46 protein-coding genes and 10 tRNA genes (1 of these 56 cut by a window edge) are annotated in these 57,671 nt (G+C 41.4%); 36 read left to right on the top strand and 20 right to left on the bottom strand.

The features are described from left to right. Positions 1 to 288 carry the 5' portion of a DIP1984 family protein gene (locus KVY11_RS03290; protein WP_086208533.1) on the bottom strand. The gene continues 168 nt to the left of window position 1, outside the view, so 288 of the gene's 456 nt are visible here — the first part of the coding sequence; it begins with the start codon at positions 286 to 288; its stop codon lies beyond the left edge, outside the window. Positions 289 to 759: 471 nt separating this feature from the next. Continuing rightward, on the bottom strand, positions 760 to 2,379 hold the full coding sequence (locus tag KVY11_RS03285) for an oleate hydratase (protein ID WP_218288087.1): 1,620 nt from the start codon (positions 2,377 to 2,379) through the stop codon (positions 760 to 762). A 445-nt stretch (positions 2,380 to 2,824) separates the two neighbouring features. Between KVY11_RS03285 and KVY11_RS03280 the strand changes: the two genes are divergently transcribed. From KVY11_RS03280 to KVY11_RS03265, 4 genes are all read left to right on the top strand, one after another. Next, positions 2,825 to 3,448, top strand: a complete 624-nt coding sequence (locus KVY11_RS03280) for a LysE family translocator (RefSeq protein ID WP_005399945.1) — start codon at positions 2,825 to 2,827, stop codon at positions 3,446 to 3,448. A 110-nt stretch (positions 3,449 to 3,558) separates the two neighbouring features. Next, positions 3,559 to 4,230 carry a CsgG/HfaB family protein gene (locus KVY11_RS03275; RefSeq protein ID WP_218288086.1) on the top strand — a complete coding sequence of 224 codons (672 nt, stop codon included), beginning with the start codon at positions 3,559 to 3,561 and terminating at the stop codon, positions 4,228 to 4,230. Between the two features lie 13 nt (positions 4,231 to 4,243). Beyond that, positions 4,244 to 4,621, top strand: coding sequence for a DUF4810 domain-containing protein (locus tag KVY11_RS03270; protein WP_078388388.1), 378 nt, complete (start codon positions 4,244 to 4,246; stop codon positions 4,619 to 4,621). Further along, positions 4,618 to 5,298: a GNA1162 family protein gene (locus tag KVY11_RS03265; RefSeq protein WP_218288085.1), complete on the top strand. Its 681-nt coding sequence runs from the start codon at positions 4,618 to 4,620 to the stop codon at positions 5,296 to 5,298. Before KVY11_RS03270 ends, KVY11_RS03265 begins: the two co-directional genes overlap by 4 nt. A gap of 104 nt (positions 5,299 to 5,402) precedes the next feature. Here KVY11_RS03265 and KVY11_RS03260 read toward each other — a convergent pair whose 3' ends face one another. Further along, positions 5,403 to 6,371, bottom strand: a complete 969-nt coding sequence (locus tag KVY11_RS03260) for an MBL fold metallo-hydrolase (protein WP_218288084.1) — start codon at positions 6,369 to 6,371, stop codon at positions 5,403 to 5,405. 477 nt (positions 6,372 to 6,848) lie between these two features. On the opposite strand from KVY11_RS03260, the gene KVY11_RS03255 reads away from it, so the two are divergent. Beyond that, positions 6,849 to 7,370 (top strand): hypothetical protein, encoded by a 522-nt coding sequence (locus KVY11_RS03255; protein ID WP_218288083.1) that lies wholly within the window; start codon positions 6,849 to 6,851, stop codon positions 7,368 to 7,370. Between the two features lie 118 nt (positions 7,371 to 7,488). Here KVY11_RS03255 and metG read toward each other — a convergent pair whose 3' ends face one another. Continuing rightward, the gene (gene metG / locus KVY11_RS03250) at positions 7,489 to 9,558 is read right to left on the bottom strand and encodes a methionine--tRNA ligase (protein ID WP_218288082.1); all 2,070 of its coding nucleotides are present in this window, start codon (positions 9,556 to 9,558) and stop codon (positions 7,489 to 7,491) included. A 350-nt stretch (positions 9,559 to 9,908) separates the two neighbouring features. Between metG and KVY11_RS03245 the strand changes: the two genes are divergently transcribed. Beyond that, positions 9,909 to 10,709 (top strand): hypothetical protein, encoded by an 801-nt coding sequence (locus KVY11_RS03245; RefSeq protein WP_218288081.1) that lies wholly within the window; start codon positions 9,909 to 9,911, stop codon positions 10,707 to 10,709. 149 nt (positions 10,710 to 10,858) lie between these two features. Beyond that, complete coding sequence (locus KVY11_RS03240; RefSeq protein ID WP_183174047.1) at positions 10,859 to 11,323, top strand: hypothetical protein; 465 nt, start codon at positions 10,859 to 10,861, stop codon at positions 11,321 to 11,323. A gap of 43 nt (positions 11,324 to 11,366) precedes the next feature. Here the strand turns inward: KVY11_RS03240 and KVY11_RS03235 are convergent, their stop codons facing one another. Continuing rightward, positions 11,367 to 11,696, bottom strand: coding sequence for a hypothetical protein (locus KVY11_RS03235; protein ID WP_004694526.1), 330 nt, complete (start codon positions 11,694 to 11,696; stop codon positions 11,367 to 11,369). Between the two features lie 317 nt (positions 11,697 to 12,013). Here KVY11_RS03235 and apbC point away from each other — a divergent pair, with 317 nt between their 5' ends. After that, positions 12,014 to 13,291 (top strand): iron-sulfur cluster carrier protein ApbC, encoded by a 1,278-nt coding sequence (gene apbC, locus KVY11_RS03230; protein WP_218288080.1) that lies wholly within the window; start codon positions 12,014 to 12,016, stop codon positions 13,289 to 13,291. 51 nt (positions 13,292 to 13,342) lie between these two features. Here apbC and KVY11_RS03225 read toward each other — a convergent pair whose 3' ends face one another. Genes KVY11_RS03225 through KVY11_RS03215 form a run of 3 tightly spaced genes read right to left on the bottom strand, consistent with a single transcriptional unit; the run spans position 13,343 to position 16,832 of the window. After that, positions 13,343 to 15,355, bottom strand: a complete 2,013-nt coding sequence (locus KVY11_RS03225) for a TRAP transporter permease (RefSeq protein ID WP_218288079.1) — start codon at positions 15,353 to 15,355, stop codon at positions 13,343 to 13,345. Beyond that, positions 15,352 to 15,825 carry a DUF1850 domain-containing protein gene (locus KVY11_RS03220; protein WP_183174050.1) on the bottom strand — a complete coding sequence of 158 codons (474 nt, stop codon included), beginning with the start codon at positions 15,823 to 15,825 and terminating at the stop codon, positions 15,352 to 15,354. The genes KVY11_RS03225 and KVY11_RS03220 overlap by 4 nt, the downstream gene beginning before the upstream one ends. After that, positions 15,822 to 16,832: a TAXI family TRAP transporter solute-binding subunit gene (locus tag KVY11_RS03215; RefSeq protein ID WP_148826496.1), complete on the bottom strand. Its 1,011-nt coding sequence runs from the start codon at positions 16,830 to 16,832 to the stop codon at positions 15,822 to 15,824. Before KVY11_RS03215 ends, KVY11_RS03220 begins: the two co-directional genes overlap by 4 nt. 361 nt (positions 16,833 to 17,193) lie before the next feature. Here KVY11_RS03215 and KVY11_RS03210 point away from each other — a divergent pair, with 361 nt between their 5' ends. From KVY11_RS03210 to KVY11_RS03185, 6 genes are all read left to right on the top strand, one after another. Beyond that, the gene (locus tag KVY11_RS03210; protein ID WP_004694517.1) at positions 17,194 to 17,787 is read left to right on the top strand and encodes a LysE family translocator; all 594 of its coding nucleotides are present in this window, start codon (positions 17,194 to 17,196) and stop codon (positions 17,785 to 17,787) included. Positions 17,788 to 17,901: 114 nt separating this feature from the next. Further along, complete coding sequence (dcd, locus tag KVY11_RS03205; RefSeq protein WP_004694514.1) at positions 17,902 to 18,471, top strand: dCTP deaminase; 570 nt, start codon at positions 17,902 to 17,904, stop codon at positions 18,469 to 18,471. Positions 18,472 to 18,708: 237 nt separating this feature from the next. After that, positions 18,709 to 20,151 carry a hypothetical protein gene (locus KVY11_RS03200; protein ID WP_218288078.1) on the top strand — a complete coding sequence of 481 codons (1,443 nt, stop codon included), beginning with the start codon at positions 18,709 to 18,711 and terminating at the stop codon, positions 20,149 to 20,151. Between the two features lie 9 nt (positions 20,152 to 20,160). Further along, positions 20,161 to 20,844 (top strand): hypothetical protein, encoded by a 684-nt coding sequence (locus KVY11_RS03195; protein WP_218288077.1) that lies wholly within the window; start codon positions 20,161 to 20,163, stop codon positions 20,842 to 20,844. 26 nt (positions 20,845 to 20,870) lie between these two features. Beyond that, positions 20,871 to 23,156, top strand: coding sequence for a DUF6160 family protein (locus KVY11_RS03190; protein WP_218288076.1), 2,286 nt, complete (start codon positions 20,871 to 20,873; stop codon positions 23,154 to 23,156). A gap of 24 nt (positions 23,157 to 23,180) precedes the next feature. After that, the gene (locus KVY11_RS03185) at positions 23,181 to 24,476 is read left to right on the top strand and encodes a hypothetical protein (RefSeq protein WP_087010446.1); all 1,296 of its coding nucleotides are present in this window, start codon (positions 23,181 to 23,183) and stop codon (positions 24,474 to 24,476) included. Between the two features lie 60 nt (positions 24,477 to 24,536). Here the strand turns inward: KVY11_RS03185 and KVY11_RS03180 are convergent, their stop codons facing one another. The 4 genes from KVY11_RS03180 to KVY11_RS03165 form a co-directional block, all read right to left on the bottom strand. Next, entirely contained in the window at positions 24,537 to 26,255 is a 1,719-nt protein-coding gene (locus KVY11_RS03180) for a proline--tRNA ligase (RefSeq protein ID WP_218288075.1), read from the bottom strand. Between the two features lie 95 nt (positions 26,256 to 26,350). After that, a complete protein-coding gene (locus KVY11_RS03175) occupies positions 26,351 to 29,455 on the bottom strand; it encodes an efflux RND transporter permease subunit (RefSeq protein WP_218288074.1) in 3,105 nt (1,034 codons plus the stop codon). Positions 29,456 to 29,475: 20 nt separating this feature from the next. Beyond that, positions 29,476 to 30,603 carry an efflux RND transporter periplasmic adaptor subunit gene (locus tag KVY11_RS03170; protein ID WP_218288073.1) on the bottom strand — a complete coding sequence of 376 codons (1,128 nt, stop codon included), beginning with the start codon at positions 30,601 to 30,603 and terminating at the stop codon, positions 29,476 to 29,478. A gap of 57 nt (positions 30,604 to 30,660) precedes the next feature. Then, positions 30,661 to 31,299, bottom strand: coding sequence for a hypothetical protein (locus KVY11_RS03165; RefSeq protein ID WP_087010454.1), 639 nt, complete (start codon positions 31,297 to 31,299; stop codon positions 30,661 to 30,663). 280 nt (positions 31,300 to 31,579) lie between these two features. Here KVY11_RS03165 and pilG point away from each other — a divergent pair, with 280 nt between their 5' ends. From pilG to KVY11_RS03135, 6 genes are all read left to right on the top strand, one after another. Beyond that, entirely contained in the window at positions 31,580 to 31,963 is a 384-nt protein-coding gene (pilG, locus tag KVY11_RS03160; RefSeq protein WP_004694493.1) for a twitching motility response regulator PilG, read from the top strand. 27 nt (positions 31,964 to 31,990) lie between these two features. Beyond that, the gene (locus KVY11_RS03155; RefSeq protein WP_004694491.1) at positions 31,991 to 32,359 is read left to right on the top strand and encodes a response regulator; all 369 of its coding nucleotides are present in this window, start codon (positions 31,991 to 31,993) and stop codon (positions 32,357 to 32,359) included. A gap of 5 nt (positions 32,360 to 32,364) precedes the next feature. Next, the gene (locus tag KVY11_RS03150) at positions 32,365 to 32,901 is read left to right on the top strand and encodes a chemotaxis protein CheW (RefSeq protein ID WP_004694490.1); all 537 of its coding nucleotides are present in this window, start codon (positions 32,365 to 32,367) and stop codon (positions 32,899 to 32,901) included. A 50-nt stretch (positions 32,902 to 32,951) separates the two neighbouring features. Continuing rightward, entirely contained in the window at positions 32,952 to 35,024 is a 2,073-nt protein-coding gene (locus tag KVY11_RS03145; protein ID WP_218288072.1) for a methyl-accepting chemotaxis protein, read from the top strand. Positions 35,025 to 35,188: 164 nt separating this feature from the next. Beyond that, positions 35,189 to 39,667 carry an Hpt domain-containing protein gene (locus KVY11_RS03140; protein WP_218288071.1) on the top strand — a complete coding sequence of 1,493 codons (4,479 nt, stop codon included), beginning with the start codon at positions 35,189 to 35,191 and terminating at the stop codon, positions 39,665 to 39,667. A 4-nt stretch (positions 39,668 to 39,671) separates the two neighbouring features. Next, a complete protein-coding gene (locus KVY11_RS03135; RefSeq protein WP_218288070.1) occupies positions 39,672 to 40,133 on the top strand; it encodes a hypothetical protein in 462 nt (153 codons plus the stop codon). Positions 40,134 to 40,194: 61 nt separating this feature from the next. On the opposite strand, the gene dapE is transcribed toward KVY11_RS03135, so the two are convergent. The 3 genes from dapE to KVY11_RS03120 all read right to left on the bottom strand — a co-directional run bounded on the left by dapE (position 40,195) and on the right by KVY11_RS03120 (position 42,625). Beyond that, positions 40,195 to 41,328, bottom strand: coding sequence for a succinyl-diaminopimelate desuccinylase (gene dapE, locus KVY11_RS03130; RefSeq protein WP_026056444.1), 1,134 nt, complete (start codon positions 41,326 to 41,328; stop codon positions 40,195 to 40,197). 120 nt (positions 41,329 to 41,448) lie between these two features. Further along, complete coding sequence (locus KVY11_RS03125; RefSeq protein ID WP_087010462.1) at positions 41,449 to 41,589, bottom strand: entericidin A/B family lipoprotein; 141 nt, start codon at positions 41,587 to 41,589, stop codon at positions 41,449 to 41,451. Between the two features lie 157 nt (positions 41,590 to 41,746). Further along, on the bottom strand, positions 41,747 to 42,625 hold the full coding sequence (locus KVY11_RS03120) for a DUF1853 family protein (RefSeq protein WP_218288069.1): 879 nt from the start codon (positions 42,623 to 42,625) through the stop codon (positions 41,747 to 41,749). 97 nt (positions 42,626 to 42,722) lie between these two features. Here KVY11_RS03120 and KVY11_RS03115 point away from each other — a divergent pair, with 97 nt between their 5' ends. The 13 genes from KVY11_RS03115 (at position 42,723) to KVY11_RS03055 (ending at position 45,624) form a co-directional block, all read left to right on the top strand. Then, positions 42,723 to 43,115: a YbaN family protein gene (locus KVY11_RS03115; RefSeq protein ID WP_218288068.1), complete on the top strand. Its 393-nt coding sequence runs from the start codon at positions 42,723 to 42,725 to the stop codon at positions 43,113 to 43,115. Further along, on the top strand, positions 43,115 to 43,618 hold the full coding sequence (gene elsL, locus KVY11_RS03110; RefSeq protein WP_218288067.1) for a cell wall-recycling L,D-carboxypeptidase ElsL: 504 nt from the start codon (positions 43,115 to 43,117) through the stop codon (positions 43,616 to 43,618). The genes KVY11_RS03115 and elsL overlap by 1 nt, the downstream gene beginning before the upstream one ends. A gap of 305 nt (positions 43,619 to 43,923) precedes the next feature. Continuing rightward, a tRNA-Val gene (locus tag KVY11_RS03105) sits at positions 43,924 to 43,999 on the top strand. A gap of 25 nt (positions 44,000 to 44,024) precedes the next feature. Then, positions 44,025 to 44,101 (top strand) — tRNA-Asp (locus tag KVY11_RS03100). 49 nt (positions 44,102 to 44,150) lie between these two features. Continuing rightward, positions 44,151 to 44,227 (top strand) — tRNA-Asp (locus tag KVY11_RS03095). 21 nt (positions 44,228 to 44,248) lie between these two features. After that, positions 44,249 to 44,324, top strand: a tRNA-Val gene (locus KVY11_RS03090). Positions 44,325 to 44,337: 13 nt separating this feature from the next. Continuing rightward, positions 44,338 to 44,414: transfer RNA gene (locus KVY11_RS03085), tRNA-Asp, on the top strand. 68 nt (positions 44,415 to 44,482) lie between these two features. Beyond that, positions 44,483 to 44,558 (top strand) — tRNA-Val (locus KVY11_RS03080). Between the two features lie 11 nt (positions 44,559 to 44,569). Further along, a tRNA-Asp gene (locus KVY11_RS03075) sits at positions 44,570 to 44,646 on the top strand. 64 nt (positions 44,647 to 44,710) lie between these two features. Continuing rightward, positions 44,711 to 44,786: transfer RNA gene (locus tag KVY11_RS03070), tRNA-Val, on the top strand. A 50-nt stretch (positions 44,787 to 44,836) separates the two neighbouring features. Next, a tRNA-Asp gene (locus KVY11_RS03065) sits at positions 44,837 to 44,913 on the top strand. A gap of 88 nt (positions 44,914 to 45,001) precedes the next feature. Beyond that, a tRNA-Val gene (locus KVY11_RS03060) sits at positions 45,002 to 45,077 on the top strand. Positions 45,078 to 45,162: 85 nt separating this feature from the next. Continuing rightward, entirely contained in the window at positions 45,163 to 45,624 is a 462-nt protein-coding gene (locus tag KVY11_RS03055; RefSeq protein WP_218288066.1) for a DUF2750 domain-containing protein, read from the top strand. 17 nt (positions 45,625 to 45,641) lie between these two features. On the opposite strand, the gene KVY11_RS03050 is transcribed toward KVY11_RS03055, so the two are convergent. The 4 genes from KVY11_RS03050 to yccS all read right to left on the bottom strand — a co-directional run bounded on the left by KVY11_RS03050 (position 45,642) and on the right by yccS (position 52,171). After that, entirely contained in the window at positions 45,642 to 46,418 is a 777-nt protein-coding gene (locus KVY11_RS03050; protein ID WP_218288065.1) for a YdcF family protein, read from the bottom strand. Between the two features lie 94 nt (positions 46,419 to 46,512). After that, positions 46,513 to 49,179, bottom strand: a complete 2,667-nt coding sequence (locus tag KVY11_RS03045) for a sulfite reductase flavoprotein subunit alpha (protein ID WP_218288064.1) — start codon at positions 49,177 to 49,179, stop codon at positions 46,513 to 46,515. Between the two features lie 171 nt (positions 49,180 to 49,350). After that, a complete protein-coding gene (locus KVY11_RS03040) occupies positions 49,351 to 49,911 on the bottom strand; it encodes a YcxB family protein (protein WP_125280405.1) in 561 nt (186 codons plus the stop codon). An 85-nt stretch (positions 49,912 to 49,996) separates the two neighbouring features. Further along, entirely contained in the window at positions 49,997 to 52,171 is a 2,175-nt protein-coding gene (gene yccS / locus KVY11_RS03035) for a YccS family putative transporter (RefSeq protein ID WP_218288063.1), read from the bottom strand. Between the two features lie 141 nt (positions 52,172 to 52,312). On the opposite strand from yccS, the gene KVY11_RS03030 reads away from it, so the two are divergent. Continuing rightward, positions 52,313 to 53,512, top strand: a complete 1,200-nt coding sequence (locus tag KVY11_RS03030) for a multidrug effflux MFS transporter (RefSeq protein ID WP_218288062.1) — start codon at positions 52,313 to 52,315, stop codon at positions 53,510 to 53,512. A gap of 124 nt (positions 53,513 to 53,636) precedes the next feature. On the opposite strand, the gene KVY11_RS16695 is transcribed toward KVY11_RS03030, so the two are convergent. After that, the gene (locus KVY11_RS16695; RefSeq protein WP_371315910.1) at positions 53,637 to 53,933 is read right to left on the bottom strand and encodes a hypothetical protein; all 297 of its coding nucleotides are present in this window, start codon (positions 53,931 to 53,933) and stop codon (positions 53,637 to 53,639) included. Between the two features lie 664 nt (positions 53,934 to 54,597). Here KVY11_RS16695 and KVY11_RS03020 point away from each other — a divergent pair. Together KVY11_RS03020 and gltS are read left to right on the top strand one after the other, a co-directional pair. Then, positions 54,598 to 55,899 carry a DcaP family trimeric outer membrane transporter gene (locus KVY11_RS03020; RefSeq protein ID WP_218288061.1) on the top strand — a complete coding sequence of 434 codons (1,302 nt, stop codon included), beginning with the start codon at positions 54,598 to 54,600 and terminating at the stop codon, positions 55,897 to 55,899. A 506-nt stretch (positions 55,900 to 56,405) separates the two neighbouring features. Further along, a complete protein-coding gene (gene gltS, locus KVY11_RS03015) occupies positions 56,406 to 57,647 on the top strand; it encodes a sodium/glutamate symporter (protein WP_058869175.1) in 1,242 nt (413 codons plus the stop codon). The last annotated feature ends 24 nt before the right edge of the window (positions 57,648 to 57,671 follow it).

The raw sequence follows: 57,671 nt of genomic DNA, 5'->3' as shown, positions 1-57,671 counted from the left end.
GGCCTGTTGAATAATACGATGCTGTTGTGTGAGCAAATCACGTGTGTTTAAAACACTGAGCATGGATTGACCCGTGCTGGTTTTAGCTTGAGCATTGGTCGCATGAATTTTTTCAATCAGATGATGTAATTCTGTATTCACACTAAAGGCCTCACCCATCAGCGCATTCGGATCTTCACTCAGTTCATCGCCTTCTTGGATTAGCACATTATTGTTGATGCGTTGTTGTAAAGAGGCGAGTTTGGTTTGTAAGTCACTACGCAATAAAAGTGCTTCTGCTAGTTTCATAGATTTATTTTTAAAGTTTTAGATGAGCCTTATGCTGCATCTGTGCAATCAAAGCTGCAAGTGAGTTTTGTAATTTTTATGAAATCTAAAATCATGAGAAAACGATAGAAAAGCACTTAGTCAGTTTCGGAGTGTTATTTAAAACGTGGAGATGTTTTTCCTATGTTGATTAGTCAATTTATTTACTAATAAGGTATAAAGTTTTATCTAATTTTTCTTTTTATCCAATTTAAAATTAGGTGCGTACACGGCCTCAACTTTCAATAAAGTATAAAAGGTGTTTGTGTAGGCAATACCCTTACTTTTGATAGGCCAAAAGTAAGCAAAAGCCTTTGTTATCCATACATAACATCCCTATTATGATGGATAACGTGTGGCATCCCTGCCACACTCGCGTATCCAAACGTTGCTTAAATTAAACTATGTAATAGTAGCGACATAAAGGTGCTCTTATCGCTATATATTAAAAGCCTAGTGGAACACGGTTTCCAAAGCTTTCAAACCGACTTTTGGATCAAGCAGACCGTTGTAAATTTCAGGGATTTCACGTTCGACCCCAAAGAATTCATAAATGGCAAGCATCGCCCCACGAACTGAATATTCCACAGTAAAGACCACGTCATCTTCAATTTCCACAAACTGTCCGAGAAAGGCAAAGTTTTGTGAGCCTTGTGGAATTACCTGTGGACGATCCCCCGGTTTACGGCAGGCGAATAGGGCAGAGGCGTATGGCATCATGGCAGTGGTTACATTGGTGGTTGCCAAAACATGATCTAAAATGTCGTCAAAACCGAGCTGTTTAATCAGTTCTGTTAGGATTTCTTGCCCTGTGGCTTCGGACATTGGTTTTTTGATGTAATCGCCTATATGGTCAATTTGGAAACCGTAGCCCCATAAGGTATATAAACCTTCAGGTAAGTCAGCAAAGTGTGGCTGTGCAGGAACCACAATGGATAAATGCCAACCTGACTCATACCAAGTCATCAGTGCGCCAGTGCCTGGTTCATTTCCCGTATAGTCAATAATACGTTTAAGCAACACGTCATCTTTCATAGTTAGCGTGAAAGACTCCCACTTATGTTCATCGACATTGCCATAAAAAGTCATTGGACGGCCAAAGTCTGGGGCTTTTTGTGCCAAAGTTTCCCAAAGTGTCCAGCCATGGTCTTCTCGATTACGAACGAGGGCAGGCACGTCATGATTACCGCCATAACGCGAATCTGCGGTAATGGAACCTAAAGTGAAAATAGCTAAATCATTGGCTTTTAGATTAATTTGCTCTGAGCCTTCAGGCAGTTGTACATATAGGCGCGAAGCATGGCGTTCTTGGGTTTCAGCATTGGTAATGAAGTCCGCATCTGTGACATAGTGACCAAAACGTACATCTACACCTTGTGCGACTAGCCAACGCTGTAAGGGCAGGATCATTGAATCATATTGGTTGTACTTGGTCCGTTTCACACCCGCTAAGGTATGAATGCGTGGCAATTCTTGAATAAAACGCAAGAAATAGCGTCTTAACTCTGCTGCACTGTGCCATTTTTGAAAAGCGAAAGTCGTGCGCCACATGCGCCAGAAATTGGTTTCAAAAAAGGTTTCATCAAAAAACTCATCAATGCGGCGACTGCCAATTTTTTCTTCTTTTGAAGCCAATAGGCGCAGCATCTGCGCACGATGTAGTGTATTCAGACCAAGCTTTGCCGCATCCGCAATGACATGTTCGGCATCAATCAAACGTGCATTGGCGTGGGTTTTCACTTTTTCATTAAACTCCCGACATTCTTCACGCACAGAAATGTCTGGGTTTTCCAAAGATGGAATACTGGAAAATAAGTCCCATAGGCACAAATAAGTTTCATCGGTCAGCATCCGCCCACCACGTGTTACCCAAGCTTGCGCGGCATGCGGTGTATGTCCGCCATCCATCGAGCCACCTGAAATATCGAGTTCTTCTAAAATATGGATATTTTTGGCAGGGACTTTGGCATCACGGATTGCAAATGCAGCAGCAGCCATACCTGCGATACCACCACCAATGATCCAAAGATGGGACTGTTGTGCGTCTAATGGGGTGCGCTTCTTATTTTGCATGGTTCACCTTTAATTATGATGTTAAAAATTATGAAGTTAAAAAATGTGGTTTTTAGAAATAAAACCTTATAAATAGTAAGTCTTTTTATATATGAAAAATGTATGAAAATGGAAGTAATTAACCCATTATATTTTGTAATCAAAAATAAGCATATGATGGCTATTTTTAATACACATTTGTCTTTTTATTAAAATTTAATATGATCTAAATATCTGATTTTGAATTTTATTGTTGAGCAATTGCTCTATTATTGTTTTCACTATGCCCTATGCCAAATTTCCTTAAAATAGGCTTTTTTATTTATCATTAAAAAATATAATGGACGTACACGCTGCGGCTTGATCACGATATAAATGTGAAAAATAACTGATAAAGTGAATATCGTAAAAACTTTGTTTAGCGTAAAATCGCAGCTGATAAATTCTCTCAATTTAGAGGTCACTCTTGGAATCATTTTGGATTTTGGGCTCGATTGCCTTTGCATTAATGTTAGGCGCAATGAGCCCTGGACCGACGTCGATTTATGTAGCAAAAAATTCGATTGCGATTTCTCGAAAGCATGGCCTCTTTACCGCACTGGGGACCGGAACAGGCGCAGCTGTTTTTGGTCTGTTGGCTGTACTTGGTTTACAAGCCTTTTTGTTGGCAGTGCCGTCAGCGTATTTGGCCTTAAAAATTTGTGGTGGGATCTATTTGCTTTGGCTCGCATTTAAAATTATTAAACATGCCAAAGAGCCAATCGAGGCAGATCATTCTAGTTCAAAAGCAATGACTTTACGCCGTGCCTTTATGACTGGTTTAATTACTCAGCTCTCCAACCCTAAAATTGCGATTGTTCTAGCCAGTATTTTTACTGCACTTTTACCCAAAGAAATCCCAACCTATTACTATTTTGTACTGCCTATTCTATGTTTCTTTATTGATGCGGGTTGGTGTTCGTTGGTTGCAGTGGCATTGTCTGCTGAAAAGCCGCGCCGCGTGTATTTGAAGTTTAAAGCAGTATTTGACCGCGCAGCTGGGGCGGTGATGACGGTGTTGGGTTTAAAACTGATTTTTGGAATGAAGTGATCGGTCTGACAACAACAAAACTGGATTTTGTATAGGTAACTAAAAGCTAAATGGTTATAATCCCTTTGATTTTTTAATGATTCTTAAATTAAAGATTTGAGGGATAAATTTTGAATAAATCTATATTTTTGGCCGTTTTGAGTGGCTTAGCACTATCTGCATGTTCAACAACAGAAACGTCAAAAACAATTCAAGCACCGCAAGTAACAGCGGCAGTGGCGACAGTTAAATACGCTGGCGCTAAAACGCCTGTATCTGTAGGAAAATTTGACAACCGCTCAAGCTACATGCGTGGCATTTTCTCAGACAATGTTGACCGTTTAGGTGGTCAAGCAAAAACTATTTTAGAAACGCATTTACAGCAATCGGGCTATTTCTCTGTCCTAAACCGTGACAACCTTGCTGAATTACAACAAGAAGCAGGTTTTACTAAATCCTCTCAAGCCATCAAAGGCGCACGTTATGTATTAACGGGCGACGTGTCTGAATTTGGCCGTAAAGAAGTCGGTGATCACCAGCTATTTGGCATATTGGGCCGTGGTAAAACCCAAATTGCTTATGCCAAAGTGAACTTAAATATTGTCGATGTAAAAACAGCAGAAATTGTTCACTCTGTGCAAGGCGCAGGCGAGTATGCACTCAGTGAACGCGAAATCTTAGGTTTTGGCTCTACCGCTTCTTATGACTCAACTTTAAACGGTAAAGTTCTAGATTTGGCTGTACGCGAAGCGGTTAATAATTTGGTGTCGGATATTCAAACCAATAAGTGGTCTGCGCAGTAACTGGTTTGAATCAATGAAAAAAATCGTATTGGTTTTAGGTGCGATCTGCACCATGACTTTGGTGGGCTGTGTTTCAGCGCCAAAATCGTTATACAGCTGGGGTGAATACCCGCAGCAAACCTATTTGATGTTGAGTCTGCCAGAAAAGACTTCTCCACAAGAACAGATTGGCAAACTTGAAAAAGATATTGAAAAAGCCAAAGCCAAAAATGCAGCAGTGCCTCCGGGCTTGTATGCACATTTGGGTTTATTGAATTTAAATATCAATAACGGGCCACGTGCCGTTCAGTATTTTGAACTTGAACGCCAAACCTACCCAGAGTCGACAGTATTAATGGATCGTCTTTTGAAAAAAATGACGGCTCAGTCTGCGGCAGGGAGTGTGAAGTGAAACATTTCAAAAAACTATGTGTACTTGGCCTTGTTGTGACACTCTTCACAGGTTGTGCTACGACACCAAAAAGCAATCGTGACTTATCTGCATATCATGCCAATATGCCAAAATCTATTTTGGTGTTGCCGCCTGTGAATGAGTCACCCGATACACGCGCAACCTATGGGTATTGGTCTACCGTGACTTTACCTGTAGCAGAAGCGGGCTATTATGTGTTCCCCATTTCTGTGGTCGATACGCTATTTAAAGAAAACGGCGTAACCAATGGCTATGATGCGCAGCAAATTCCAATTCAGAAACTCAATGAAATTTTTGGAGCGGATGCTGCACTGTATGTCAAAGTCAAAGAATATGGTTCTAAATATCAGGTGATCCAATCGACCTCGACCGTCGCGGTAGAGGCGAAATTGGTTGATTTAAAAACCGGAGCATTATTATGGGAAGGTCAGGAAAAAATCCAACAAGCCAATAATAATAGCAACGCGGGTCTGGTCGGGATGTTGGTGGGTGCCTTGATTGACCAAATTTCGAATCACTTATCGGACAAAGCCTATGTACTGTCTAACAGTGTAAGTACGCAGTTGTATGCTCCGCAGTTGATGCAGCAAAAAGGGTTGTTATATGGACCTCGCTCTCCGCATTTTGTACAAAATTCGATGAGTCCACAGCAGTAAAAAAATCCCCTCAAATGAGGGGATTTTTATGATTTAACAAACTTCTATTTGGTTTGAAGTGACTTTTAACTCTCAGTCAAAAGAAGAGAGGATTTTCGTATAAATTAATCCTTAAAATGCACAGGAATCCATTGATAGCTTTTCCCATCTGCTGAATAGATATGTCCAATAGCAGGGAATGGTAAGTGTGGTGCTGCAATGGTTTGTCCGCCTTTTGCATATTCCGAAAATTGCTTTAAGCGAGTTTGCACCGCTTTTTTTGGGTCGATGTCATAATCGATTGCGGTTTCCGGCTTGTCGAATTGCACGGTATGTGAGTGCACAATGTCACCAATAAAGACCACCGTTTCGTCTTTGGTTTTCAGTTCATAGCTAAAATGTCCGGGTGTATGCCCCGCGGTATTAATCACTTTAAAGCCTTGAACTTGATCGACCAACTGATACGTTTTGAAGCGTTGTTTGGCTTGATAGGGCGCAATAGCTTGTTTAATTTTTTCAACAGTTCCTAAGTAACCTGCTTGTTTTTCTTTCGGGAGTTTGTCGACTTGTTTCGGGTTTAGCCAATAGTTCGCTTCATCACTGGAAACGTACACTGTTGCATTGGGAAAGTTTGCCACGCCATTTTGGCTAATACCACACACATGGTCTGGGTGTAGATGCGTCAGTAAGATGGTATCGACTTGCTCTGGTTGATAGCCTGACGCTTTTAAGTTGCTTAACACTGAACCCAAATGTGCGCCAAAACAGCTCGCAGCGCCGCTATCTACCAAAACTAGTGAATGACCTGTATTCACGAGGAAGGCATTGACTGAGGTTTGTACGCCTTTGGCTTGGTCGGCAGCGTATTTCTTTAAAATTTCATGCACTTCTTTTTCTGGAGTGTTTTGAAATAGTTTGGGTGACATGAAATTGGTGCCATCGAGCAGGGCTGTAATTTGTACATCACCCGCTTGGTATTGGTAATAGCCTGAAACTTGTTTTTGTTGCGAGATTGGGGCGGGCGGGGAAAGGGCGAAGGCTGAAACACTGCTGATACTAGAGATAATTAAAGTGGAAGCAAGTAATTTATTCATTTATAAAGTTTCACAAAATTTGTTGAATTGTCTATTTTTTAGCATGTGGGGTGATTTTTTCATCTAATTTTTGCGGGTGGAAATAAATATAAAGCATACGATGCCAAATTAATATCTTCAGATAAGATGAGCATTTATTGATACTATTGTGGATGCCTAAGATAGTCGGTTGTTATTGTGTTTTAAGACTAAATAATACTTTGAAGTTGGTGGAACGAGAGAGATACCAAACAAAAATGAGCGCAATTTCAGAAATTCGGAGTTACAAACTTCTAATTTTTTAGATGATATTTTTTATAACTTGTTTAAATTTATTAAAAATATGAATAACATAGAATAATTGAGTACTATCGAGTATAAGGACTAGAATTGTGAGCTTGGTGTGGTAATTCAACTGATGACTCTAGCTCACCTCTTTTTGAAATATATTGTTTATCCGTAATTCGGGTTAATTACAATCAAAACAGAATTAATGAAATGAATAGTGACATGATACCTATTTTAGCAGTTTTGATTACAGCAACTTCAACTTTAGTAGCAGTTTTTATTACTAATTATTTTAATATGAAATCTTTAGAAAAAAATCTGAAATTTCAATTACAATTAAAAAATAATGAGGTTAGATTGAATAAGTTGGAAAATGTCTATGAATTATTTGAAAAATGGAATACATATTTTGCTATAAATTATTTAAACTATTTGCACTTTCATAATAAAAAAATTACGCAATCTGATTTGTTTGAATTAATAAGAGATCCGAAGGTGTATAACTCAGGTGACTTTCAAAAACTTATTACTTTATTGAATATATATTTTCCCGAACTAAATGATGAATATGAAAGAGTTAACAAAGCAAGAAGTGAGGTAGTGAAATATATGAACGTGGACAAAGAAATTAATGTTAAAAATTTTGTCAAAGTACAGGAAAGCTTTGAGAACGTAGCTATGAACTTTAAAAAAGAGATTTCTGAATTAGCAAAAAATATGAAAAATGAATAATATATGAGAAGATTTTTTGATGATATTACGGCTTAAATTCTATTAGTTAAAAACTTAGTTTATATGATTTTAAAAAGCCCTACTCAAAATAGCAGGGCTTTTTATAAATTTCTAAACCTTAAGACACTTTATCACCGGCTTTAGCACCAGATTCAGGTGAAATCACCCAAACACCTTCGCCACTCCCTGCTGCAAGTACCATACCGTTTGAAATACCAAAACGCATTTTACGTGGTGCAAGATTAGCCACCATCACCACCAATTTACCTTTAAGGTCTTCTGGTTGGTAAAACTCACGAATACCACTGAATACATTGCGCGGTTCAGCTTCACCAACATTTAAAGTCAGTTGCAGAAGTTTGTCTGAACCTTCAACCGTTGCAGCTTCTAAAACTTCAGCGACTCGTAGTTCAACTTTCATAAAGTCGTCAATGCCAATTACATTGTTTTCAGAAACAGCTTCACCGACTTTAGGTTCAGCTTTCTTTTCGGCCTTCTTCTCTTTTTTCTTTTCCACTTTTACAGGTTCAGCCGCAGCCGCTAAAGAGTCTTTAGAAGCATCGACCATTGCCGCAACCGCTTTCGGGTCTACACGTTGCATTAAAGGTTGGAACAATGCAATTTCATGATCGACCAATGCTGTTTGAGCAGAAGCAAAGTCAAAGCGGTCTAGTTTTAAGAACTCTTGCACTTGAGCTGCTAAAGTAGGAAGTACAGGTGCTAAGTAAACTGCAAGTTGACGGAACAGGTTAATTCCTACCGAACAAACATCGTGTACTTGTTGCTCTTCGCCTTCAACTTTCGCTATAGCCCAAGGTTTTTTCTCATCGATATATTGGTTGGCTTTATCTGCAAGCGCCATAATTTCACGAATCGCAGCAGAGAACTCACGTGCTTCATAGGCTTTCGCAATTGAGTCGCCTGCATCAATAAAGCTTTGTACCAATTCAGGTTCTGCACAAGTTGCCGATAATTTATTATCAAACTTGGTGTTGATAAATTTTGCACAACGGCTGGCAATGTTGACCACTTTACCAACCAAATCTGAGTTTACCTTTTGAACGAAATCATCCAAGTTCAAATCAGAGTCTTCAACTTTATCTGACAGTTTAGACGCGAAGTAGTAGCGTAAGTACTCAGGGTTTAAGTGCTCTAAATAGGTTTCAGCTTTGATGAATGTCCCGCGAGACTTCGACATCTTCTGACCATTTACAGTCAAGAAACCGTTGACGAATAAACCTGATGGCGTACGGTAGTTTGCACCTTCAAGCATTGCAGGCCAGAACAGCGCGTGGAAGTAAACGATGTCTTTACCAATGAAGTGATAGACTTCTTTGTCAGAGTCTTTCTTCCAAAAGTCGTCAAAACTTAAATCAGGACGTTTAGCTTTGATATAGTTTTCAAAACTCGACATATAACCAATCGGCGCATCGACCCAAACGTAGAAATATTTATTCGGCGCATCTGGAATTTCAAAACCGAAATACGGCGCATCACGTGAAATATCCCAGTCTGATAAACCTGCTTCAAACCATTCATCGAGTTTGTTGGCAATTGAAACTGGTAGGCGACCTTGGTCACGCGTCCATTTTTGTAAATATTCTGAGAAATTCGGCAGTTTAAAGAAGTAGTGATCTGAAGATTTTTCTACAGGCGTCGCACCACTTAAAGTTGATTTTGGGTTTAAAAGCTCAGTCGCATTGTATGTTGTACCGCAGACTTCACACGCGTCGCCATATTGATCTTCCGACTTACATTTCGGGCACGCACCTTTAATGAAACGATCCGATAAGAACATGCCTTTTTCAGGGTCAAAAAGCTGGTTGACAGGACGGATGGCAATATTGCCTGCTTCGCGGTTTTTCACATAAATTTCAGAAGCACGAGAGCGGTTTTCATCACTATGGGTTGAATCATAATGGTCGAAATGCACACCGAAACCGTCAAAATCACGGATGTGTTCTTTTTGCACATTGGCAATTTGATCTTCAGGTGAAATACCATTGGCTTCGGCACGTAGCATGATAGCTGTACCGTGAGCATCATCTGCACATACATAAGTCACATCGTGTCCCATTGCACGCATGGCACGAACCCAAATATCTGCTTGGATATAACCGAGTAAGTGTCCCATATGGATGGGGCCATTGGCGTATGGTAGGGCGTTAGTGACTAAAATATTACGCACGGATATGACTCTCTCATTCGTATTTTATATAAGGTCAACGATTTTACCTTAGATAGCCGCGACTTGCACAAGTGAATCGGTGAAAAGTTTTCAAATGAGACTAAAGCCCATATGAATTGATCACTAGATTGAGCATCCATCGCTAATTTGAGCAAAATACTAAAAAAATCATGGGAAATGTATGGTCTAAAACGGCATAAAACAGTTTGTTCATCTTTTAATAAAAGATTGAATGGATTGTTCAAAACTCAAGTCATGGAGCTTAAAACTAATGCATATTTTCTCTATATTCATGCGCCATTAACAGCGATAATACGTGCATTCAGCCCGTTTTTAAGAGTATGCCGTCCATGATCGATGATGATTTTGATTTCGACCAACCCGTGACCCGAATTCCGCAAAATCCACAAGCGACCAAACTACTGGGCAATCGAATTTTACAACAAGCTGAACAATATCTTGCTTCAATGGGTAGTCGACCACATGCACAATTGCTCGAGTCGCTCCGTCAGCTCGAGTCTGAAGATTCGTACTTTGCGGTAATGGCGGATCAACTTGAGTATGAAAGTGATGAACCAATGGCCAATGACGTGCTCAATCTGTTGTTTTTCTGGCAAATGGCCAATGAAAAAGAAGCTGATATGACTAAGTTTCAGTTGCCCAATTTAATCCAAACGGACTATTTCCAAGCGACTTTGCTTGACGCTTACGACGCGATGGATTTGGGTGCATTCCAAGCTCAGCGCCGCAGCGTGATTGAAGAAACTTTAAAACTATATCAACAGCAGTGTTATGCAGGTTGTATTACGGTTCTTTATGGTCAAATTGAAGGAATTTTGACGGATGTCCTGATTGAACATGGCTATTTACAGCAAAATCAAACCAAGTTTGTCGATGTCTATAAAATCGTACCAGGTTTGAAAGGTCATGAAGTCAAAAGCCTATGGCATAAAGTCAAAATTGCCAGTGAAATCAATCCGTATTTTCTGAGCCTTGAAGCCTTGAAAATGGATGCGAGTTCGAGTGTCACGGCCAGCCGTCATAATATGGTACATGGCGCAGACGTGATCCATTTCACGCAAGCACGCAGTTTCATTTTGTTTATTTGGCTGTTTGCGGTCATCAGTTTTATCAGTACTTTAAAGCGTTAGTCTCTTCCGTTGAATGGTACAGGATGGTGTTTAAATTGCTGCATCCTGTACAGCTATTGTTTCCAAATGATGCAAATGAGGTCAGCACTTAAAAAGCAAGGTATAACTCTTAGTTAAGCAAAATTTTAAATACGAAAGAGGCCTGTGACATGACGAATGACAATAAACTCGATGATTTAAAAACCAAAGCGACTGAGTTGGGTGAAGACTTGAAGTTGAAAGCTCAAGCGGCAAAACTCGAAGGCGAGAAAGTGCTGGAAGATGTCAAACATCAGGCCACTGAAGCTAAGCTTGATGCTGAAAAGCAGCTGACTGACTTAAAGCAGAACGCAGTAGAAACTAAAGCCGAAGGTGATGCAGCCTTTGAGCAAAAGTTGGAGTCTGCACAAGCCAAAGCCGAGCATGCGAAACAAGTTGCGCAGGAAAAATTGGATCATTTTAAAGTTGAAGCAGGGCATAAACTGGATGAGGCTAAACTTAAAGCCACTGAGTTAAAGCATGAGGCTGAAATTAAACTGGAAGAATTTAAGGTGCAAGCCACTGAAAAGTTTGACGAGTTGAAAAAGAAAGCCACAGAAACACTGCAAAAGTTTAAAAAAGACGACCAAGCTTAATCCGTCTGAAATGGCGAATGTTGGCCTTAAATGTTCGCTAATACTATGGCGTAGACTGTGTACTGAGTGCAGGGTCTGCGTCTAAATTAAACCACATGATGCTCTGAATTTGATTGTTTACGGTGCGGATGGTGTAACGATAGTTTGCAATTTCATATACATATACCGTCTCTAGTGGGCTATTCGGTGCACTACTGATTGGGGTAGAGGACATAGAAATCGGCGATAAATCGATTTTTTTCTGCATGTCTTGAACTTGATCACCTATAGTCACAGTTTGACCCGCAGGGGTTTTAAATGAATTGGTTGATGTATCTGCAAAACTAAAGCTAGATATGGTGCAAGCCAAAACAACCACGGCCCAAAGTTTCATTTTTTTTCTCCCCAAATCGCGTCAAGATAGAACAACAGAATATAGATATTTTGCTATGCAATAACATCACCTTAAATGGGGAGATTGGATTGTACTTACAATTCTTTACGTTCAAATTTGATCCAATTCACCGATTTTATTTTTTCAGTTAGCTTAAGCGACTAAGCTTCGCCCTTTGATATTCAGCGTATAAAACCAACTAAAAAGCTAGGAATACTAAATTTCATGGCATAATCCATAAATACTGAACTTAACCTAAGTTCGTTTTGTGGTTAAACTATAGCATTCAGCTGAATACTCGAATTTGGAGTACATATATGTCGTGGCTTTCTTCTCTTAAATCAGTTTTTTCTCCTGCGCAGGAGGTAAAGGAAGAAGAAATCCAAACAGTACTGCAAAACTATATCTTGCCCAATTCAAACCATGCGTTGAAAGACCGCATTACTCAAGTGAATGTGCAGGGCAATATTCTGCAAATTACCATCAATACTTTTCCTGCCGAAGCAGATGATTTACAACAGATTCATGATGATTTGGCGGTTGCGCTTGAAGCATGCGGTATCAAAGAATTAAACATGCATGTGATTCAACAAAAAACGGGACATAAAGAAAAGTCAGGTGGCTGTGGACATCAGCATGCTGAAGGTGAGAGCTGTTCAAGCCAAGCAAAAGAGGCTGCACCGAAAAGCAATTTACCCCCAGTGATTGATGCTTCAGGCTCAGCACCCAAAGCAGTTGCACAACCCGTTGAAACTGATCCAAACAATCCACCCATTCAAAAAGCAGCGCCACAACAACGTGATGTGCCGAAGCATCCGCGTATTCAAAATGTGATTTTGGTGTCCTCGGGCAAGGGGGGCGTGGGCAAATCCACAACCACGGTAAACCTTGCACTTGCTTTGCAAAAACTCGGCTTAAAAGTTGGGGTCTTAGATGCGGATATTTATGGTCCAAGTATTCCGACCATGTTGGGCAATGCGGGCAAAACGCCGATGATTGAAGCGGAAAATTTTGTACCCTTAGATGCCTATGGTTTGGCAGTGTTATCGATTGGGCATTTAACAGGTGATCACAATACTCCTGTGGCTTGGCGTGGACCGAAAGCGACAGGGGCGTTGATGCAACTGTTCAATCAAACCTTATGGCCTGACTTAGATGTATTGATGATTGATATGCCACCGGGTACAGGTGATATTCAGTTGACGCTTGCGCAGCGCATTCCTGTGACAGGTGCAGTGATTGTAACCACACCGCAAAACGTGGCACTTATGGATGCGACCAAAGGCATTGAGTTATTTAACCGCGTACATATTCCAGTTATGGGTGTTGTGGAAAATATGTCGACCCATATTTGCTCAAATTGTGGATTTGAAGAGCAAATTTTTGGTACGGGCGGTGGAGATCAACTGTCGGAGCAATACGCTATTCCGCTTTTGGGACGTTTACCTTTAAATGTACAAATCCGTGAAAATGCAGATGCGGGTAAGCCTTCTGTTTTAGTGGAAGATAGTGCAGCAGACAGCTATATGCAGATTGCTGAAAAAATTGCAGCCGCACTGCCTCAGGCTGAAAAAGACCAGACTCGTATTTTCTAAATCAGCCATAAAAAAGCCCAATCTGTTGAGTTGGGCTTTTTTTTTGCTTTTTTAGGACAGTGAATAGGACTGATTTTGTTTTTTGGCTTGCATAATATTAATGCTGATCGCAATCACCACCATCACAATCCCGATAATATCAGTCACAGTTTCAGGGATAATCATACATAAAGCACCTGCACCTAAGAAAATCCGCCAGAACCAATTCAAACCAACTTTAAAGTAACCTTCAACTGCTGCACCCAGTGCCAAAATCCCAACCACTGAGGTAAAGACAATACTCACAATAGTTGTCCATGCAGGAAAGGCAAACTCACGTGCATTGACTGCGACGTTGGCCGTATCAATCATCAGCATGGCAGGGTTATAGACGAACAGGAACGGGACAATGAAACCTGCCAAAGAAAGTTTCAAGGCTTGGAAACCTGTGCGCATTGGATCACCCCCTGCGATTCCCGCACCTGCAAACGCGGCTAAGGCGACAGGTGGCGTAATATTGGCAAACAGACCAAAGTAGAACACAAACATATGCGCCACCAGTGTGGGAATATCAAAGTTTGCCAAAGCGGGTGCAGCCATGGTCGCGGTAATGATATAGGCTGGAATCGAAGGAAGTCCCATACCTAAAATCATTGATGCAATCATGGTAAAGAACAGCGTTAGAAATAGGCTGCCTGCACCGATGCTCATAATTGAGGAGGTCATGACAGAGCCAAAGCTGGTCAGGCTCACTACACCAATAATAATCCCCACCACAGCACAGGCTGCCATGACTGAAAGGGATTGTTTTGCACCATCGGCGAGCGCTTCTAATATTTCTTTGAAGCCCATACGGGTCGATTTGCGGAAACTCGCCACAATCACAGTTAAGACAATGGTGTAGACCGCGGCATAACTGACAGGAATGGATTGAAAGAGGAAAAATACCAAAGCCACGATCGGAATAAGCAAGTGCCCTCGCTCCTTGAGGACATCTTTAACCCGTGGCAAATCTGCTTTCGGTACACCTTTTAAATTGTCTTTACCAGCACGGAAATGAACTTGCGCCATCACGCCTAAATAGTAGAGCAAAGCTGGAAGGGTAGCTGCAAGGGCAATGGTCCCATAACTGACACCCGTGGTTTCAGCCATAATGAAGGCACTGGCTCCCATCACAGGGGGTAAAATTTGTCCACCTACAGAAGCGCTGGCTTCAACAGCACCTGCAAAATTTTTGTGGTAGCCAATTTTTTTCATCAGTGGAATAGTGAATGAACCGGTCCCCACGACATTGGCCACCGCTGTGCCATTAATGCTGCCCATAAAGCCGCTGGAAATGACGGCAACTTTTGCAGGGCCACCTTGTTTATGTCCCGCAAGTGCCATCGCAAGATCATTAAACAATTTGCCCATGCCTGATTTCGCCAGAAAAGCACCAAACAAAATAAACAGAAAAATGAAAGTGACTGAAGCACCGATTGCGGAAGAATAAAGACCTTCGGTTTTTAAATACATTTGCCCGAAAATATCACTAATACTATATGGACGCGTCAATAAACGATCAGGGACCCAGTCATAGTGGCTAAAAAACGGGTAAGACAGAAAAGCTAAACCTAAAATAGGCAGCATCCATCCCATAACCCGCCGAGCGCCTTCAACCACCAGCACCACGGCTAAAATGGCAAAAACAATATCTAAAGTGTTTGGAATACCCCCACGCGTGGTCATAATGGCTTGATATTCTTTCCAAAGGTATAAAAAGGTTGCTAAAGAGGCTAGGGCAAGTAACCAATCCAACCAAGGGATGCTTTGTCGTGAACTGGACTGACGCGCAGGATAAAGTAGAAAGATTAAAACCAAACCAATAGCGACATGGGCGGAACGTTGAATCAGTTCGGGGAGTGGATTAAAGGTAATAAATAAATGAAATAAGGAATAGAAAATAGCAATCGCCGCTATAAACCATGCCACAGATTTGTTGCTTGGGGTACGGGTCACTGACTCACGATCAAATTTTTCTAAAATGGCTTGTTGTTGTTGCTCATCTAATTGTTCAGGGGCAACTTTGTCTTCATTTTGAGTCATCGGCATTCTCCGATCTGCCATGCTTTCCACAAGGGCTGTTGTTGTGCTGTAATTTGCACCAAGGTGTAATCTGGATATTGTTGAAAAATAGGCCAGACGCTCTGGTGAATGATGATACTGCCTTGCATATTCTTGGAAATGATCCAGTTGATTTGATCAATTCGCCGATTAACTTTCATTCTGACTATACCGTCTTTTTGAAAGATGATGGGATAGTCATTCGGTGTGCCTGCACCGAAAGAAATCAGGTCGGTGTAGCGCAATATAAAGTGCTGTTGCTCCTGTTGATAGTTTTCAATCCAACGGGTTTTTTCAACTGAATGTTTCCACTGCAAACTAAATTGTGCTGTTGAAATTCGGCACTGCATTTGAGCAACAGTTACTTCGCTATAGCGAACAGGTAAGAACAACAGCCCGCATAAACCGAGTAGAAAAAGTGCAGTAATCACTGCACCTTTTTTCAGCTTCATTTTTTCGCTGCGAGTTCGTCGTAATAACGCTTAGCCCCAGGGTGTAGCGGAGCAACCACGCCTTTTTGAGCCGTTTCCAGATTAATTTCTGTCGCTGCCTGATGTGAGTTGGCCAATTGTCCTAAACTATCAAAGAAGGTTTTGGTCAGTTTATAGACATCATCTTCAGAAAGATCGGAACGTACCACTAAAGCGTTCATAATGGCCGCAGTTGGAATATCTTCTGCATTACCATAAGTGCCTTTCGGAATATTCAGAGATAGGAAATAAGTTTGGTTTTTGGCGATTTGTTTCACTTTCGCCGGATCAATCCCGACCAGTTGTAAATCGAAACCTTGTTGCAGTTCCATCAAGGATGAGTTGGGGATACCACTGGTTAAGAATGCAGCATCAATTTTCCCACCCTTTAAAGCATCCGCGGCTTCTGCATAGCCTAGATAATCGACCTTCACGTCATTGTAAGTAATACCAAAACCATTTAAGAGGGTGCGCGCATTAACTTCAACCCCTGAGTTTTGGGCACCGACGGCAATGCGTTTACCTTTTAAGTCTTCAAGCTTTTTAATGCCTGATTTTTTTGATGCCACAATTTGTACATAGTTGGGATAGAGTGCCGCCACTTGTTGGACATTATCAATTTTCCCACTGGCAAAACTACCTGTGCCATTCAGTGCTTCAGTTAAGCTGTCACTCATGACAAAAGCCATTTCGACTTTTTTCTGTTTGAGTAAGTTAAGATTTTCTACCGATGCGCCTGTGGTTTGGGTTTTTGAATTTACACCGTAGGTTTTATTATAAATTTCAGCCAAACTGGTGCCAATCACGTTATACGGGCCAGATGCGCCGCCTGTTGCTATGTTGACAAATTTACTTTGGAGTTTGTCGGATGCTTGTGCACTGGTTTCAGTTTGAGCATCGCCTGAAGTCGTGGTTTTATTGTCACTTGAGCATGCTCCTAGACCCGCAAGTGCAATTGAAAGTAGCGTGAGTTGAGTCCATTTTTTCATATACTTTTCCTCGTTTTATTATCTTCAAAGCCATTCACTTGGCTCTTTTATCCTTGACTTAGCGTGATCAGATTGATGAATAAAAATACGCATGTTTTAAAAAGTAACTGATTAAAAATCATTTGAATAGTTTTTTTTCATTAGGCATGTCTATTTGATTTATAAAATCATTGATTTGAAAAAAGAATAAAGCATGTGGCGTCATTTTTATGAATGCTAGATTGGGTAAGGGTCTTATACGTTATTTATGTTAAGTATTGAATGAAAATTAAAAAAACTGTTATCACGGTTCACTAAATTTGATTGCTTTCAGCATGGCAAGTCATTACGCTTATAGCTATATATATGTGGGTCTGTGAATATGGTCACTTGGTTTTTTATTGGTTTAGTGATAACCATTCTTTTAACTCCAGGACCAACCAATACCTTACTTGCCTCTTCGGGCATTCAAGTCGGTATTCGTAAATCTTTGCGTCTCATTCCAGCAGAAGCTTTTGGCTATCTCATTTCAATCACGGCATGGGGCTTCCTTATTGGAAAAGTGTCCGTACACTTGCCTTTATTGCCGACTATTTTAAAACTGTTCAGTGCAAGCTATATCATTTATTTGGCCATCAAATTATGGCGTACAGCCGATGCTGAAGTGAGTTTTAATCAACCGACTATTCGGGCACGTGAACTGTTTTTGGCAACACTATTGAACCCTAAAGCATTGTTATTTGCTTCTGCCATTTTCCCGACTATTGCGTGGACAAAATTGGATTATTACCTTTCGCATATGTCGCTGTTTTTGGTGTTAATTGTTCCTATAGCTTTCTTTTGGACTTTTATTGGGTCAATTTTAGCGAGCAATAAAATTCGTTGGCTGAACCAATCTAACCTGCAAAAAACAGCGTCGCTGGTTTTGATGAGTTTTTCGATTCCACTGAGCTATTCTGCGATTTTAAGTTTTTAATTTAGTAATTAAAGACAGAAATTTTGCGAACTTAAACGCGCTTATTTTCATTGAAAGCGATTTCAGTTAAAGTACAACGCAATTATTGAAATTAAGCTTTTTTGGAAAGAATAAATGGCTATTAAGTCCGATCGTTGGATTCGCGAAATGAGCGAAAAACACGGCATGATCGAACCGTATGCAGAAAACCAAGTTCGTTTAGATGAAAATGGTCAAAAACTCATTTCTTATGGTGTGTCGAGCTATGGTTATGATGTTCGTTGCGCGCGTGAGTTTAAAGTTTTTACCAATGTTCACTCGGCAATTGTAGATCCAAAAAACTTTGATGATAAAAGTTTTATCGACATTGAAGCTGATGTTTGTATTATTCCGCCGAACTCATTTGCTTTAGCTCGTACCGTTGAGTATTTCCGTATTCCACGTAATGTGTTGACTGTGTGTTTGGGTAAATCGACCTATGCACGTTGCGGTATTATCGTAAACGTCACACCACTTGAGCCTGAGTGGGAAGGTCATGTTACTTTAGAGTTCTCGAATACAACTAATCTTCCTGCACGTATTTATGCAGGTGAGGGTGTTGCACAAATGTTGTTCTTCGAATCTGACGAAGTGTGTGAAACATCGTATAAAGACCGTGGTGGTAAGTACCAAGGTCAAACAGGTGTGACTTTACCGAAGACCTAAGTTTTAAATATTCAAAAAAGCGGATCATTGATCCGCTTTTTTTATGTCAATTCATTCATCGGAAAATAAATATTATCGGACAGTTGGTTTTGCATTTGTGCTGAGTTTCAGCATAATCAATTGTGAAATAGAGTGCTTTGGTTGACGCAAATAAAAATTATAGTGCGCAGAGTAGAATGCCAAGCAAAGGATGCAGTACATAAAGATGCGGAGCATCGAATAATAAGGATGGTCGAGATGACGAATCGTATATATCCCGCAGGATTGAAAAAATCCTGTTTAGCTAGTCTTGTCGGACTCATGCTTGCGCAGCCTACATTTGCCCTTGAGTCACTTTCCGATGAATATCTAGCGGATACTACGGGTGAAGGCATTGCGTTACTTCCTGAAAACTTCAAGATGGTGTTTCAAGGGGCTAATGATCTCTCCACGGCTTCTAGTTATAACCGTGGCGTGGCCAATCCACAACAATACGACACGGGTTTCATTCGTATTATTCCTGTGGGTGAGAACTACTCCAAATATACCAATGCCGATGATCTGACCACGAAACGAACCAAAGCGGACATCTTTATTTATGGTTTAGCACTTTCACGGTCTGATAATAATGCCAATAGTCGTTTCAGCAATCAGGGTTTTACATGGGGAAGCGATGTTAACCCTTGGTTATTTCGCGCTGGCACAGCCACGGGGATTAAACAGTTTCATCAGTCGAATGCAAGTTCAGATGTAAGTTTTCTAGGGCTGGAAGCGCCTTTAGCAACGGTTGTAGCGAGTGACACAGATAATAATATTAAATTAGGTCTATGGTGGGATGCTTTTTCACGTAGCTGGAATTCCCAAAATAAAGTGGACCCTATCACTGGTGCACCAACAACAACCAACGCGGCAGCAGATCCTGATTTAAGTTTAAACCAGAGAATACGTTTACAGGCAGTTGCCAACGGATTGAGTTTAAATGGCTCACAGGTGCGTATGTTTCAAACTCAAGCATCTACCCTAGACCAGCAAAATAAAACGTTTGGGATGGCAGCTTTACTTCGGATCAATACCAATGATGATCCATCTGGATTGGTCTATGCCAACAACGACGCAAATAAAGCGCTATTGAATGCTAAAGTCCTTCGACTGAGCACAGCTGCGACCAACGACGGTACGGCAGTCACACCCGCATTAGATCGTTCATTGGCTCCAATTTTTGATGCGAGCGAGGGACTTTATTTATACAGCCCAAATATTAACTTGGTCTTGGGTAATATGTATCAGCCTTTTGTTGTAGGTTCGGAAGGACGCAATATTATTCTCGAAGTCACGCGTATTCCGAATGTGCCTGAGATTTATAAGCAGATTTATACCTACTACCCAGATGTACAGGGTGGAAACAATGCTGACTATAAAGGATCAACCTGTAATGTGGCCTATTGTGGTTCGAATTTTGTTCAAACGGGGGCAGGGAGTACCGCGATTCAATACCAAGGAAATAACGCAACACATAGCAGTATTTCGATTGGTAGTGTGACACGGGATCCGACCACCAATACGCTCAAAGCCAATACGGCGACACAATCTACTGGTGTGGTATTCCGCGGGACTGGAACAGCAGTTCCTGTGAATTTGGGTTCAGTTGCTATAGATGGTGTATTGATCCAACACTTAAAAATTAAGACCACAGGGCTATAGGATACCGACATGATGAAAAAATTATGTGTAACCATGTTGATGGCGGTATCCATGTTATCTCAAGCGGGTTTGGTAGATTTGGATAATACGGAGCTGGTCGGTGTGACTGGGCAGGGCGGCGCGGATTTGAGCTTAACCCTATCGATCAACCACCAATATGCCAATGATATGAATCTAAATACGATTTCTAGGATCAATGGTGTAGATGCAAATGGTCGAGCTATTGTCACTGAAGCGTATTATCAAATGCGCGCAAATCAAGATTGCGCTTTATTAGAACTGTGTCGTATCGCCATTTCTCCAAATAATCATAAGGAAAATGGGCAACGAAAATGGCTGGTGTTTAAGCAGTTCCAAGGCACCATGCAAATTGATAAATTTTCGCTGGAAGGTACCACAATTCTGAATAAAGAAGGTAAGCCACAAACTGCGATGCTGTTAAAATTTTTCGATGATAAACCCCTTAAAATTCGTAACTTGGGTTTTGCCAGCCTTTCAGTAGAAAGTGGTGAAAATGGATATTTCAATACCTCAACGTATAACAGTTATGGTACGAGTAAAACTGTACCCACTTTTGATAAAGGTCAGGAACAAGGTTTTATGGGCTTAAATGTTCACGGAAACTTACATCTGGATGGAAATCTAAAAATCTTTAGTTATAACTGCTCGGGCACTGCGGGTAGCCGCTGTTAGACCCATAGTTTCAAAAGGATATTGAGATGCATAAAATAATAAAACTAAACCTTCTGACACTGTGTATCTGTGCAGCGAATCAAAGTTATGCATTACAAGCTTTGAATGATCAGATTTTAAGTGATGTGACGGGTCAAGATGGTATTTCAATTACCCATGAAGCTTCAAAAGTTGACATTAAACAATTGAATTGGATCGATCCAGCGGAAGTCGGAAAAACACCGATTAAACTGGGTTTACATAATATTGACGTTAAAACGGCGACTGGTAATAACAACATTAAAACCAAACTCGATTTTGATGTGGGAACAACACAATTAGCCAATGGTACGCAAGGGGTTGGTATTCAGCTCTCTGCAAGTGTGTCACCTTTTACCGCAACGGCTGCCCAAATTATGCTGATGTGTTCGCCGAATTGTGCAACAGGTGAAACAGACCAAAATTTAGGAAGTTTTAAGCTTTCGACTATTTCACCTTTTGAAGTGTACTTGGCAACGACGAATGGTTTGTTTAACCGCGACTCAAAGGTGCATTTAGATTTTAAATTGCAGAATGCCAGTATTAGTTATGGACAGAATAATCAAGATTTAACCTTAAAAGATTTCAACTTCAATTTATCTGCTGATGGATATCTTTATATCGATGAAACGGAAGGTGTAGTTCTCACCTCAAAGGGCAGTGTTGGCGATAATATTGTTGTTTTAGGTCGAGTGGAAGATAAAACTGATGTGCATGACAGCCGTGTAGGCAATGCCACAAATCCGGGGTTAAACGTCGATTTACGTTATGGCTCAGCAAACTCGACTCACCGGAACTTAATTCGGATAGGGGCATCGGGTGCATTAACCAATGGCAAGATCGTATTGAATGCTGACCAAACTGGTGTTGCTAAGTTTAATATGGTCAACCGTGTTAACGGTAATGTTCAAGAAAATGAGGTGGTTGCATCTGCAGGTTATGGTTTTAAGAATGCGGGCGGCTTACATTTAAATGTATCGGCTGACTTTACCCGTGCAGGGAATAGTTTGCTCGGCGCTGCGACACCGACAACGTTTGAATTAGGGCATACTGGTACAGGCAGTTATGCCATCGAATTTTCAAACTTATCACCGCTGAATGTACGTTCTTCTACTGACCCTAATTCAGCAATAAACAGTCAAAATGCCTATATTGATTTTGGCCAGATTTACATCAATAACATTCGCACCAACTCAATGGGTTTTGTGGTCAATGACCAAATTAAGACGATATTGGGTGCGCAAAACTATGAACTGATTTATAACCCATCGCCAACGGGCAATGCTTCAAATATGGCTTTTATTGCTGTGCGTGGGCTCGATTTTCAAGCCATTGCACGTAAAGCCCGCTTTATTTCAGATAATTCGATTGCGGTAAACAATACTAACGAAGGGACATGGGGCTTAGGTATTCCGATTTATAACCTCAATGCCAATGCTGCATTTTTTGCCAAGAAATACACCAATACTGCTGGAACGGTGAAGGATGGCTTGGGCTATGACATTGCAGTATCAACTGATGGTTATGGTGAAGATAGTCAAGGTAACCCTAAAACAACGTCTATTATTGTCATTGATGGTGCGATGAGTAAGCATGGCGAAGAAGTTAACTACTATACAGGCTTACGTAATATTGACTCATATTTTAAAGCCAATGGTGTGATTGGTTTTAATGAAAATGAAATCTATATCAAAGCCGATAGTTTATTGTTTGCTGCGAATGCGGAAATCGCAATCGGGCAGCTTCCGGGTGCACTATATAACTGCCCAGCAGGGGTAAATAGTTGTGCCAAAGAAGTCGTGCCGATTAATAACTTTGCTAAAAAAGATGATGTTCTCGCATCGATTGCTTTTATGTTAGATGGTAAAGGCGAACTCTTTATTATTCCTGGGCTTGAGGCTGTAGGCGGGACACCACAAAGCAACTATTTGTCATTTAAATCCAATTTTGAATTTAATACGTTGAGTAGCACAGACCTGAGTAATGAAAGTAAAAAAGGAAGTTTTATTAGTTTAAGTAATACCGATAGCAATGGAACCACAACAAAAACCTCAAGTTTTAACTTAAACAAAATGCAAGGTCACTTAGGTTTGAATGGAAAAATTCATATGCAAAAGGACTCAGTTGTCATCGACAATCAAGTGCAATTTAACTATAAGGCATTAGCAGGTGGACAAGGAACAGCCTTTAGGACGGAGGTCGCATTGTCTCCAACAGGTACCATGCAGAAGGTTGCAGATATTGCCATTACGGGTGGGGCTATGCGTAGCACATTAGGGATTACGCCGCGCTAAAAAGAATGACAAGGAATAAATAAAATGAATAAGTCTTTAATTTCAATTCTAATCACAGCAACATTAGGCTTGAGTCAAAGTTATGCGATGACCGCTTTAAATGACGAGGAGTTGTCAGAAGTTGAAGGTCAATCTTTGATGAATCTAGAGTTTCAGCAAGGGACAAATACAACCGATGCACAAGGGAAAACATATAATCAATCAAACATTGGTTTTTATAAGTTGGCTCTAAGTGCCGAATTGGAGCTGAATGCCAATATTAAGAAGCTTCAATTGGGATGTGGTGGCGACAACAATTCCATTCGAGCGAACAGTTGTGATATTGATATCGATCATATTGGTTTAAGTGGACTACCCGATGATCCAAACTACACTTCTGATCAACGTGCAGCAACTTCGGCACTAATCACAAACCCGTTCATTCAGTTTGCGATTAAAAATCCGACTTCAGCCGCAACACGTGAAGTACTCGGTTTTCGCGTCAGTGCTGAAAAGATTAAAGGTTTAATGACGCTTGGTACAGAGAATACTTCGACGCCAAATGGTATTAATACCTTTAGTGGTTATATGAAAACTAAAACAGCTTCAGGTACTGCTGTAACAGAAGCTCGTACTATGACGTATGCAGATACGGGTTTACAAATTAAAGGGAAGGTTACAGGAACAATTTTATTTATTCCGACAACATTGGATTACACATCTGATAATTATAATTTAACCCTGAGTTCAACCACAGCACCTTTTACGATTAATTCGACAATTGTGTCAGGAACTCGAATGAAAGATGTAACTTTAAAAGGAAGTGGTACTGTTGGACAAATCAATTTCTCAGGTCCTCTTACTGCAACAGTACTCGGCGGCGTGCCTCTGAATAAACAGGTAACAGGGAATATTACGGGATTAAAAACGGATATCACTGTGAATCAGAGTTTAGGTTTAATTCATGCGCTGTATTTAAACAATCCTGCATCACTATCTTTGCAATCACAAGATATCCTATGGACGGGGGCTGCAGTTGGTGCGAATAAAGGATGGTGGCTAGCGATGGAAGACGAAGTTGAACTTGGTAGCTTAAGTCCAACCACCAAAGTAGCAATTACCAATGAGGTTCTAAAACAAACCATTGCAGGGATTAATAAAGATTTAACTGAGCATCCAAGGCCATGTGGAGATTTACTTTTTCAGTGTGCTTTGGGGAGTGACTTAGCAGTTGGTAATGTTCCAATGAATTCTACAACTTTAGATTTCCCACTGACTAATTTAAGTTTACAAGGGCAAAACTTTAGATCGAACTGCTACGGTGGTTTAAAGTTCTGCTAAATATATGATCCCATAAAAAAATCCCGCATATATCGCGGGATTTTTTTATTCTAAAATGAATTATTTTGCAATTTTCGCCAATAACTCTTCTTTAGAAATGTTTACAGATTCAGCATCACGACGGCCTTTATATTCAAAAGTACCTGCATCCAAGCCTTTCTCACCAATCACAATACGGTGAGGAATACCTGTAAGCTCAAGGTCTGAGAATTTCACGCCTGGACGTTCGTTACGATCATCCAGCAAAACATCATAACCTGCTGCCGTAAGTTCAGCGTACAGTGCTTCAGCTGCTTCCAAAGTGCGTGGAGACTTATGTGCATTCATCGGCACAATGGCAACTTCAAACGGTGCAATAGCTATAGGCCAAATAATGCCTTTTTCGTCAAAGTTTTGCTCAATTGCAGAGGCAACTACACGTGTTACACCAATACCGTAACAACCCATGGTTACAGTAAATGGCTTACCATCTTCACCTAAAACTTTACAACCCAAAGCTTCTGAATACTTTTGACCCAGTTGGAAAATATGCCCAACTTCGATACCACGTTTAATTTGCAGCGTACCTTTACCGTCTGGAGACGGATCACCCTCAACCACATTACGTAAGTCATAAACTTCAGTGAACTGTGCATCACGTTCCCAGTTGAGACCTGTCACGTGTTTATCAACCTCATTTGCACCTGCAACAAAGTCAGACAGTACTGATGCAGCACGGTCGACAATGACCGTTAAGCCTTTTTCTACCAAGCCTTGTGGTCCACAGAAACCAGCGGTTAAACCCAGTGCAGCAAGTTGTTCTTCTGTTGCAAAAGTTAATGGTGATGCAATGCGCGGATGCTTCTCGGCTTTAATTTCATTTAGCTCATGATCGCCACGTAAGAACAATGCCACTACCGGTGTTGCTTGGCCTTCTTCGGCTGCAATACCTTGTACTAACAAGGCTTTTACAGAGTGTGCAGGATCAGATTTTAAGAAGTTAGAGACGTCTGCAATGGTTTTTTGATTTGGTGTATCGACAACTTCTAATGCTTTGGTTGGCGCTGCACGTTCACCGACTAAAATAGCCTCAGCCATTTCAATATTTGCCGCATATTCAGATTCAGTCGAGAAGGCGATATCATCTTCACCACTTGATGCTAATACGTGGAATTCATGTGAGCCTGAACCACCAATTGAACCTGTATCTGCTTGTACTGGACGGAAATCTAAACCTAAACGGCTAAAGATTTTGCAGTACGCTCCATACATGATGTCATAGGTTTCTTGCAGTGATTCTTGGTTTGCGTGGAAAGAATAAGCATCTTTCATGATAAATTCACGTGAACGCATTACACCGAAACGTGGACGAATTTCATCACGGAATTTGGTTTGTACTTGATAGAAGTTTGCAGGCAATTGTTTATAGCTTTTGAGTTCATTGCGCGCAAGATCGGTTATGACTTCTTCGTGGGTAGGACCAAGCACGAAAGGGTTGCCGTGACGGTCTTTGAAACGAAGCAGTTCCGGGCCGTATTGGACATATCGACCAGATTCTTCCCATAAAGATGCTGGTTGAGTTACGGGCATCAGGACTTCGAGTGAACCCGCATTGTTCATTTCTTCATGAACGATCGCTGCAACTTTATTTAATACGCGAACGCCCATCGGCAGCCAAGTATATAAACCTGAAGCCAATTTACGAATCATCCCAGCACGTAGCATTAGTTGATGTGAAATCACTTCTGCGTCATTTGGGGTTTCTCTTAACGTTGCAAATAAAAAGCGACTCGCGCGCATGGAAACTGTCCTAAAATTTTAAACTTTGAAAGTCAAAGATTATACGATAAAAAATGAGGAGGCATGTCGACACCGCCTCAGAAAAATGTCGATTATTATGACATGATTTTACGTGCTTGACGCAGCATAAAGTTCTTAAAGTCATCTAAATAGGTGAAGATCACAGGAACCACCACTAAGGTCAGCAGTGTCGATGTAATGACACCGCCGATCACTGCATGTGCCATCGGTGCACTTTGTTCACCTCCTTCACCTAGCCCTAAAGCCAGAGGCACCATGCCCATCACCATAGCACTAGTAGTCATCAAAATAGGGCGTAAACGTGTTTTACCCGCATCAATAATCGCTTGATAACGATCAACGCCGTGATCCATGGCTTTTTTAATGAAATCGATCAATAGAATTGCATTTTTGGTCACCAGACCCATCAACATGATAATACCGATAATAGAAAACAAGTTCATGGTGGAGTTAAATAAGAAGAGTGCTAAAAATACCCCAATCAATGATAGTGGCAGGGAAGCCATAATCGCCGCAGGGTGAATAAAACTATTGAACTGCGAACCTAGCACAATATAAATAAACACAATGGATAAGGTGATTGCGGTCATGGCATAACCTGCAGATTCAGCCATGTCTTTGTTTGAACCTTGCGTGTCAAAGCTATAACCTGCTGGAAGGTCAAAGTTGTCTTCAATTTTTTTAATATCGGCGCCAATATCGCCTGCAGGGCGACCTGCGGTGTTGGCTTCGACTAAAACCTCCCGTGCTAGATCGCGACGATTAATCTGCGATGCCCCCAGACTTTGCTCTAAATGCGCAACGCTAGAAAGGGGAATCAATAAAGCTTGACCATTGGCATCCGTTTTTTGCGATGTGAGGTAAAGGTTTTGTACATCACTAGGTAAGCTACGCGCATTTTCAGTTAGGCGCAGGTTAACGTCATAAGTTTCGCCTTTGTCATCTTGCCATGTGGTGACATCATCCCCTGCAATCAGTGGGCGAATGACATTGGCAATTTGGTTGACCGATAGTCCTAAATCGCTGGCTAAGACCCGATTAATATGCACGCCTAAAGTCGGTTTAGGGGCTTTAAGTGAGCTTTCTAAGTCGACAATGCCTTTGACTTGCGCAATTTCAGCCATAAAGCGGTCTGATATCTTCTGGAGTTCAGCTAAGTCAGGACCTTTGATGGAAATCATTACGGGCTTTTGTCCGCCCGATACCGTTTCATCTGCCGAGGCAATTGAGGTCACAGTAATGCCACCTACTTGTTGTAGGCGTTGGCGGAACTCATTGTTTAAGTCGGTTAAGCTTTTCTTACGCTCTGTGCGTGGCGTAACGGTTACGCGAATACTGACATGGTTTTTACCACGATCCGTAACGCCATTAATCACCGCATAAGTTGCTCGAACGTCAGGGTGCTGCTGAATAATTTTATCGACTTGCAGCAGTTTGGCTTGTGAATATTCCAAAGAGGCGTCGACAGGTGTTTCGAACTTAATCCGAATCTCACCTTTATCTGGAACAGGGACAAACTCTGTTCCAATTAGTTTAGATAAGCCTAATGCACCGAACAGTGAAGCCACAGCAATCATGAGGGTGATGAATCGGAAGCGCAGAGCAAGCTTGAGTAATTTCTCATAGTCATGGCTGAGATTATCTAGTTTGCCAGAAATCCAATTGAAGAAACGTTTGACTCGATTGGGTGGTTTATGTGGATTATGCTTTTCAGCCCAATGTGCAGATAGCATGGGATCTAAAGTAAAGCTGACAAACATGGAGATCAGCACAGCAGTACTGACGGTTACGCCAAACTGATAGAAAAAGCGACCGATAATACCACCCATAAATGCCACAGGTAAAAACACCGCAACAATGGTTAAGGTGGTGGCTAAAACAGCGAGTCCAATTTCTTTGGTGCCATCAAGGGCTGCTGTGACAGGGTCTTTGCCCATGTCTGCATGTCGCACAATATTTTCACGGACCACAATCGCATCATCAATCAGTAGACCAATACTGAGTGATAGTGCCAGTAAGGTCATCATGTTGATGCTAAAGCCGAAGATCCAAATAAACGTCAGAGTGCCAAGAAGAGCAATCGGCAACGTCATGCCTGTAATGGCGGTGGAACGGAACGAGCCTAAAAACAGCAGGACAATCAAAACGGCAAGAGCTGCACCCTCAATAATGGTACGTGCAACATCGGTGATGCTATTACGAATGCCTTTGGATGAATCTACCACGACTTTTGCTGTGGTGCCTTCAGGTAACTGTTTTTGGATATCTGCTAAGGTCTCATAAGCACCATCGACTACATCAATCACATTTGAATCGGAACTGCGTAAAATATCAATCGCAACCGCGGTTTTACCATCTAAATAGGCACTCGACTCAAGTTCGGCTTGGCTGTCTGAAATGCTTGCAACTTGGCGCAAATAAATCGGTACACCATTTTTATTGGCAATCACTAAATCGCCGAAGGCTAAAGGATGAATCACTTTAGACTTGATTTCGACCACAAGTTCACTATTACCATGTTTCAATGTTCCACCCGGAACCTCGACATTTTCAGCTTTTAGCGTGTTGATGATCTGGTCAATACCAATCCCAAAACTTTGTAGTTTGTGGGGTTCAATCTGTATGCGAATTTGTCGCTTGGCATCACCCAATAAGTTGACTGTCCCGACACCAGAAACGGTTCTAAACTGCGGAACGATGCGCTGATCCAAATAAGAACTGAGGTCTTTCAGTGACATGTTTTGTGATTCAAATACAATTGACATCACGGCATTGGCAGAAGGATCGTAACGTTCAACAATTGGGTCTTGAATTTCGTCTCGAAACTCAGCGGTGACCGGTGCAATTTTATCGCGGACATCTTGCGCGGCTATAGCAGAAGAAACATCGAGATCAAACTCAGCAATAATGGTCGATAAGCCTTCGCTAGATTGTGAAATGACCTGTTTTAAACCTGAAATGGTATTGATTTGATCTTCCATTTTCTTGGTAATTTCAGACTCAACTGTTTCAGGCGATGCTCCTGGATATGTGGTATACACCACCACGAAGGGGAAATCGACATCAGGAAACTCCTCAACTCCCATTCTTTGCCAAGAGGCTAAGCCTAAAACCATCAGACAAAACATCATCATGATGGTAAAAACAGGATATTTCACACTAATACGGGTTAACCACATAGCAACAACCTTTTCTTATTTTATGGATTGATTGTCACCATTTGATGCAAATCTTTTTCATTAAACTTTATACGACTGATGCGGTCGCCAGTTTGTAGTCCCTGAACCACAGCACTGTTGTTGCTATAGCGTTGTTCCAATACTTTTATGTGAATACGTTCAATTTTATTGTGGCGAATCACCCAAACATAAGGCGAATTTTGTATATCTTGAATGGTATCGAGCGGGATAATTTGCCCTGAGATGGACTGTGAACCAAGTATGTCGCCCTCCACAAAGGTCCCGATACTCAATGAATTAATACTTTCAATTGGCTGAGCAAAGAACTCAATTTGACGGCTTGCGGGATCTGCAATCGGGGAAATACGAGTAAGTTTGGCTGTCAGTTTTTGGGGATTGCCTTGCAGTTGATATTCAATTTTTTCTCCCAAACTTAAAGCGGCTTGTAGATCACTTGGAATTTTGGCCTGTATTTCTAAATGACTCGGGTCAATGATTTCAAATAGGGTTTGTCCTGCGGATACTGTTTGTCCAGGTTCTACCTGACGTTGAGTAATAACCCCTGAAATCGGGCTTAAAATAGTGCCATCGCGATCCGCTTTTTCGGCAATATCAACATTGGCTTGTTGCGCACGAACATTTTCTAATTGAGCTTGATAGTCCACAAGGCTTTGTTCATATTCCACTTTAGAAATAAAGCCCTGATCGAGTAAACGTTTTTTTCTTTGAACCATGCTTTTTGCAAGATTGGCTTGGGCTTGAGTTGATGCAAGATTGGCTTGAGCTTGGGCAAAACGCGCAGCATTATCTTGATTGTTCAATCGAACCAGTACTTGCCCTTTCTGAACGGCTTGTCCAACTTGAGCGGAGACGGCGGTGGCTGTCGCTGTCACTTGAGCCTGAATGGAACTTTGATTGACGGCTCGAATGGTGCCAGTAAAAGCTGTACGTTGGATAGAAGGCCCTTCTTGGAACTGAACCAAGTCTTGTGCTATCAGCTCGATTTTAGCTGTAGACGAAGTAGGGGAGGTGACTTCATCTTGTTTTTGGCAGGCAGAGATGAGTAAGCACAAACACAGCGGACTGAGTTTTAAAATAGGGAGCACTTGGCGGCTTAATTTGTTTTTTATACGTAGTGCAGCCTGCATTGAGTCAAATCCTTTGGTCTAGCGGCGAAAGTCAGCACACTGTAAATAAGACGCAGATTATTCAAGTGTTTTTAAACGAGCAATAATTCTGTCGTATTCAGCCTTGGTATTACGATAGTGACTTTGTAACGATTGTATTTGCTCTTTTTTCATCACAATATTTTTGGAATTATAATCAATCATATCTTGGAGCGGTTTCGGATTGCTTTTGCCTTTACGCATGTTCTCTTTTTCTTGGCGTAAGAATCCAATACGGTCATTCTGTAATTGTTTTAATTCATCTTGCTGGAACTTAATCTGCTTTAAGATATAGGAAAGGGCGGTATTGCGTTTCTGAGTGGCGACTTGGCTGTTGGTATAAGCGCGTTTTAATTTAAGATCTGACTCGCGTTGCTTGGCCGCAGCTGCGCGTTGTGGCGCATATTGCGCATCTTTTTCTGCGTTGTATGGACGAGCCCGTTGAATCACTTGCATGTTGCTATCGAGTGCTTCATAACCATAACGAATATGGTTGGGGGTGACACTACTACTGACGTTCGCGATGCCTTTACTGTCGTAATATCGATACCAGACCGCTTTAGGTGGATCGGCCATAATCGAGATGGTCTGCAAACTTAGCAAAGCCAGCAAAATGACTTTCGCAGTCATCCTTTTTTTCACGATCAAAGCAAGTTTGTGATTAAACTCCCTAAGCATCGATACCCCCAGTTTAAAGTTGACTAAATTACTTATTTACAAGCAATAAATAGTGCTATATTAGTCCTAAATTTAGGAATAAAAAATATAATCAGTCAAAAAAAAATCGACGGGTATAGGAAAGTGTGAAGCCGTTCTTAAAAAGAAGATGAAGTGTGGTTTTATGCGGAAACTGTTCGTTGAAAATATAAGTAAATATATGTTAAAAGTGTACGTAACTTGTAAAGCGTCTACGAATCTGTTTCTACAAACATTCTAAAAATGGGAAGGGTCATATTAAATGGACGATAAATTCCAGAATCTAAAAGTAATGGTCATTGATGATTCAAAAACCATTCGTCGTACAGCTGAAACATTATTACAACGTGAGGGTTGTGAAGTTGTGACTGCTGTCGATGGTTTTGACGCATTGTCAAAAATTGCTCAAGCAAATCCTGATATCGTATTTGTCGACATTATGATGCCGCGTCTAGATGGCTATCAAACGTGTGCATTAATCAAAAACTCACAAAATTATCAAAATATTCCTGTCGTCATGCTCTCTAGCAAAGATGGTCTATTTGACCAAGCCAAAGGGCGTGTTGTCGGTTCAGATGAATATTTAACAAAGCCGTTTAGTAAAGATGAATTATTAAATGCGATTCGTAATCATGTTTCAGCATAAATAATATAAGTGTAATTGGGGAAAATTATGGCGCGTATTTTAATTGTGGATGACTCACCTACAGAGACATTCCGCTTTAAAGAAATTTTGGGGAAACACGGTTTTGAAGTGATTGAAGCGTCGAATGGTGCCGATGGTGTAACCATGGCTCAAGCTGAACTTCCTGATCTAGTGTTGATGGATGTGGTGATGCCAGGCGTTAACGGGTTTCAAGCAACCCGTCAAATTGCGCGTGGCGCAACAACAAAACACATTCCCGTAGTGATCGTCAGTACTAAAGACCAAGCTACAGACCGTGTATGGGGTAAGCGTCAAGGTGCATGTGATTATTTAACCAAGCCTGTTGATGAAAACCAACTGATTGATGTGATTAAGCAACACCTGAACGCAGGATAAGCTCTATGGCAGCAAATGGATTTATCGAATTACTTCGACTTGCTAAACGTGGTAATAAAAACTACGTTTCAAACGAAAATGAGGTAAACCGCTGGTCGGGCATTGCTTTTGAGATGATGGGGCAATATTTCGTTGCGCCATTAGGTGAAGTTGCAGAGGTAATTTATCCTCCGAAATATACCTTAGTGCCAAATACTCAGCCTTGGGTTGTGGGTTTGGCCAATATTCGAGGACGTTTACTTTCTGTTGCTGATTTAGCGCACTATGTATCAGGGCATCGTAGTGCATATTCACCAACTCAAAAAGTACTCTGTATTAGTCACAATGACCACTATGTCGGTTTAGTTGTAGATCAGGTTCTGGGGATTCAGCACTTTAATAAGAAGAGTTTCTTTTCTAAACATGAAGATTTAGATCGGAATTTAAAAGAATATTGCCAAGGGTATTTTCACCAACACAACCAACAATGGCATGTTTTCTTATTCAGTCGCTTATTAGACAATCCAAAGTATATGAACGCATCTATAAAATTTATAAATTAATATCATTGTCGCGCGCGAAATTATAACGGCGTAAATCGGGGAGAAGCTGCATGGGCTTTAAACTTAAAAAGAAAAATACGGATGGAAGCACTAACCGCTCAGGTGGAAATGCTTTAGTAGCAAAACTTCAATCACAGACGGAACAGTTTTCACGTGTATTTGGTGATAGTGAAAAGTCCAAGCCATTAATTTTGGGTGCGGCATTTTGTATCGTACTGGCAATTTTCTTACTGTTGTACCTATTCTATAGCGTACCTCGAAATAACGAATTCACCCGTAGCTTGGGTGATTTACGTCTTTTATCGCAAACGATTTCGCGTCAGGCAACTGAAGCAACAGCATCAGGTACACCTGAAGCCATTAAAAAACTGACAGAATCACAAAAGTCTTTTGCTGAAAACTTAGAAATAGTAAAAGATATTCACGCGAGTACAGATGCACTGCGTGAAGTAGATACGCAGTGGAAAAAAGTTTCTGAAAATATTGATTTAATTGCATCACAACAAAAAATCATTAACCAACTCTACGATACCAACATCGCGATTAGTGAAAGTATTCCGGGGATTCAGGCCGAATACAACTTAATGGTTGACCAAATGGCACGTCAAAATGTGCCAGCCAACCAAGTCGTAATTGCAAAAAACCAAGTATTCATCGCAGAACGTATTTTACGCTCAATTGGTTCGGTATTAACAGGTTCAGCCAACTCACGTGAATCTGCGGATGACTTTAGCTCAGATACAGAAACCTTCGCGTCATACTTAAACGCACAGTTAAATGGCAGTGCGGACTTAGGTGTAGAGCGTATTAATGACCCTGAAATGCGTGACTCTTTAACCAGTATTCAATCAGAATATGATGATGTACTGAAGTCGGCAGCAGCAACGGTCTTAAAGAACTCATCACAAATCGTTAAAGTACGCCAAGCGTCATCATCGATTTTTGAACAGTCGGATGCTTTGTTAAGTAATTTGAACAAATTGTCAGGTGGTACAGGTTTAGCAATTGCAATTCCTGCCTTAGGTTTAATTCTAGCCCTGATTGCTTTCTTATTTTGTGTATTTAAATTACTCGTACTTCGTGGCGAATCAGATAAAAAACGTGTATCTCGTCTACAAGATGAATATGACCGTAACCAAAACGCGATTTTACGTTTACTAGATGAGATTGCCGATCTTGCAGATGGTGATTTACGCTCATATGCAACGGTATCTGAGGACTTCACGGGTGCAATTGCCGACTCGATTAACTTCGCAATTGACCAATTACGTGACCTTGTATCGCGTATTACCGAAACTTCTCAAGAGGTTGCGCAATATACGGCAAGTACTCAGGGGATTACCAACCAGTTAGCCGAAGCATCTGAACACCAAGCACAAGAAATTGCGGGTGCATCTGCTGCGATTAACGAAATGGCAATGTCAATTGACCAAGTATCTTCAAACGCTGAAGAATCAGCGGTGGTAGCAGAACGTTCAGTAAAAATTGCTGCAAATGGCGCGAATGTTGTAAACCGTTCAATTGAAGGTATGGATATCATTCGTGAGCAGATTCAAGAAACCTCTAAACGTATTAAACGTTTGGGTGAATCTTCGCAAGAGATTGGTAACATCGTTGCCTTGATTAACGATATTGCCGACCAAACGAACATCTTGGCTTTAAACGCAGCGATTCAAGCATCGATGGCAGGTGAAGCAGGTCGTGGTTTCGCCGTGGTTGCGGATGAAGTACAGCGTCTTGCAGAACGTTCTGCTTCAGCAACCAAACAGATTGAAACACTGGTAAAAACCATTCAGACCGATACCAATGAAGCTGTAATTTCGATGGAACAAACCACGTCTGAGGTTGTACGTGGTGCGAACTTATCTAAGGATGCGGGTGTTGCACTGGATGAGATTCAAAACGTATCGGGTAATTTGGCGAAATTGATTGCAAACATTTCTGATGCAGCAAAGCTACAATCCGCATCTGCAGGTCATATTGCAACTACGATGAATGTCGTACAAGAAATTACCTCACAAACCACCACTGCGACTTTCGATACAGCCCGTTCAGTCTCTGAACTTGCGAACATGGCGGAAGCGTTACGTGAGTCTGTAACAGACTTTAAACTGCCTGATTAAGCACTTGCTTTGGGGAGGGTATGCTGCTCATCGCTTGAGTGGCATACCAAAATCAGGATACACATCAACCCAATTAGCTTGAGCAAAAAGACTGGTTTGGGATGATGGTTATAATGAAGTTTATGCACCTTTTTGGGTAGCTGACAACGCAAGAAGCCTTAGCTATGAAAGAAATATTAAAACATTTAGTTGAAACGACAACGCTTCCGGAAGATAGTTATCTAGATCAAGATGCAGAAATTCTTGAAATTTTTGTTGAAGAAATTGAAGAAATCTTCGTTGAGTTAGATCCATTATTTGAAAAGTGGTACGCTGAACCGACACATCAAGAAACCTTGTTGAGCATACGTCGTCACTTCCATACCTTAAAAGGTTCTGGTCGTATGGTAGGGGCAAAGTCAGCAGGTGAAACGGCGTGGGCAGTTGAAGACACCTTAAATCGTGTGATTTCAGGGGCTGTACCGCTTACAGCAACGGTTCAAAAATTTGCTAAAACAGTATTCAAACTGTTTCAATTTAAACTGTATCCGATATTCAAAGCGGTACAGAAGATTGATCTTGACCTTCGACCACTGGTTTTAATTGGACAACAATTACAACTAAATCAAAGTTTAGAACCTGCACTAGAAGAGTTGCTACAACTGTCTAATCATCTAAATAGTAATGATGTCGTGACGGGATTAGAGCTGAGCGATATTGAAGTGGCTGAATCTGAGCCACAAGTTGCAGACGTTTCTGAGCAGGATGATCAAGTGCATGATGTCCTTGAAGAAACTTTAGCGATCTTCATTGAAGAAGCGGAAGACCATTTAGCGACTATCGATCAGTTCTTAAATGCAGATGAAACCAAAGTACAAGATTACAATGGTTTAATCCGCGCTTTACATACATTGCGCGGTAGTTCGTCTATGGCGCAAATTGAGCATGTCTTTAATGCTAGCTCAAAAGTTGAAAATCTATTTAAAACCTTGGTACAAGAAGAAATTGTTTCTACCTCGAAGGAAATCTCTTTACTCACCCAATATGCTGAATTTGTACGTGACTATTTACATGTGCTTGGGCGTGGTACGAACGAACAGCTTGACGTGATTTATGCCACGTTCACTACGGCTTGGGATAACTATGGTTTCAGTATAGAAGACGTAGATGATGAGCTAAACCCACAAGGTATGGTCTCGAAGCTGATCGAGTTAAATATTGATCTGTTGCTTGATGCCGAGTTTGAGTTTGATCAGCGTGCTAAGGTTGAATATCCTGAATATATTCAGCACTTAGGTGAACAAGCAAAACAATTGCTAGAATTTACCAATAACCGTGCTGCTCAAGGAATTCATGACTTTACTTCTGAGCTATATGCGGGTTATCAAGCCTTACTGGAAAAGCCAGAATTACTTAATGTAGACTATGCATATGAGTTATTTGGTCAGGCACATCAAGAATTTATCCATTTATTTGATACTTTAGCAGCTGGTCAGCGCGTCATTCTGACTGAAGATGTACATAAAGTTCTGAATGAATTAATGGCCTTTGTACAGCAAGATGTTGATTCGACTTCGACGACGGCAATTGAACCTGTTGCTGAGGCTATTGTTTCTGGAAATACTTTACAACCAAGCCTTGATCTTGCACAGATTTCGCAGCAAATTGCATCGGATCATCAGTACAAGCAATCGAATACAGCCAATACCGATTTTGATGATGATTTGCTTGATATCTTCTTGGAAGAAGCTGAAGAATTATTGATGGGGATGGATCAGGATCTTAATACTTGGTCTAAAAATAGCAATGATACCGCGGCACTCAATAATTTAATGCGTTATTTGCACACCTTAAAAGGTGGTGCCAATATGATTTCTGCACCTTTTATTGGTTCGATTGCACACGAATTAGAGTCTATTTATGAGCGTGTGATTCGTCAGCAAATAGCCACAACGCCACAGTTGATCAGCATCATTCGCTTAGTACAGGATGACGTCACAGACCGAATTCAGGTCATTCGTACCGATAAGGTTGATTATCCAGCAACAGCGACCATCAATGTACTGCATAACATTCAGAGCTTAGTTGAGGGTACGACTTTTACAACTACAGTATCTGAGCCTTTGGTTGAGGCGGTTGTCGCAGCAATTGAAGAGACTCAACCTCTAGTTCAAGAACCTTTATCTAATGTAGACAGAATAATTGAAGTTGAAATAACTGCTGTTGAGTCAGCAACTGCGATTGAAGAGCCGAGTGTAGTTGATAACACTGACGTTACTGTCGTTGAACAGCTGGATACTCCGTCACTTGTCCAAGAAGAAGCAGCTAGTCTTTTATCAATTGTTGAAGAAACCTTCTTGGAAGAAGCTGAAGAAATTTTAGCGACTACGGATGGCTTACTGAAACAGTGGACTGAACAACGTAGTGACCGTAGTGTGTTACTACAATTGCAACGTGCCGCGCACAGCTTAAAAGGCGGCGCGCGTATGGCGGAGAATGAACCCGTTGGTGCGATTGCTTATGAACTAGAAACCACATTTGAGCAATTTGCTGTACATAATTTCAGTTCAAACGTGTATGACCCATTATTGCAAACCGCATTTGAATGGTTAAAACAAGCCATCTTCAAACGTGATTTTAGTAATTATGATGGTTTGAAAAACAGCTTAGCATCTATTGATTATGTGGATGTGATTGCGCAATTACCGACGCGTGTAACTCAAATTGATTTACTCAATGCGGTACCAAGTTTTGAGTTTGTGCAGGGTGATGGTACTGAGCCGCCAGCAATGCTGGGTGAGTGGAAAGAAACGACTCACTTGGATGGCGGTAATGAGATGATCCGTATCTCAGCTGATTTGGTTGAAAAAATGATCGACCTGTCCGGTGAAAATGCAATTAACCGTTCACGTATTGAAATGGATTTAGGTCAACTCGGCAATACGTTGAACGAGATGGAGCTTGCAATTAAGCGTTTGGCAGATCAGTTACGTCGAATGGAAGGCGAGCTTGAGAGTCAAATTATTGCGAAGCATGGTTCTGAAAACTCGCGCTACGCAGACTTTGACCCCTTGGAAATGGACCAATATTCATCGCTGAATCAATTGTCTAAATCCTTAGCCGAATCAGCTTCGGATTTGGTCGACTTCAAGAGCACTTTGGCTGAGAAAATTCGTGATGCGGAAGGCTTGTTATTACAACAATCCCGTATTCAAGCAGAGATTCAAGAAAGCTTAATGCGGACACGTTTGGTACCGTTTTCACGTATGTTGCCTCGTTTGCAGCGTATTGTGCGTCAGACCGCATCAACCTTAAACCGCCCAACGGAATTAGTCGTTCATAACACCGAAGGTGAGTTGGATCGTACGATTCTTGAACGTTTGGTTACGCCGTTTGAGCATATGCTACGTAACGCAATCGACCACGGTATTGAAGATGCGGAACAACGTAGCGCTGCGAAAAAATCAGCGACAGGCCAAATTGAACTAAACATTAGCCGTCAAGGTACAGACGTTATCGTCAGCTTTAAAGATGATGGTAAAGGTATTGATGAAAGCACGATTAAAGCGAAAGCGCTAAACTTAGGTTTAATTAAAGCCGATCAAGTGTTGGATAAACAGGAAATCTTACAGTTTATTTTCCATCCGGGTTTCAGTACAGCCAAAGAAGTGACGCAAATTTCTGGACGTGGTGTCGGTCTTGATGTGGTGCAAAGTGAAATTAAAGCACTGGGTGGACATGTCACGGTTGAATCGGAAGTTGGATTCGGCACGACCTTCATTATTCGCGTACCGACTACGGTAGCGGTGAGTGATGCCTTGATGGTGAAAGCAGGCGATCAACAATATGCGATTCCATTGGCGCAGATTGATCGTATTGTGCGTATTGCTCCAACAGCATTGGATCACTATTTCCACAGCAAAGATGACCAATTCAAAATTGATGGTGTGAGTTATAAACTGCGCTATTTATCTGAGTTTTTATCCAATCAGCCGATTCCGCGTTTGAGTAATATTGGACATTCATTGCCGGTGTTATTGATTAAAGGCAATAGTGGACAAACCATTGCCTTATTGGTTGATCAGCTGATTGGTTCACGTGCGCAAATTGTAGTGAAGCCCGTTGGACAACAGTTTGCCAGCATTGGTGCAATTGCGGGTGCAACGATTTTGGGTGATGGTCATGTCTGCTTGATTTTAGATGGTCAGAACATCGCACGTCAGATTTTAAGTACCAAGCGTGTAACGCATGCAGCCGATCACCGTGACTTTGGTCGTCATCAGGATATGCGTCGTTTAGTGATGATTGTGGATGACTCGGTCACGGTTCGTAAGGTCACATCGCGCTTATTAGAGCGCCAAGGCTTTGATATTGTGACTGCTAAAGACGGTGTCGATGCGATGGAGCAGTTGGAGAGCGTTAAACCAGACTTGATGTTGCTGGATATTGAAATGCCACGTATGGATGGTTTCGAAGTAACGAACTTGGTTCGTCACCATGAAATTCACCAGAACTTGCCGATTATTATGATTACATCGCGTACGGGTGAAAAACACCGTGAACGTGCTTTCAGCTTGGGTGTGACGCACTACATGGGCAAACCATTCCAAGAGGCAGAATTACTTGCCAACATTCAGCAGCTATTGGCTGAAAATCAGGGGTAAATAAATGAATGCAAATGTTTCAAAGAGCATGAATGAGCAAATCAGTCAGCAAGAATTGCAATATCTGATTACAGTATCAACAGGTTTTATTGATGCTTATATTATTGAATGTCATGGTAAAAACCCCATGCTCTTGCCACAAAATATTGTACTTTCAGCGCTCGATAGTGATACGCAAGTGAAAACGGTGGAATGGCATGATCTACATTTGCCTGTTTATGCCATCAACCGTCCAGACCAAACGGAAGGTGTGGCGCTGGTAATTGAGGGGGATGATGCTTCTCAGCGCTTTGCTTTGATGTGTAATGAAATGCCGAAGTCAATTCGTTTGCGTATTTCTGAAATTGTTGATGATGAAAGCCCTGTGAATGATCCCACCATTTTCCAGATGGTGCGTATGGGGGATGAGACTTACCACATACCGAATTTAAATAAAATTCAGGCCAGTTTAGGTCTTTCTACTTAAGTTTGAATGCAATAAAAAAAGGAACTCAACTGAGTTCCTTTTTGTATATGGGTTTGTACGCTTATGCCAAAAGGCCTTCTAAAATTTGTTCGTAAATTTCAGCAAGCGGTTCAAGATCAGCAACATTCACATGTTCATCAATTTGATGGATGCTGGCATTGAGAACACCAAGTTCAAGTACTTGAGCACCGGTAGGTGCAATAAAGCGACCATCTGATGTCCCGCCTGAGGTTGAAAGCTCAGTTTCTACACCAGTCACATTTCGAATGGCATTTTTAGCCGCATTCACTAACTCACCCACTGGCGTCAGGAAAGGTAAGCCTGAGTGCGTCCATTTAATGTCGTAGACTAAACCATGACGATCCAATATTTCTAAAACACGTGCTTTTAATTCTTCAGCGGTCAATTCAGTTGAATAACGGAAATTGAAAGTCACGGTCATGGTGCCTGGAACGACATTGGTTGCCCCTGTGCCAGCTTGAATATTGGACACTTGGAACGACGTCGCAGGGAAGTATTCGTTGCCCTGATCCCAAACCGTATCACAAAGTTCAGCAACGGCTTTAGACGCCATGTGAATCGGGTTAATGGCCAAGTGTGGATAAGCCACGTGACCTTGTTTTCCTTTGACAGTCAGTACTGCATTGAGTGAACCACGACGACCATTTTTAACAATATCACCCAATTGATGGGTACTTGAAGGTTCACCCACCAAACACCACTTCATTTTTTCATTACGGGCTTCGAGTGTTTCGATCACTTTGACCGTGCCATTGATCGATGGGCCTTCTTCATCTGACGTGATGAGGAAGGCGATTGAGCCTTTATGATTTGGGTGTTTTGCAACAAAGCGCTCAGAAGCAACCACCATTGCAGCCAAGGCAGTTTTCATGTCTGCACTGCCACGACCATAAAGCTTGCCATCACGAATTTCAGGGGCAAATGGGTCTGAGTTCCAAGCATCTAAATTACCTGTAGGAACGACATCGGTATGACCCGCAAAGCAGAATACAGGTGCTTCAGTGCCTTTTCGTGCCCATAGGTTATCAACATCATCAAAGCGCATAGACTCAATGTTGAAACCAATTTTTTTTAAGCGTTCAGCCATAATATTTTGACAGTTGTGGTCCACAGGTGTAACCGATGGCTGACGTAAAAGTTGGAGGCTTAAATCGAGAGTAGCAGAAGAGGTCATGCGTATTTCAAAGTCAAAAAAACAGTCGGCACTATAATAGGCGATTAATCTCTGGAATGCGAAACTTAGCAATAAAAAAACCTTATCGTTTAGATAAGGTTTATGGGGCTTACAAGCGGATTATAATTTATCAGCAGTTTTATCAGCAGAGTTGGTCACGACATCTCCTACTTTAGACACATCTTTACCCACACCAGCTACAGTATTGCAGCCTGTTAAAACAAAAAGCATCACCAGTGAACCTAAAACAATTTTTTTCATCGCTGTCTCCAAAATTCTTAGTGTATTCATCAAATGATTTTGTTCTGATGTAATTAGACATTAAAAAATAAACACTTTAAAAAATAGCATGGTTTTACAGGAGATAAGTAAGCGTATGTTGCATTATGTATTTTTGTATAAAGGAACTTCTGCAAAATCAAGTTAAAATCAAATTTAGATTTCGGTACATATAAAACTGATTGTTTTGATTTTGTAAGTACAGGCCATTGGTCCACCAATGTGCAGTTTGGCTGCTGGTTTCTGCATTTGGGCAAATCCACTCTTGACGTTGTAGGCGATAGTAATTCAAGTCGGCCTTTGGAATGACGTTACCCCAAGTACCTAGTCGACGGTCTGGATTGAGCCAATCGGGAAGGGAGTATTGGTTTAAAGCATCAACTGCCGTGAAACCATTTGTTAGAGGGAGAAAGAGTTGCCCCTTTAAAACGGCAAAGCGCGTCTGAATGTCTGTGTCTAAAGCTTGCTGGAATTGAAACTGTTTATGGGTAAAGTGTTTTAATTTTCGGTTTAAAGTATCAGTACGATTCAAGCCATACCATGTGGCTAAGCTCAGATCTGTTTCACCTAAATAATATTTCAACGCAACTTCCCAATGCTCGATTTGATTGGTTTCGGTATTTTTAATTAAAAAGTCCAACTCGCCCGTAGTACGTGCACCATCAATGATTTGGATACTATGACCCAATAATTCATAAGCATGATAGCGATGATCCAATAACCAAAACCACATGAACATTTCAAAGCGCAGACCCAGACGGGTACTTTTCAGTTGAGCCATAAAGTCTTCAAGTTCTTTCGGGTCTTGATCGAGCTGTTTAAGGCGAGGTAAATAGGTTTGAAAGTGCTGTTGCCAGATCTGTGAGGGATGAAAATGAAAAGCATGTTGTATATCGAGTTCTAACGGCAACGCAGACAAAATGTTTGGACTTGCTACAGCAAAAGCCAACTGGCGAACCAATGGGCGTTTGAATTGGAGCCAAGGTTCGAACAACTGATGTTGTGAAATAAGGTGCATGCGAGTGCCTTAAAAAAGAAGCTAAATATGCAGAAGGACAACGGATAAACTTAAAAAACACTTTATACTACCGCAATTCGGTGTTCAGGAAAGTGGTATGAAAACGTTGTTTTGGCGTTGTTTAGTGGTGATCTTTGTCATCCTAGGCTTTATCGGTGCACTGTTGCCGGGTATGCCAACAACCGTTTTTCTGATCTTGGCCGCTTGGGCTGCGTCTAAAGGTTGGCCACAAATGGATGCTTGGTTACTCAACCATCCTAAATATGGCGCAACTTTAAGAGCATGGCGTGCCAATGGCACTGTACCACGTAAAGCGAAGTGGTTTGCCAGTATCATGATGTTGATCAGTGGGCTGATCATGCTACTGACCAATGCACCATTTTTAGTAAAATTATTTACCAATACCACCATGCTGCTTGTCGCAATATGGTTATGGTTACGTCCAGAACCAAATGCAGTAATAGATAAAAAACAAATAGAGGACAACTGATGTCTTATGTGATTGCTGATGCAGACGTCTTGATTGATCTGGCTGAACAGACTTTAACGCTGCCTAAAAAGAATAAATTTTATCTGATCTCGTCGGGGAAAAATGGCATTGGCGAAACTGAAAATAGTGGTAAAACGCCACGGGGTTGGCATCTGGTTGCTGAGAAGCATGGTGCCGAGCAACCGCAAAATGCCGTTTTTATTGCTCGAAAGCCTACAGGGGAAGTTTACGATACCAATTTAGCCAAGCAGTTTCCTGAGCGGGACTGGATTTTGTCTCGGATTTTATGGCTGAGTGGTTTAGAAGAAGGCTTCAATCGCGGGGAAGGCTGCGATACCTATCAACGTTATATCTATATTCATGGAACACCAGATAGTGAACCAATGGGGATGCCGATGTCGCATGGCTGTATTCGTATGCGTAATACGGATGTCATAGAGTTATTTGAACTAATTGATTGCAATGCACTGGTTTATATTTCCGAACATAAACTTAAACTCTAAAATAGATGTTAAAAAATGTGCAAGCTTATTTTATTGTGTATTCAACGCTGTAATTTAAAATATGAATATTGAGTAGAAGAAGGGGATTAATCATAGAAAATGTGTATTTTGAGGAAAAGAAATTTAGCGAATAATCATTTTAATTTTCGCAAATATGTTAAATAACATACAGAAAATACTTGTTTTTATACCATTTGACCTATTTTTTAATCACTCGATTGCAAAAAAGAGAAAACAAGCCGAAAAGCGTTTGACAGCCTGTAAAGATTCTCTATAATGCACCTCACAAACGATAAAGACGTTAAGGGCGCTTAGCTCAGTTGGTAGAGCGTCTGCCTTACAAGCAGAATGTCGGCGGTTCGATCCCGTCAGCGCCCACCAAGCCTTTACGTTAAAGATCTTACGTGCAGCGGTAGTTCAGTTGGTTAGAATACCGGCCTGTCACGCCGGGGGTCGCGGGTTCGAGCCCCGTCCGCTGCGCCACTTAAGATTTTTAATATTGTTTGTACCACATTAGTGACTTTGTGTAAGTGCAGCGGTAGTTCAGTTGGTTAGAATACCGGCCTGTCACGCCGGGGGTCGCGGGTTCGAGCCCCGTCCGCTGCGCCATTTATACAAAATCCTTAATGAGGGCGCTTAGCTCAGTTGGTAGAGCGTCTGCCTTACAAGCAGAATGTCGGCGGTTCGATCCCGTCAGCGCCCACCAGATTTTTTGCGATGCAGCGGTAGTTCAGTTGGTTAGAATACCGGCCTGTCACGCCGGGGGTCGCGGGTTCGAGCCCCGTCCGCTGCGCCATTCAAAGAATCGATTAAATTTAAGTTCCTGAGCTTAAGTTTAAAAACTAAGACTGACAATCTTAATCAGGGCGCTTAGCTCAGTTGGTAGAGCGTCTGCCTTACAAGCAGAATGTCGGCGGTTCGATCCCGTCAGCGCCCACCATATTTTACGACGCAGCGGTAGTTCAGTTGGTTAGAATACCGGCCTGTCACGCCGGGGGTCGCGGGTTCGAGCCCCGTCCGCTGCGCCATTTAAAATATAAATTTAAGTCCCTGAGCTTAAATTTGAAAACTAAGACTGACAATCTTAAATCAGGGCGCTTAGCTCAGTTGGTAGAGCGTCTGCCTTACAAGCAGAATGTCGGCGGTTCGATCCCGTCAGCGCCCACCATATTCAAGCTGTAAAGCTTAATGACCCTAATTGCATTCGCAATTACCGTTGCAGCGGTAGTTCAGTTGGTTAGAATACCGGCCTGTCACGCCGGGGGTCGCGGGTTCGAGCCCCGTCCGCTGCGCCATTTTCTAGATCCCTTGTGCTAGTAAATGGAATCAAGTAAGATTTCTTTCTTGCATCATAAAAATAGCGAAGCTATTCTTATTTCTCAAGGGCGCTTAGCTCAGTTGGTAGAGCGTCTGCCTTACAAGCAGAATGTCGGCGGTTCGATCCCGTCAGCGCCCACCATATTCCCTTATCGTAAAAACCTTGCTTATCTCAAGCTGTTTTCATACACTTCTGTGCAATAATAATTTTAAAATATGACAGATTTATGAGAAACCCATATCAACGCAAAGCTGCGTCTAAAAATCAAAATATTGCTTACGATCCTCTTGAAACCTATCGTCTTTTTATCGAAACTATCGTGCATCAAGGCCATGTTATTGCCTTATACCAAGATGGCTGGGCTTTATGTGCTACGCCAACCGGTCAACGTTCCTTTGCGATGTGGCAGAGTAAAGGTTTAGCGCAGCTTTTGGTGAAAGATAATTGGGCAGGCTACGAAATCCAGAGTATTGGTCTTAGCGATTTAGTCGAAAAAGTGATTCCATTCTTACGTTCAGAAAAAACCACGGTTTCGATGAATTTAAGCCCAGAAGGGCAGAATGTCTTGGTTGCACCAGAAAAATTATTATTAGATATCAAAAACTATTTATATCAATTTTCAATGCAGAAGCCTGAATTATTTAAACAATTACAATTACCATCGCCACGGACAATTCGCCTCCATTAATTCAAGATGATCCCATTTTAGTATTCATTGAGTAGCCAACCACTCCAATACGCAAAATATTCACGTAACCATGCATTATAGCGAGTGGCAAGAGGTGTCTGAGCGCTGATCATGATGGGCGTTTGATAACCCTGACGTATGGCTATAGCCCGGCTACGAGGGATATGAAAATCGCTGGTCACAATAGCAATCGGTTGCTGTAGAGAAATATGCTGCTTGGCTAAAATCTTTTTACTATTGATCAAATTTAACTCAGTACTGGTGCTTTGATCTTCGGTGTAAATACGTTGTGCTGGGATATGCTGTACATCAATCAGATACTGCCGCATTGCTTCAGCTTCACTATTTTTTTGCTGAAAGGAGAGGCCGCCACTGACGACCATAATACTGTTGGGATGGTGTTTGGCATAGCTTGCCGCTTGATCTAAACGGCTGGCCAATGTTGGACTCGGTTTGCCATGCTTCAGACCACTCCCAAGAACTACAATAGCGGGTGCAGCATGAGGGGTATTTTGTTGATTTGAAAACCCTAAAAAGACGAAGAAAATGACTAAGCTAAAAACCCAAACAAAGAAAATCGCCCAAGCCCAACGCCATATTGATTGTCTGATTGTAGTGGTTTGAATATAGGCGATAAGTTTAGGATAAGCCAGTGCATAAATGATTAGACCTAGTCCAATCAATAAGGGCAAGAGGGTGCCAAAATTAAAGCGTAGTTGTAAAACAAAATACAAGCCGTCTGCGAACAGTAATGACCCGATAATAAAACTAATGACTCTTTTTGATTTTTGCATATAGGCTTGTGGGTTATCGTTTGCATGATTCTAGCAAATTTACGCATGAAAAAACCGAGCGCTGTGGCTCGGTTTTTTCATTTAGACTTAGTGTTTAGTAAACATCGCGACGATAACGACCTTCTTGACGGAGTTGATCTAATTTTTCTTCGCCTAAGATTTCAATTAGGGCAGCATCGACATCGCTCGCCATACCATTAATGCTACCGCAGACATAAATTACGGCACCATTTTCAACCCATGTTTTAAGCTCAGTGGCTTGTTCACGCAGTTTATGGTGTACATAGACTTTCTCTGCCTGATCTCGCGAGAACGCTAAATCTAAGCGTTGTAGCATGCCTGTGGTTTGCCACGCTTCAATCGTACTTTGATAGAAGAAATCATGTTCACGTTGACGCTCACCAAAGATCAACCAGTTTTGCGTATAGTCTAGGCGGGTACGTGCATGGAGTAGACTCATTAAACCAGCGATACCTGTACCGTTCCCAATACAAATGATAGGACGGTTGTCATTGATCAAATGGAATGATTCATTAGTACGAATACGTAGTGCGATAGGTTGCTGAAGCTCGGCATGTTGGGTTAACCAACCAGAACCTAAGCCCAGTTCACCTGCTGAATCTTGCTGTTGGCGCACGACTAAACGTAACACTTGTTGAGTCGGTACACTTGCAATTGAGTATTCACGTGTAGGTAAAGGGCTCAACTGTTCCAGTAAATGTTCCAAATTGGCAAAAGGCTCAATCTCTGTGTTGAGGTTTTTATCCCAAAGCGCTTGCTCAATGGAAATGGCTAAAGACTCAACGATGCTCTGTGCTGCAATGTGATGCTTCTGCATAAAGGCTTGGATACGTGCTGTGCTGTTACCTGGTTGAACTTCAGCAATATCACCCGCTTGCCATGTTGCATCGAAGTTGGTTTTTAGCTCAATATTATAAGCATGTGCTCCGACACTATTTGGATTGAGTACTTCACGTTGTGCCAAATTCCATTGATCAAAGGTTTTGTCAATGTTCATGGCTTGAAGCTCAAGTTTGGTTGCAGAGGCAAGAGCACTGTTCCAACGTTGAATATCATTGTTATCTGCGTTGTTGACTTCAATGGTTGCAAACAAAGCATGTGCGCCATTGGCTTTTAACCAACTATCAATGCGATGTCCAAAACTACAATAGGAATCAGGATATTCTTGAGAGCCTAAAGCCAAAACGGCATAGTGAAGGTGTGACAAATCCAAAGTTGTATTTAAAAATTTCTTTTCAAAACTACTGGCTAAGTCAGGTGCTTCACCCGTGCCATAAGTACTTGCAACAAAAAGCACTTGCTCAGCAGCTTTTAAGTCATCCTGTGTTAAGTGTTGCACAGCTTTAACGCTTACAGGTTGTCTTGCTTCTTGTAAGCTGGTTGCAGTACGCCAAGCAATTTGTTCAGAAACACCCGTTTGAGTTGCATAGGCAATGAGCCATGGTTTCGCATGTGGATCAACTGGAACATTCAACGCTCCACCACGGGCTTGCTGGGTGAGTTTCTTTTGCTTACGGCGTTTGAGATACAGCATCCAACCCGTTACAAAGAACAGTGGCATCATCAGTGATGCAAACATGGCAAAGAATTGATAAATTGGGCCAAAGAAGCTACCACGGTGCACAGGAAGCATACTGCTCATGATTTTTTCATTCAGCTTCTTCTGCTCATACAACTCCATTTTTTCAATTTGTGAAGTTTGATAATTGAAGACCGCTGAGTTTCTCGCCCGCTCATGCTGTGGAATTGCATCTACAAATGAAAGCTCAAGTGTACCGTCAGGCTTTTTCGGAATATTTAGGGTCAGGGTTGAATAGTCTCGACCAACTTGTGCGTTAAATCCTGTCCATGTTTGGGTTAAAGCAATTTGCACTTGTTCAGGAGATAAGCCTTTACGCTCGCCATGTTGTTCGCCTTGCCCACGTTCGCCACGTGCAGCGTGCTCACCTTGTGGCCCGCCACGACCTTGCTCACGTGATTCTCCACCACGAGCACCAGCCTGTTCGCCACGTGGGCCTTGAGCTGCACCAGTATTTGGACGGGGTCCTTCTTGCATTTGTGCTTGTGGGCGTTCAACGCCGAGGACTTTAAACATGCCATCGCGCCACCAATCATAAGACCAGTACAGTCCTGTACAGGCCAAGATCAGATAAAAGATCACCACCCAAGTACCAACAACAGCATGCAAATCCCAAATGAAGTTGCGTCCTTTCAATTTAGGTTTAATAAAAAACCATTGTTTGATGGAATGACGTTTGGGCCAACGTAAGTACAGGCCACTCAATACAAAGAAAATAAGCATGAGGGTACAAGCGCCAGTAATTTGTTTACCGACAGGACCAACAGTTAAATTACGGTGCAGCTGTTGAATAAAGTTAAAAAACTCACGGCCTTTAACTTCGGGTAAGACTTCAGCAGTATACGGGTTCACCATCATGTTATAACCACGACGTGCGCCTTCTTTCTCGATATTGACCGTACTTGAAGTGGTTGACTCTTGAGCAATCGTAATACTATTGATTTTGATGGCAGGATCTTGTTTTTGGAAATGTAGATACAGCTCAGCAGGGGTTAATTTATTGTTTTGTGTTGCTTGAACGGTATAGCTATCTGGGTTCATCCATTTTAAGATTTGTTGTTCATAAGAATAGATGGCCCCTGTGACGCCCATAAGCGACAGGATAAGACCCGCAGTGATTCCCAAAAACCAATGCACTTGGAAAAATGTTTTTTTAAACATGGCGATACTTAATGGTGAGCGATTTGTTGTGCGGAAATTATACCTGAAGATTGAGAAGATAATATGGATTTAGAAATTAATATTTATTCTCATTATCATTTGTATTCGAGGGTTTGGGATATAAAAAAACCTCCAAAAGTTGGAGGTTTTTTACAGAGGAGAAAGCAGGACTTAAAGTGGCTGTGCTTCACCAACTGTTTCTTTTAAATGTTTACGAATCGTATTAAACGAGAAGTTTTTGCTATCCATGCGTTTTGGCAGAATGTATGCACCTTCTTGGCCTTTCACTTTGAATTTAATCAACAAAAACTCAGGTGTGTTGTACCATTCGTAGATGTCTTTCCAACCGATTGCACCGACACCTTCTTGCATGCCCATTTGCTGGCGCATAATCAGACCGTGAGGTTGTACACCTAAACGAATGCCTTTAATTTCCTGAACTGGAAACTCATTCATTTTGCGCTTCACATACCATTCTAAACCGAATTTACGGACTAAAAGGTAAACCACGACGCAGGCGATTGCGACCCAACAAAAGATGGTTGAATAATTTTTGAGTAAAATTAGGCCAAGAATCGAAAGGGCTGTAACGACAGCCATGATGATCCAAGCTTTAATGCTAATTTTGTTTGTGCTACGCCAAATTTTTAATTGAGCATCGCGTTGTTCAGCTTCAGTGATTTCATAGGTCACAGGCTGTAAAGTATAAGCGTATAAATTTTTCGCGGTCATAGTGAAAGTAACAGATTTAAAACTGCAAAAAGTTTAGCATCATTTAGAGCATTTCAGTGAGTATATTGTTCCAAAATCACCCAAATTATAATGAAGCCAGTTCTGTGGCCTCATGATCCCGTTCGTGGCTTAAACTTTGCTTCAAACGACTGAACTGATTCAAGATGCTAAACATCAACGAAAGCTGTTGTAAAATAATCAATGCCTTCTGATCTTCCTCATTATTTTGGCTTAAACGCTGACGAATGGTCTGTAGCATATTCTGGGCAGTTAAATCAGGCATTTCATCCCGCAGGAGCGCACCTTGGATATTGTCAAAAGCGCGATCCATCAATTCTAAAATTTCTGGGTCGTCAATTTTTTCACGATGAGCTCCCAACGCTGCAATATAGCTAATAAAGGTATGATTGAGGCACAAGAACTCAAACGCCAAGCTCTTTTGCGTTGGGTCAAAGTCGGGCTCGGTGGCTAAAGTGGAAATGAGTGAAGCAACTTCGGCATCAGTATTGTGTGCCGCACGACGGACCACACGATAATTCAGGCCATTGTTGCGTCCAGACTTATACTGTTCAATTACCTCAGCTAAATAATCACATTGAGCGGAAAGCGAACGATAAATTGTGCGGGGTAGGCGACGGAACTTCCAGTCAGGGAAAATGAAACTTACACCTAACCATGCCAGTCCACAGCCAATTAAGGTATCCATCATGCGCGGAAGGGCAGCTTCGTATCCCATACCATCTAAGTTGAAATTAATCAGCGCCAAAATAGTGATGAAAGCGGTGGCTTGAGCGTATTGTTTACTGCGAAGCTCAAAGAAAAGTACCCCGCTGATGACCAATACGAGAAGTTGTCCTTCAATCGAAGGTACAAAGTACAATACGGCATACCCTAAAATGATTCCGACCAACGTCCCTACGATACGTAAACGTAAACGACGTTTGGTTGCGTTGAAATTGGGCTGACTGACAAATAGCGCTGTAAGTAGAATCCAGTACCCATATTCAATGTTGGTGACTTGAACAAAGATATATCCAACTAATAGCACGATAGACAGACGAATCGCGTGTCTAAATAAAACCGACTCGGGGGTCAGATGTTGTTTAATCCGAATTTTAATGTCATCCCAGCCTTTTAGGTCATCATCTTTGAGCTGGCTTTCGATATGCTTAGCTTTATCGAGTTTAATATTGCGTTCAGTTTCTAAGTTACGTAGCTGTGCATCAATCGATTTTAAGTTTTGATACAGTGAAAACAGAGCATTGACCCAAATTTGGTCATATTGTTGTTCGTCTCTGAGCTTTTCTAATGATAAACGGAGGTTTTCAAAAGCATGTTTAAAGCGTTTATTATGGGTGTAGGTTTGACGGTTTAAAATGCTGCTGCTTAAGTCCTTACAGGCTTTGGCTTGTATAGATAAAATTCGTTGAAAGCGGAATAAGATATCGCTGTGTTGAAAAATTTTCGCCAGTTTTTGATAGTCAATATGTGCTGAATCTGCACGTTCATGAATATCTTGCGCCACAAAATAATATTGCAGACTGCGACGTGTATCTCGTTGTCCACGGTCACCTTTTAAACGAGTGAGTAGGGCGGTTTTCATGTCGTTGAAAATTGCAATTAATTTACCATTTTCCAACGACAGTTCAATCATGCTCTGTTGATAGCTGTTAGCTGTCATATCAACATCAAACAGGTTGGATTTGGCAAACAGAAAATCGGCGAGTGAGGAATAACACTTCGATAGATTGTCTTGTACTTGACGAACGGGAAAGAGCAGAAAACTGATGGTTGAAATAACGCTATACCAAATTGCCCCAATCACCAGCAGAGACGGTTGTGTATACCAGTTGTCAAAAAGTCCGACACCGAGCATGGAGTAAACGGAAACCACTAAGCAACCATAGGAAATCGTGGCATAACGACGTCCCAGTGAGCCCAGTAAAATCAGACCAATACACGAAACGATTAGACCCAGTGCGAATAAAATTGGATGCGGAAATAAAAAGTAAATCGACGTTGCAGTAATGAAAAAGCCAATATAGGTAAAAATTAAATTCATGATTCGCACGGAAAAGCGGTCATCAATATCACTTAAACCCGCAGCAACTGCGCCGAGTGTCAGCGGAATAGTTGCCAGTTGAAAACCCATGAGATATGGAACAAAAGCAGTCCCTGCAAAAGTAATGACCATGCGGAGGTTATACATGAAGGTTGTATTATAAGTAGCCTGTTTTAGACTGGTCAGCCATGCTTTCAAAGGGCACCTTTGTTTGTCGCTTAGGGTTGGACAATTTTCAAATATGAGAATATGTGAAATTTCACCTGCTCTGCTATAAATCATACTATGGAGCGTGTAAACTTGTCTGCAAACTCTCCTTCCAAAACATAAATTAATCCTATGTCGACTACACAGGAAAAAGCGGTCTATTCCAACGCTTGGATTCTCTTACTTGCTTCACTGACTGCACTCGGTCCACTGTCTATTGATATGTATTTGCCCGCTTTGCCACAAATGGCGAATGACTTTGGGGTAAGCACACAAATGGTGGCCAACAGCTTACCTGCGTACTTCTTAGGCTTGGCTATTGGACAACTGATTTATGGGCCGGTAAGTGATCGAATTGGGCGGAAAAAACCGCTGTATTTTGGCCTAAGTCTCTACATTATTGCCAGTTTACTGTGTGTGTTTGCAAACAGTGAGTGGAGTCTCATTGCGGCTCGGGTTTTACAAGCCTTAGGCGGTTGTGTGGGCGTGGTGATTGCCCGTGCTGCGATTCGTGACCGTTTAGATATGCAAGCCTCAGCCCAAGCATTTGCCAGTATGATGATCGTGACCACCATCGCGCCGATTATTGCACCGAGTTTAGGCGCGCTGGTACTGAGTTTCAGTAGTTGGCATAGTATTTTCGCCTTTTTGATGGTCGTTGGCTTGGGAAGCCTGTGCTGCGTACATTTTTTCTTTGAGGAAACTCTAGATCCGAAGCGCCGTTTAAAGCTTAACTTTAATCAAGTTTTAAACCTTTATGGCGCGATTTTGCAAGATTCGAGCTTTAGACGCCCGATGTTTGTTGGATGCTTTGCTGGGGCTGTACTCTTTTGCTATATCAGTGCTTCTGCTGCCATTCTGATGGATGGTTACGGCTTAAGTCAGCAAGTTTTTGCCTATGCCTTTGGTGCCAATGCGCTTGGGATTATGCTGTTCTCAACCTTAAATAAGCGCTTGGCACAAAAGTTAAGTGTTTTTCAGCGCTTAAAATTAGGCAGTTTTTTGCAGTTGGCTGGTGTGGGGCTGCTGTTGGTAGCGGGTAGCATGACGCATGCACCGTTATATATCGTTTGCGCAGGGATGTTTTTCGCTGTCGCAGCAATCGGTTTTACAGGGCCAAATGCCATGGCGATTGCAATGTCTGAGCAGGGTGCACGTGCAGGAACAGCCAGTGCGATTATGGGCAGTATGCAATTTGGTTGTGGTCTACTTTGTGGTGTGATTCTTAATTTTCTACTCTGGTCGGCACTTTTGAATATGGCCATTGTCATGGCTATTTTTGTGGCTTTGGCTTTGTATTATGTGTTTAAGCTTGAGCACGGAAAAGCCTAAAAATTGAAGTTGTGACTATATAAAAAAGAGACTCATTTTAGTCTCTTTTGTTATTTAAATGAATGCTTTAAATCTCACTCATTGTTTAAGAATACTGCAAAATCTTCAACTGGTACGCCATGTGTTATAAAGCGATTGACGATCTGCTCAGGATCCGCATAACCCAGTGCCATGCCGCAGACGAGTTCAGCATCTTGTACATTGATAGCATAAAAGTGATTCCATACGGCTCGTGACAAGAGTCTGAACCTTGTGCTTTGACTGAAGTCATGACATTTCTCATCATGGCAGTATCCATTTTCGCGCAGATGTTTAAGGCTTGATTGACTGCGAAGAATAGTCCGACAGGTGCATCAAAAAATTGGTCATTACGTGGTTGCTGCTGTGCGATTTTCACCTTTTTGAATATTAAGCAAGCCATATAAGCCCCAACCATTTTCACGGTGGCGTTCAATAAAAGGCGAAATTCATTTTTCTGGATAATATGCAAAAGCTTCTTGGTATAGTGAGGATTTTTTTGGATGTTGAAATCATTCAAATTGAACATAACAGACCTACTCAAGCATTTCGTCACGCTTTTTTCCTATGAGCACATCTTTTTGCCCTAACCGTGTATTCATGCTTGGGGATATTTTATTCATCATGCTCAATAATAGTCTGAATAGTTAGGATTTTTTGGTGCAAAGGTGTGATTTTGACCCATCATTGGGCATAGATGGCTATCTATTAGACTAAGACTTTAGTTATAAGAAAAAAATATAGATCTCAAATAAAACTCAGTCTATATTTAAGAAAATATGAAGAATTGTTACTTAATTATTGCAAAAGTCTGTCTAAATTGTAATTTGATGCTTCAAAGCCAATCGCGAATAACATCAATTATCGTTCAAAATTGCTGGCATTAGACTTTAGTGGCAAGAGTAATAAAAGGTCATATCTTAAAACATCGAAATGTGCGATTTTTCATCTTTATAAGATTACTTTGCATATGAAAAGACCAAAACGGAGTGGTCTTTTGTGCAAAAAATTTTACTGAAATGGAATTTTTGATTCACAATTAACAATGTAATAAAGGAAGTTTGTGTATGCGTTTAGCCCTCAATAAAAAGCCATTTATCGCTCAAAGCCTAGCACTTAGTGTGGCTGCTCTGATGATGACAACAACTCATGCTGCAACCAAAGAACAACAAGAACTCGCTCAGTTGCGTGCCGAAGTTGCAGAGCTAAAAGCATTGATGCAACAACAGCAACAAGTTCAACAACAGCAAGCAGTTCAGATTCAACAAGTGAAAGCACAGCCAGCTCCTGTAAAAGCTGAATCTTCACTATCTTCGTTCAAATCTAAGTCTGGCGCAGACATTAACCTATATGGTTTTGTTCGTGGCGATGCAAACTACATTATTGAAGGTGCGGATGACGACTTCAACAAAGTTTCAAGCTCAAATGGCCAAACTAAAGACAAACTTCGTGCAACAGCGAAAACTACGCGTTTAGGTTTAGATTTTAATACCAATGTGGCTGGCGACAACAAACTTGGCGGTAAAGTAGAAGTAGACTTTGCTGGAACGAATGAAGCACTGCGTATTCGTCATGCGTATTTGACTTATAACAATTGGTTGTTTGGTCAAACCACTTCTAACTTCCTGTCAAACCACGCACCAGAAATGATTGACTTCGGCACGAACGTGGGTGGCGGTACAACTCGTATTCCACAAGTACGTTATGGCTTTAATTTGGCACCTGCAACGAAATTATTCATTGCTGCGGAAGAAGGTAATAGTTCTGCTACAGAGCGTAATGCAGCTAATACTGAAAACGTTGCTTCAGATGTGAAATATAGCTTACCTGTATTAACTGCGAAATTAACGCAAGGTTTTGCAGATGGTAAAGCAAATGCATCTGTTCGTGGTTTGGTAGAGCAATACAAATCTGAAGCAGCTGGTGATGATAAAACAGGTTGGGGTATTGCTGCTGGTGTAAATTATCAAGTGATTGATCCGTTAAAACTCAGTGCTGATGTGTCTTATGTACAGGGCAATAGCAACTACTTATACGGAAGCAACACTGCATTTTATGTAGATAATGCGAATGGCAAGATCGAGCAAAATGAGGCATTTGGCGTACAAGTCGGTGGTACGTATAAATTCAACGAAAAATTACGTTCGACTTTAGCGTATGGTGCACTCTTTGCGGATGATGGTACTGATTACGCACGTTTAAACACAGCTGCAAATGAAGAAGTTTACCAAGCATGGATTAACTTCATTTATTCACCAGTTAAGCCATTGGACTTAGGTGTTGAATATATCAATGGTAAACGTGATACCTTTGCTGGGGATAGCTACAAAGACAACCGTGTTGGCTTAATGGCGAAATACAGCTTCTAATCATGTGATGAAATAGTTGCGGTTTTAAAAACAGGAGCTTTAGGCTCCTGTTTTGTTTTAGTCGACAAATTTATACAGACTAAATACATTCTGAATATAGACTTAAGTATTAGGTCAGAAAAGAATAAGTGAAATAGTTGGAAATTATTGTAAAAAAATAAAGATTATCTATAAAAAATCTGCATAATGTCGGTCTTTCGCCCATATTGTACTTTTATTGGTTGTTTTTGAGCCAATATGGGGCGGTTTTGTGATTTTTTTCAAAAAACCGTATCTGTGTCCAAACATTATTGGGCATTACGTTATTTCAGTTTACTCATCGTGTAGAACTGAACATGTTATGCATCAGATCGCTTAGTTTGTTACCAATTTACCCGTTGCCTGAATTTCCATACGCAAGACTGAGTTTGTCTCAGATTTACGAAATATCTCTTGAAGTATCAATGGATTCGGTGGCTTATTAGCCAGATAACAAAATCTAAGCATCCGCTTTATGGACAATTGTCATGGAATTTACTTTTAACGCTTTTTATACCTTGATTGCTGCTGTCATCGTTTTGTTACTTGGCCGCTTCTTGGTAAATAAAATTGGTTTCTTGAAACGCTACAACATTCCTGAGCCTGTCGCAGGTGGTTTAGTTGCAGCGATTATCTCCTTGGTTGTGCATAGTCTTTGGGGCTATAGCATCACGACCAGTAGCGAATTGCAAACAAGTTTTATGCTGATTTTCTTCGCCTCAATTGGTTTAAGTGCAAACTTTGCCAAATTGCGCGAAGGCGGAATTGGTCTGGTTATTTTCTTGATGGCTGTCGCATCATTTATTGTGGTGCAAAACTTTGTCGGCATTAGCCTTGCAACTTTATTGGGTATTGACCCACTTATTGGTTTGATTGCAGGTTCAATTACCTTAACTGGTGGTCATGGTACTGCGGGTGCTTGGGGTGAAATTTTAGAAGTTAAACATGGTATCCAAGGTGCATTAGCTTTGGGTATGGCGAGTGCGACATTTGGTTTGATTATTGGTGGTTTGATTGGTGGCCCTTTAGCGAAGTTACTCATTAACCGCTATCAATTGGCGACGCCACGTACCAATGAACAAATTGAAAAGAGTGATAACACGCCACTGACTGATATTAATTCAACAGAATATGTACCGTTTGAATATCCACATCGTGTGCGTTTAATCACTGCGGATAATGCGATTACCACATTAGGTTTGTTTGCAGGCTGTTTGGCTTTTGCTGACTTTATGACCGGCCATATGAAAGGCACAATGCTTGAGTTACCGACTTTTGTTTGGGCGCTTGCAGGTGGTGTGATTTTACGTAATGTGTTGGAAGGTATTTTCAAAGTTCAAATCTTTGACCGTGCGATTGATGTATTTGGTAATGCATCATTGTCGTTGTACCTTGCGATGGCTTTGCTTTCATTGAAATTATGGCAATTGGCTGACCTTGCTGGTCCGCTTGTGGTGATTTTAGGTGCACAAACGATTACGATGGGCTTATATGCTGCATTTGTGACATTCCGTGTGATGGGTAAAAACTACGATGCTGCGGTGTTATCTGCGGGTCACTGTGGATTTGGTATGGGTGCAACCCCGACTGCGGTTGCAAACATGCAGGCGATTACCAACATGTATGGTCCTTCGCACAAGGCATTCTTGATTGTGCCTTTATGTGGCGCATTCTTTGTAGACTTGATTAACGTGGCTGTCATTCAGTCTATTTTGCAATATTTTAACTAATTAGAAATGCAATTTGCCCTAGGA

This window comes from Acinetobacter sp. CWB-G5 (assembly GCF_019209785.1).
GTDB lineage: Bacteria > Pseudomonadota > Gammaproteobacteria > Pseudomonadales > Moraxellaceae > Acinetobacter > Acinetobacter johnsonii.
Note: the sequence above shows the minus strand (reverse complement) of the source record. Positions and strands in the feature narration are given on the sequence as shown.

Bases quoted from the DNA above. Each gene is read 5' to 3' on its own strand.
- KVY11_RS03285 (WP_218288087.1), bottom strand. From the start codon at position 2,379: ATGCAAAATAAGAAGCGCACCCCATTAGACGCACAACAGTCCCATCTT.
- KVY11_RS03270 (WP_078388388.1), top strand. From the start codon at position 4,244: ATGAAAAAAATCGTATTGGTTTTAGGTGCGATCTGCACCATGACTTTG.
- KVY11_RS03260 (WP_218288084.1), bottom strand. From the start codon at position 6,371: ATGAATAAATTACTTGCTTCCACTTTAATTATCTCTAGTATCAGCAGT.
- KVY11_RS03255 (WP_218288083.1), top strand. From the start codon at position 6,849: ATGAATAGTGACATGATACCTATTTTAGCAGTTTTGATTACAGCAACT.
- KVY11_RS03245 (WP_218288081.1), top strand. From the start codon at position 9,909: ATGATCGATGATGATTTTGATTTCGACCAACCCGTGACCCGAATTCCG.
- KVY11_RS03240 (WP_183174047.1), top strand. From the start codon at position 10,859: ATGACGAATGACAATAAACTCGATGATTTAAAAACCAAAGCGACTGAG.
- KVY11_RS03235 (WP_004694526.1), bottom strand. From the start codon at position 11,696: ATGAAACTTTGGGCCGTGGTTGTTTTGGCTTGCACCATATCTAGCTTT.
- apbC (WP_218288080.1), top strand. From the start codon at position 12,014: ATGTCGTGGCTTTCTTCTCTTAAATCAGTTTTTTCTCCTGCGCAGGAG.
- KVY11_RS03225 (WP_218288079.1), bottom strand. From the start codon at position 15,355: ATGACTCAAAATGAAGACAAAGTTGCCCCTGAACAATTAGATGAGCAA.
- KVY11_RS03220 (WP_183174050.1), bottom strand. From the start codon at position 15,825: ATGAAGCTGAAAAAAGGTGCAGTGATTACTGCACTTTTTCTACTCGGT.
- KVY11_RS03215 (WP_148826496.1), bottom strand. From the start codon at position 16,832: ATGAAAAAATGGACTCAACTCACGCTACTTTCAATTGCACTTGCGGGT.
- KVY11_RS03210 (WP_004694517.1), top strand. From the start codon at position 17,194: ATGGTCACTTGGTTTTTTATTGGTTTAGTGATAACCATTCTTTTAACT.
- dcd (WP_004694514.1), top strand. From the start codon at position 17,902: ATGGCTATTAAGTCCGATCGTTGGATTCGCGAAATGAGCGAAAAACAC.
- KVY11_RS03200 (WP_218288078.1), top strand. From the start codon at position 18,709: ATGACGAATCGTATATATCCCGCAGGATTGAAAAAATCCTGTTTAGCT.
- KVY11_RS03195 (WP_218288077.1), top strand. From the start codon at position 20,161: ATGATGAAAAAATTATGTGTAACCATGTTGATGGCGGTATCCATGTTA.
- KVY11_RS03190 (WP_218288076.1), top strand. From the start codon at position 20,871: ATGCATAAAATAATAAAACTAAACCTTCTGACACTGTGTATCTGTGCA.
- KVY11_RS03185 (WP_087010446.1), top strand. From the start codon at position 23,181: ATGAATAAGTCTTTAATTTCAATTCTAATCACAGCAACATTAGGCTTG.
- KVY11_RS03180 (WP_218288075.1), bottom strand. From the start codon at position 26,255: ATGCGCGCGAGTCGCTTTTTATTTGCAACGTTAAGAGAAACCCCAAAT.
- KVY11_RS03175 (WP_218288074.1), bottom strand. From the start codon at position 29,455: ATGTGGTTAACCCGTATTAGTGTGAAATATCCTGTTTTTACCATCATG.
- KVY11_RS03170 (WP_218288073.1), bottom strand. From the start codon at position 30,603: ATGCAGGCTGCACTACGTATAAAAAACAAATTAAGCCGCCAAGTGCTC.
- KVY11_RS03165 (WP_087010454.1), bottom strand. From the start codon at position 31,299: ATGCTTAGGGAGTTTAATCACAAACTTGCTTTGATCGTGAAAAAAAGG.
- pilG (WP_004694493.1), top strand. From the start codon at position 31,580: ATGGACGATAAATTCCAGAATCTAAAAGTAATGGTCATTGATGATTCA.
- KVY11_RS03155 (WP_004694491.1), top strand. From the start codon at position 31,991: ATGGCGCGTATTTTAATTGTGGATGACTCACCTACAGAGACATTCCGC.
- KVY11_RS03150 (WP_004694490.1), top strand. From the start codon at position 32,365: ATGGCAGCAAATGGATTTATCGAATTACTTCGACTTGCTAAACGTGGT.
- KVY11_RS03145 (WP_218288072.1), top strand. From the start codon at position 32,952: ATGGGCTTTAAACTTAAAAAGAAAAATACGGATGGAAGCACTAACCGC.
- KVY11_RS03140 (WP_218288071.1), top strand. From the start codon at position 35,189: ATGAAAGAAATATTAAAACATTTAGTTGAAACGACAACGCTTCCGGAA.
- KVY11_RS03135 (WP_218288070.1), top strand. From the start codon at position 39,672: ATGAATGCAAATGTTTCAAAGAGCATGAATGAGCAAATCAGTCAGCAA.
- dapE (WP_026056444.1), bottom strand. From the start codon at position 41,328: ATGACCTCTTCTGCTACTCTCGATTTAAGCCTCCAACTTTTACGTCAG.
- KVY11_RS03125 (WP_087010462.1), bottom strand. From the start codon at position 41,589: ATGAAAAAAATTGTTTTAGGTTCACTGGTGATGCTTTTTGTTTTAACA.
- KVY11_RS03120 (WP_218288069.1), bottom strand. From the start codon at position 42,625: ATGCACCTTATTTCACAACATCAGTTGTTCGAACCTTGGCTCCAATTC.
- KVY11_RS03115 (WP_218288068.1), top strand. From the start codon at position 42,723: ATGAAAACGTTGTTTTGGCGTTGTTTAGTGGTGATCTTTGTCATCCTA.
- elsL (WP_218288067.1), top strand. From the start codon at position 43,115: ATGTCTTATGTGATTGCTGATGCAGACGTCTTGATTGATCTGGCTGAA.
- KVY11_RS03055 (WP_218288066.1), top strand. From the start codon at position 45,163: ATGAGAAACCCATATCAACGCAAAGCTGCGTCTAAAAATCAAAATATT.
- KVY11_RS03050 (WP_218288065.1), bottom strand. From the start codon at position 46,418: ATGCAAAAATCAAAAAGAGTCATTAGTTTTATTATCGGGTCATTACTG.
- KVY11_RS03045 (WP_218288064.1), bottom strand. From the start codon at position 49,179: ATGTTTAAAAAAACATTTTTCCAAGTGCATTGGTTTTTGGGAATCACT.
- KVY11_RS03040 (WP_125280405.1), bottom strand. From the start codon at position 49,911: ATGACCGCGAAAAATTTATACGCTTATACTTTACAGCCTGTGACCTAT.
- KVY11_RS03030 (WP_218288062.1), top strand. From the start codon at position 52,313: ATGTCGACTACACAGGAAAAAGCGGTCTATTCCAACGCTTGGATTCTC.
- KVY11_RS16695 (WP_371315910.1), bottom strand. From the start codon at position 53,933: ATGGCTTGCTTAATATTCAAAAAGGTGAAAATCGCACAGCAGCAACCA.
- KVY11_RS03020 (WP_218288061.1), top strand. From the start codon at position 54,598: ATGCGTTTAGCCCTCAATAAAAAGCCATTTATCGCTCAAAGCCTAGCA.
- gltS (WP_058869175.1), top strand. From the start codon at position 56,406: ATGGAATTTACTTTTAACGCTTTTTATACCTTGATTGCTGCTGTCATC.